The organism is Kitasatospora sp. NPDC093102, assembly GCF_040683915.1.
Classification (GTDB): domain Bacteria; phylum Actinomycetota; class Actinomycetes; order Streptomycetales; family Streptomycetaceae; genus Kitasatospora.
In genome coordinates this window covers 113291-168166 of record NZ_JBFBFA010000012.1, presented here as the reverse complement: position 1 = coordinate 168166, position 54876 = coordinate 113291, and the positions used below count along the sequence as shown (strand labels likewise).

52 protein-coding genes and 4 pseudogenes (1 of these 56 running past the window's edge) are annotated in these 54876 nt (G+C 72.8%); 25 read left to right on the top strand and 31 right to left on the bottom strand.

The features are described from left to right. The 5 genes and pseudogenes from AB0O11_RS19175 to AB0O11_RS19155 all read left to right on the top strand — a co-directional run. A protein-coding gene (locus AB0O11_RS19175; RefSeq protein WP_363388014.1) for a hypothetical protein crosses the window boundary here: on the top strand, positions 1–511 show its 3' portion. It extends 401 nt beyond the left edge of the window; 511 of the gene's 912 nt are visible here — the last part of the coding sequence; its start codon lies beyond the left edge, outside the window; its stop codon occupies positions 509–511. Between the two features lie 148 nt (positions 512–659). Beyond that, positions 660–1277 (top strand): annotated as a pseudogene (locus AB0O11_RS19170) (serine protease); the annotation flags it as partial. 213 nt (positions 1278–1490) lie between these two features. Continuing rightward, positions 1491–2207, top strand: a pseudogene (locus AB0O11_RS19165) (putative Ig domain-containing protein); the annotation flags it as partial. A 118-nt stretch (positions 2208–2325) separates the two neighbouring features. Next, positions 2326–2988, top strand: coding sequence for an HAD family hydrolase (locus AB0O11_RS19160; RefSeq protein WP_363388011.1), 663 nt, complete (start codon positions 2326–2328; stop codon positions 2986–2988). 56 nt (positions 2989–3044) lie between these two features. Beyond that, positions 3045–3965, top strand: a complete 921-nt coding sequence (locus AB0O11_RS19155; RefSeq protein WP_363388008.1) for an aminoglycoside phosphotransferase family protein — start codon at positions 3045–3047, stop codon at positions 3963–3965. A 125-nt stretch (positions 3966–4090) separates the two neighbouring features. Here the strand turns inward: AB0O11_RS19155 and AB0O11_RS19150 are convergent, their stop codons facing one another. Further along, a complete protein-coding gene (locus AB0O11_RS19150) occupies positions 4091–5950 on the bottom strand; it encodes a CocE/NonD family hydrolase (RefSeq protein ID WP_363388005.1) in 1860 nt (619 codons plus the stop codon). Between the two features lie 192 nt (positions 5951–6142). After that, the gene (locus AB0O11_RS19145) at positions 6143–7093 is read right to left on the bottom strand and encodes a hydrolase (protein WP_363388002.1); all 951 of its coding nucleotides are present in this window, start codon (positions 7091–7093) and stop codon (positions 6143–6145) included. A 237-nt stretch (positions 7094–7330) separates the two neighbouring features. On the opposite strand from AB0O11_RS19145, the gene AB0O11_RS19140 reads away from it, so the two are divergent. Further along, a complete protein-coding gene (locus AB0O11_RS19140) occupies positions 7331–8437 on the top strand; it encodes a HoxN/HupN/NixA family nickel/cobalt transporter (RefSeq protein ID WP_363388000.1) in 1107 nt (368 codons plus the stop codon). Between the two features lie 82 nt (positions 8438–8519). Here the strand turns inward: AB0O11_RS19140 and AB0O11_RS19135 are convergent, their stop codons facing one another. Continuing rightward, the gene (locus AB0O11_RS19135) at positions 8520–9458 is read right to left on the bottom strand and encodes an SGNH/GDSL hydrolase family protein (protein WP_363387997.1); all 939 of its coding nucleotides are present in this window, start codon (positions 9456–9458) and stop codon (positions 8520–8522) included. 336 nt (positions 9459–9794) lie between these two features. On the opposite strand from AB0O11_RS19135, the gene AB0O11_RS19130 reads away from it, so the two are divergent. Next, a complete protein-coding gene (locus AB0O11_RS19130; protein ID WP_363387994.1) occupies positions 9795–11450 on the top strand; it encodes an FAD-binding dehydrogenase in 1656 nt (551 codons plus the stop codon). A 16-nt stretch (positions 11451–11466) separates the two neighbouring features. Here AB0O11_RS19130 and lepB read toward each other — a convergent pair whose 3' ends face one another. Next, the gene (gene lepB / locus AB0O11_RS19125; RefSeq protein ID WP_363387991.1) at positions 11467–12120 is read right to left on the bottom strand and encodes a signal peptidase I; all 654 of its coding nucleotides are present in this window, start codon (positions 12118–12120) and stop codon (positions 11467–11469) included. Between the two features lie 197 nt (positions 12121–12317). On the opposite strand from lepB, the gene AB0O11_RS19120 reads away from it, so the two are divergent. The 3 genes from AB0O11_RS19120 (at position 12318) to AB0O11_RS19110 (ending at position 15007) form a co-directional block, all read left to right on the top strand. Then, positions 12318–12734 carry a (2Fe-2S) ferredoxin domain-containing protein gene (locus AB0O11_RS19120; RefSeq protein WP_363387988.1) on the top strand — a complete coding sequence of 139 codons (417 nt, stop codon included), beginning with the start codon at positions 12318–12320 and terminating at the stop codon, positions 12732–12734. A 140-nt stretch (positions 12735–12874) separates the two neighbouring features. Beyond that, positions 12875–13129, top strand: coding sequence for a hypothetical protein (locus tag AB0O11_RS19115; protein WP_224281991.1), 255 nt, complete (start codon positions 12875–12877; stop codon positions 13127–13129). Positions 13130–13339: 210 nt separating this feature from the next. Beyond that, positions 13340–15007 (top strand): metallophosphoesterase family protein, encoded by a 1668-nt coding sequence (locus AB0O11_RS19110; protein WP_363387985.1) that lies wholly within the window; start codon positions 13340–13342, stop codon positions 15005–15007. A 42-nt stretch (positions 15008–15049) separates the two neighbouring features. Here the strand turns inward: AB0O11_RS19110 and AB0O11_RS19105 are convergent, their stop codons facing one another. Next, complete coding sequence (locus tag AB0O11_RS19105; RefSeq protein WP_363387983.1) at positions 15050–15382, bottom strand: YnfA family protein; 333 nt, start codon at positions 15380–15382, stop codon at positions 15050–15052. Positions 15383–15400: 18 nt separating this feature from the next. Then, the gene (locus AB0O11_RS19100) at positions 15401–16615 is read right to left on the bottom strand and encodes a pyridoxal phosphate-dependent aminotransferase (RefSeq protein WP_363387981.1); all 1215 of its coding nucleotides are present in this window, start codon (positions 16613–16615) and stop codon (positions 15401–15403) included. A 97-nt stretch (positions 16616–16712) separates the two neighbouring features. On the opposite strand from AB0O11_RS19100, the pseudogene AB0O11_RS19095 reads away from it, so the two are divergent. Beyond that, a pseudogene (locus tag AB0O11_RS19095) lies at positions 16713–17066 on the top strand (helix-turn-helix domain-containing protein); the annotation flags it as partial. 254 nt (positions 17067–17320) lie between these two features. Then, positions 17321–18097, top strand: coding sequence for an SGNH/GDSL hydrolase family protein (locus tag AB0O11_RS19090; protein WP_363387978.1), 777 nt, complete (start codon positions 17321–17323; stop codon positions 18095–18097). A 6-nt stretch (positions 18098–18103) separates the two neighbouring features. On the opposite strand, the gene AB0O11_RS19085 is transcribed toward AB0O11_RS19090, so the two are convergent. Further along, positions 18104–18766: a GNAT family N-acetyltransferase gene (locus AB0O11_RS19085; RefSeq protein ID WP_363387975.1), complete on the bottom strand. Its 663-nt coding sequence runs from the start codon at positions 18764–18766 to the stop codon at positions 18104–18106. Positions 18767–18895: 129 nt separating this feature from the next. On the opposite strand from AB0O11_RS19085, the gene AB0O11_RS19080 reads away from it, so the two are divergent. Beyond that, entirely contained in the window at positions 18896–19822 is a 927-nt protein-coding gene (locus AB0O11_RS19080; RefSeq protein ID WP_363387972.1) for a pentapeptide repeat-containing protein, read from the top strand. 3 nt (positions 19823–19825) lie between these two features. Here the strand turns inward: AB0O11_RS19080 and AB0O11_RS19075 are convergent, their stop codons facing one another. The 6 genes from AB0O11_RS19075 to AB0O11_RS19050 all read right to left on the bottom strand — a co-directional run bounded on the left by AB0O11_RS19075 (position 19826) and on the right by AB0O11_RS19050 (position 23820). Continuing rightward, complete coding sequence (locus AB0O11_RS19075) at positions 19826–20383, bottom strand: DUF664 domain-containing protein (protein ID WP_363387969.1); 558 nt, start codon at positions 20381–20383, stop codon at positions 19826–19828. A 45-nt stretch (positions 20384–20428) separates the two neighbouring features. Continuing rightward, positions 20429–20851: a VOC family protein gene (locus tag AB0O11_RS19070; protein WP_363387966.1), complete on the bottom strand. Its 423-nt coding sequence runs from the start codon at positions 20849–20851 to the stop codon at positions 20429–20431. A 115-nt stretch (positions 20852–20966) separates the two neighbouring features. Beyond that, entirely contained in the window at positions 20967–21701 is a 735-nt protein-coding gene (locus tag AB0O11_RS19065; RefSeq protein ID WP_363387963.1) for a tyrosine-protein phosphatase, read from the bottom strand. Positions 21702–21710: 9 nt separating this feature from the next. Further along, a complete protein-coding gene (locus tag AB0O11_RS19060) occupies positions 21711–22373 on the bottom strand; it encodes a TetR family transcriptional regulator (RefSeq protein WP_363388086.1) in 663 nt (220 codons plus the stop codon). 44 nt (positions 22374–22417) lie between these two features. After that, complete coding sequence (locus AB0O11_RS19055; RefSeq protein WP_363387960.1) at positions 22418–23317, bottom strand: aminoglycoside phosphotransferase family protein; 900 nt, start codon at positions 23315–23317, stop codon at positions 22418–22420. Between the two features lie 110 nt (positions 23318–23427). After that, positions 23428–23820 carry a PPOX class F420-dependent oxidoreductase gene (locus AB0O11_RS19050; RefSeq protein WP_363387957.1) on the bottom strand — a complete coding sequence of 131 codons (393 nt, stop codon included), beginning with the start codon at positions 23818–23820 and terminating at the stop codon, positions 23428–23430. A gap of 168 nt (positions 23821–23988) precedes the next feature. On the opposite strand from AB0O11_RS19050, the gene AB0O11_RS19045 reads away from it, so the two are divergent. Then, positions 23989–26439 carry a Tex family protein gene (locus tag AB0O11_RS19045; protein WP_363387954.1) on the top strand — a complete coding sequence of 817 codons (2451 nt, stop codon included), beginning with the start codon at positions 23989–23991 and terminating at the stop codon, positions 26437–26439. A gap of 81 nt (positions 26440–26520) precedes the next feature. On the opposite strand, the gene AB0O11_RS19040 is transcribed toward AB0O11_RS19045, so the two are convergent. The 6 genes from AB0O11_RS19040 to AB0O11_RS19015 form a co-directional block, all read right to left on the bottom strand. Then, positions 26521–26943, bottom strand: coding sequence for an SHOCT domain-containing protein (locus tag AB0O11_RS19040; protein WP_363387952.1), 423 nt, complete (start codon positions 26941–26943; stop codon positions 26521–26523). A gap of 99 nt (positions 26944–27042) precedes the next feature. Continuing rightward, positions 27043–27627 carry an NUDIX hydrolase gene (locus AB0O11_RS19035; protein ID WP_363387949.1) on the bottom strand — a complete coding sequence of 195 codons (585 nt, stop codon included), beginning with the start codon at positions 27625–27627 and terminating at the stop codon, positions 27043–27045. Then, a complete protein-coding gene (locus tag AB0O11_RS19030) occupies positions 27624–28784 on the bottom strand; it encodes a type III polyketide synthase (protein WP_363387946.1) in 1161 nt (386 codons plus the stop codon). Before AB0O11_RS19030 ends, AB0O11_RS19035 begins: the two co-directional genes overlap by 4 nt. A gap of 48 nt (positions 28785–28832) precedes the next feature. Beyond that, positions 28833–30038, bottom strand: a complete 1206-nt coding sequence (locus AB0O11_RS19025) for a cytochrome P450 (RefSeq protein ID WP_363387943.1) — start codon at positions 30036–30038, stop codon at positions 28833–28835. Positions 30039–30226: 188 nt separating this feature from the next. Then, positions 30227–30922: a response regulator transcription factor gene (locus tag AB0O11_RS19020; protein ID WP_363387940.1), complete on the bottom strand. Its 696-nt coding sequence runs from the start codon at positions 30920–30922 to the stop codon at positions 30227–30229. An 11-nt stretch (positions 30923–30933) separates the two neighbouring features. Beyond that, on the bottom strand, positions 30934–31767 hold the full coding sequence (locus AB0O11_RS19015) for a histidine kinase (protein WP_363387937.1): 834 nt from the start codon (positions 31765–31767) through the stop codon (positions 30934–30936). A 138-nt stretch (positions 31768–31905) separates the two neighbouring features. On the opposite strand from AB0O11_RS19015, the gene AB0O11_RS19010 reads away from it, so the two are divergent. From AB0O11_RS19010 to hemC, 3 genes are all read left to right on the top strand, one after another. After that, complete coding sequence (locus tag AB0O11_RS19010) at positions 31906–32631, top strand: ABC transporter ATP-binding protein (protein ID WP_363387935.1); 726 nt, start codon at positions 31906–31908, stop codon at positions 32629–32631. Then, positions 32628–34937 carry an FtsX-like permease family protein gene (locus AB0O11_RS19005; protein WP_363387932.1) on the top strand — a complete coding sequence of 770 codons (2310 nt, stop codon included), beginning with the start codon at positions 32628–32630 and terminating at the stop codon, positions 34935–34937. The genes AB0O11_RS19010 and AB0O11_RS19005 overlap by 4 nt, the downstream gene beginning before the upstream one ends. A gap of 139 nt (positions 34938–35076) precedes the next feature. Beyond that, positions 35077–36012, top strand: a complete 936-nt coding sequence (gene hemC / locus AB0O11_RS19000) for a hydroxymethylbilane synthase (protein WP_363387929.1) — start codon at positions 35077–35079, stop codon at positions 36010–36012. A 229-nt stretch (positions 36013–36241) separates the two neighbouring features. On the opposite strand, the gene AB0O11_RS18995 is transcribed toward hemC, so the two are convergent. Next, complete coding sequence (locus AB0O11_RS18995; RefSeq protein ID WP_363387926.1) at positions 36242–36982, bottom strand: alpha/beta hydrolase; 741 nt, start codon at positions 36980–36982, stop codon at positions 36242–36244. 314 nt (positions 36983–37296) lie between these two features. Here AB0O11_RS18995 and AB0O11_RS18990 point away from each other — a divergent pair, with 314 nt between their 5' ends. After that, the gene (locus AB0O11_RS18990) at positions 37297–37824 is read left to right on the top strand and encodes a hypothetical protein (protein WP_363387923.1); all 528 of its coding nucleotides are present in this window, start codon (positions 37297–37299) and stop codon (positions 37822–37824) included. Position 37825: 1 nt separating this feature from the next. On the opposite strand, the gene AB0O11_RS18985 is transcribed toward AB0O11_RS18990, so the two are convergent. Beyond that, complete coding sequence (locus AB0O11_RS18985) at positions 37826–38344, bottom strand: winged helix-turn-helix domain-containing protein (protein WP_363387920.1); 519 nt, start codon at positions 38342–38344, stop codon at positions 37826–37828. Positions 38345–38404: 60 nt separating this feature from the next. Between AB0O11_RS18985 and def the strand changes: the two genes are divergently transcribed. Together def and AB0O11_RS18975 are read left to right on the top strand one after the other, a co-directional pair. Further along, positions 38405–38995 carry a peptide deformylase gene (gene def, locus AB0O11_RS18980; RefSeq protein ID WP_363387918.1) on the top strand — a complete coding sequence of 197 codons (591 nt, stop codon included), beginning with the start codon at positions 38405–38407 and terminating at the stop codon, positions 38993–38995. A 172-nt stretch (positions 38996–39167) separates the two neighbouring features. Continuing rightward, on the top strand, positions 39168–39449 hold the full coding sequence (locus AB0O11_RS18975) for a hypothetical protein (RefSeq protein WP_363387916.1): 282 nt from the start codon (positions 39168–39170) through the stop codon (positions 39447–39449). A 108-nt stretch (positions 39450–39557) separates the two neighbouring features. Here the strand turns inward: AB0O11_RS18975 and AB0O11_RS18970 are convergent, their stop codons facing one another. After that, positions 39558–40754 carry an alpha/beta hydrolase gene (locus AB0O11_RS18970; protein ID WP_363387913.1) on the bottom strand — a complete coding sequence of 399 codons (1197 nt, stop codon included), beginning with the start codon at positions 40752–40754 and terminating at the stop codon, positions 39558–39560. A gap of 282 nt (positions 40755–41036) precedes the next feature. Between AB0O11_RS18970 and AB0O11_RS18965 the strand changes: the two genes are divergently transcribed. After that, entirely contained in the window at positions 41037–41687 is a 651-nt protein-coding gene (locus AB0O11_RS18965; RefSeq protein ID WP_363387911.1) for a class I SAM-dependent methyltransferase, read from the top strand. Between the two features lie 126 nt (positions 41688–41813). On the opposite strand, the gene AB0O11_RS18960 is transcribed toward AB0O11_RS18965, so the two are convergent. Together AB0O11_RS18960 and AB0O11_RS18955 are read right to left on the bottom strand one after the other, a co-directional pair. Next, positions 41814–42002: a DUF397 domain-containing protein gene (locus AB0O11_RS18960; RefSeq protein WP_363387908.1), complete on the bottom strand. Its 189-nt coding sequence runs from the start codon at positions 42000–42002 to the stop codon at positions 41814–41816. Then, positions 41999–42880 (bottom strand): helix-turn-helix transcriptional regulator, encoded by an 882-nt coding sequence (locus tag AB0O11_RS18955; protein ID WP_363388083.1) that lies wholly within the window; start codon positions 42878–42880, stop codon positions 41999–42001. Before AB0O11_RS18955 ends, AB0O11_RS18960 begins: the two co-directional genes overlap by 4 nt. 118 nt (positions 42881–42998) lie before the next feature. On the opposite strand from AB0O11_RS18955, the gene AB0O11_RS18950 reads away from it, so the two are divergent. The 3 genes from AB0O11_RS18950 (at position 42999) to AB0O11_RS18940 (ending at position 45456) form a co-directional block, all read left to right on the top strand. After that, positions 42999–43454 (top strand): ATP-binding protein, encoded by a 456-nt coding sequence (locus tag AB0O11_RS18950; protein ID WP_363387906.1) that lies wholly within the window; start codon positions 42999–43001, stop codon positions 43452–43454. Between the two features lie 150 nt (positions 43455–43604). Next, entirely contained in the window at positions 43605–44822 is a 1218-nt protein-coding gene (locus AB0O11_RS18945; protein ID WP_363387903.1) for a serine hydrolase domain-containing protein, read from the top strand. 106 nt (positions 44823–44928) lie between these two features. After that, positions 44929–45456 carry a hypothetical protein gene (locus tag AB0O11_RS18940; RefSeq protein WP_363387900.1) on the top strand — a complete coding sequence of 176 codons (528 nt, stop codon included), beginning with the start codon at positions 44929–44931 and terminating at the stop codon, positions 45454–45456. 113 nt (positions 45457–45569) lie between these two features. Here AB0O11_RS18940 and AB0O11_RS18935 read toward each other — a convergent pair. The 3 genes and pseudogenes from AB0O11_RS18935 to AB0O11_RS18925 all read right to left on the bottom strand — a co-directional run. Further along, positions 45570–45854: pseudogene (locus AB0O11_RS18935) on the bottom strand (TetR-like C-terminal domain-containing protein); the annotation flags it as partial. A gap of 44 nt (positions 45855–45898) precedes the next feature. Next, complete coding sequence (locus AB0O11_RS18930) at positions 45899–47305, bottom strand: SDR family NAD(P)-dependent oxidoreductase (protein ID WP_363387898.1); 1407 nt, start codon at positions 47303–47305, stop codon at positions 45899–45901. 96 nt (positions 47306–47401) lie between these two features. Continuing rightward, positions 47402–48925 carry a carbohydrate binding domain-containing protein gene (locus AB0O11_RS18925; RefSeq protein WP_363387895.1) on the bottom strand — a complete coding sequence of 508 codons (1524 nt, stop codon included), beginning with the start codon at positions 48923–48925 and terminating at the stop codon, positions 47402–47404. 423 nt (positions 48926–49348) lie between these two features. On the opposite strand from AB0O11_RS18925, the gene AB0O11_RS18920 reads away from it, so the two are divergent. Next, positions 49349–50302: an aldo/keto reductase gene (locus AB0O11_RS18920; protein ID WP_363387892.1), complete on the top strand. Its 954-nt coding sequence runs from the start codon at positions 49349–49351 to the stop codon at positions 50300–50302. A 16-nt stretch (positions 50303–50318) separates the two neighbouring features. Here AB0O11_RS18920 and AB0O11_RS18915 read toward each other — a convergent pair whose 3' ends face one another. From AB0O11_RS18915 to AB0O11_RS18900, 4 genes are all read right to left on the bottom strand, one after another. Continuing rightward, positions 50319–50921 (bottom strand): GNAT family N-acetyltransferase, encoded by a 603-nt coding sequence (locus AB0O11_RS18915; RefSeq protein WP_363387890.1) that lies wholly within the window; start codon positions 50919–50921, stop codon positions 50319–50321. Positions 50922–51004: 83 nt separating this feature from the next. Next, positions 51005–51688 (bottom strand): nitroreductase family protein, encoded by a 684-nt coding sequence (locus tag AB0O11_RS18910; protein ID WP_363387887.1) that lies wholly within the window; start codon positions 51686–51688, stop codon positions 51005–51007. Between the two features lie 68 nt (positions 51689–51756). After that, on the bottom strand, positions 51757–53394 hold the full coding sequence (locus tag AB0O11_RS18905; protein WP_363387884.1) for an ABC-F family ATP-binding cassette domain-containing protein: 1638 nt from the start codon (positions 53392–53394) through the stop codon (positions 51757–51759). A gap of 101 nt (positions 53395–53495) precedes the next feature. Next, entirely contained in the window at positions 53496–54701 is a 1206-nt protein-coding gene (locus AB0O11_RS18900; RefSeq protein ID WP_363387881.1) for a hypothetical protein, read from the bottom strand. Positions 54702–54876 lie beyond the last annotated feature (175 nt).

Genomic DNA, 54876 nt, shown 5'->3' with positions numbered 1-54876 from the left:
GCGGCTGGGCGGCGGCAAGGGCCTGGCGGGCGTCACGGCGGCCCTGGCCAAGCTGAAGGCGGCGGGCTTCCCGGCCGCCTTCACCGTCCCGGAGCTGCCCGAGCTTCCGTCGACGCCGCGCGCGCTGGACAACGGCACCCTGGTCCGAGACGGCGGGAACGACGGCGACGGCACCGTGAAGGTCAAGAACCAGTACGACACGGACGTGGTCTTCATGGTCGTGGTGGGCGACGAGACGCTGTCCTCGGTGTACGTGGCCAAGGGGCAGGAGGCCAGTATCGAGGGGATCAAGGACGGTTCGTACTCCTTCTACTACCTCAGGGGGCAGGACTGGGACTCCAGCGAGAAGATGTTCTCCCAGGGCTGCAAGTCCGTCAGGTTCGAGGGGAAGCACGAGTTCAAGCCGACCGGGACGACCTGGACCATCACCCTCAACCCGAAGGCGGGCGGCCAGGGCGGCGACCCTGCCGCGACCAAGTGGCAGAACGTGTCCACCGCGCCGCAGGCATAGCGCGTACCGGCCGATTCACGCCACAACAGCGCATCCGTAGGAGTTAGTTCGGTCCGAACTGTTGCTTCCTTGTAGTGGGCATGGCACTTTCGTGCGTCGCGGGCCCCGGCAACCAGCCGAGCACCCGCGATCCCCCACAAGGAGAGCCATGTTCAAGAGACTTGTCGCGGTGGCCGGTACGAGTGCCGTCGTCGCGGGTGGCCTGGCCTTCGCCGCCGCCCCCGCGCACGCCGTCCAGGCGGCCGACCTGACCTCCACCATCGCCCTGAGCAACTGCTCGGCCTCGCTGGTCCGTTACCCCGCCTCGGTGGCCGGCGACCGGGCGATGATGCTCACCAACGGGCACTGCCTGCCGACCATGCCCCCCGCAGGCCAGGTCATCCAGAACGTGAGCGCCAGCCGCAGCGGCACCCTGCTCGACGGCGCGGGCAACAGCCTGGGCACCGTCCAGGCCGACAAGGTGCTCTACGCGACCATGACCGGCACCGACGTCGCGCTCTACCAACTCACCGACACCTACGGGTCGATCAGCTCCAAGTACGGCGCCACCGCGCTGACCATCAGCGACTCGCACCCGGCCGACGGTGCGTCGATGTACATACCCTCGTCGTACTGGAAGCAGGTCTGGAACTGCTCCGTCAACGGCTTCGTGCCGACCCTTCGCGAGGACGAGTGGACCTGGCACGACTCGCTGCGCTACAGCTCCGGCTGCAACACCACGCACGGAACCTCCGGCTCGCCGATCGTCGACTCCGCCAGCGGGCGGATCATCGGCATCAACAACACCGGCAACGACGACGGCGCCATGTGCACCCTCAACAACCCGTGCGAGGTGGCCGCCGACGGCACCACCAAGGCCTACAAGGGCCAGAGCTACGGCGAGGAGACGTACTGGTTCACCACCTGCCTGAACTCCAGCCGGGTCATCGACCTCAACGCGTCCGGCTGCCTGCTCACCAAGCCGGCCGGCAGTGGCGCCGTCTCGGTCACCAACCCGGGCAACCAGTCCACCGCCGTCGGCGGCGCGGTGAACCTCCAGATCAACGCCTCCGGCGGCACCGCTCCGCTGTCCTACGCCGCGAGCGGCCTGCCCGCCGGGCTGTCGATCAACTCCTCCACCGGTGTCATCGCCGGCACCGCCTCCACCGCGGGCAGCTCCAACGTGACCGTCACGGTGACGGACGCCGCGGGCAAGTCGGCCTCCACCGCCTTCACCTGGACCGTCTCCGCCGGTGGCGGCAGCTGCACCCCGGCGCAGCTGCTGGGCAACGCGGGCTTCGAGACGGGTACGGCCACCCCGTGGACGGCGTCCAGCGGCGTGGTGGACAGCAGCACCTCGCAGGCGGCCCACAGCGGTTCGTGGAAGGCGTGGCTGAACGGCTACGGCTCCGCGCACTCGGACTCGCTGTCGCAGACGGTGAGCATCCCGGCGGGCTGCAAGGCGACGCTGAGCTTCTGGTTGCACATCGACACCGCCGAGTCGGGCAGCACCGCGTACGACAAGCTGACCGTGTCGGTGAACGGCACCACGCTGAAGACCTACTCCAACGTGGACGCCGCGGCCGGTTACCAGCAGCGCACCTTCGACCTGTCGGCCTACGCGGGCCAGACGGTCACCGTGAAGTTCGCCGGGACCGAGGACTCCTCGCTTCAGACCAGCTTCGTGATCGACGACACCTCGATCCAGACCAGCTGAGCCGGTGACCCCCTGCCGCGCGGCCCGTTCCCTCGGGCCGCGCGGCCTGCTGCTGCCAACGCCTGGACGCTGTAGGGACGTTGACGAGGCGGGCCGGGGCTGGTCGTATGCTGGCCGGATGATCAAGCCGATTGAGCTGGTGATATTCGACTGCGACGGTGTCCTGGTGGACAGCGAGGTGATCGCCGTCCGGGTGCTGGTGCGGCTGGGGGAGGAGTACGGCTGGCCGCTGACCGAGGCGGAGGCGATCGAGCGGTTCGTCGGGCGGTCCGAGGCGGTCAACAATGCGCTGGTCGCCGAGCGGCTCGGGGCGGAGACGGCGGCGGTGTGGGGCAAGCGCTTCCACGAACTGCACGCCGAGGAGGTCGACGCCGGGCTGACCCCGGTGGACGGCCTGCCGGAGGCGCTGGCCGCGATCACCCTGCCCACCTGCGTGGCCTCCAGCGGTACGCACGAGAAGATGCGCCACACCCTGGGCCGGACCGGTCTCCACGACCACTTCGCCGGGCGGATCTTCAGTGCCACCGAGGTCGGGCGCGGCAAGCCCGCGCCCGACCTCTTCCTGCACGCCGCGCGGAGCATGGGCGTCGACCCGGCCGCCTGCGTGGTGGTCGAGGACAGCCTGCCCGGCGTCGAGGCCGCCCGCGCCGCCGGAATGCGCGCGCTCGGCTACGCGGGCGGCGTCACGGCGGCGGAGCGGCTGGCCGGGCCGGGAACGGTCGTCTTCGAGGACATGCGCGAGCTGCCCGCACTGATCGCCGCGGGCGCGGTGCGGGAGTGACCGGGGCAGGGTAATCCGGTTGCCGGGCGGGACGGGCGCTGGCAGGGTCGGGCAGCATGACCTCCTCCGGCAAGCTGCACCCCGACGAACTGGACATCGACGAGGCGCTGGTGCGCCGGATGGTCGCCGAGCGGTTCCCGCAGTGGGCAGGTCTGCCGGTCGAGCCGGTGGTACCGACCGGGACCAGCAACGCGATGTACCGGCTGGGGACGGAGCTGGTGGTGCGCATCCCGCGGATTCCCGGGGTGGTCGAGGAGATCGCCAAGGAGGACGTCTGGCTGCGGCGCCTCGCCCCGCAGCTTCCCGTCCCGGTGCCGGTCCCGCTGGCCGTGGGCGGGCCGGTCGACGGCTGCCCCTGGCCCTGGTCGGTGCTGCGCTGGCTGGACGGCACCACCCCGGACGCCGGGCGGCCCGTCGAACCCGGGCTGCTGGCCCGGGACTTGGCGGACTTCGTGACCGCGATGCGGCGGATCGACCCGACCGGCGCCCCCGCCTCCTACCGCAGCGAGTCGCTGGCGGATCGCGACCCCTCGATCAGGAAAGCGATCGCGGCCGTGCCGGACCTGGTCGACGCCGCCGCCGCGACCGCCGCCTGGGAACACGCGCTCCGGGCCCCCGCGCCCGTCGGCCCGCCGGTCTGGATCCACGGCGACCTCCAGCCCGGCAACCTGCTGGTGTCCCCGGACGGCCGGCTGAGCGCCGTCATCGACTTCGGCTGCGCGGGCCTGGGCGAACCGGCAGTCGACCTGATCCCCGCCTGGTACGTGCTGCCCGCCGCCGCCCGTACCGCCTTCCGTACGGCCGTGGCCGCCGACGACGCGATGTGGGACGGGGCCCGCGGCTGGGCCCTGTCCATCGCCCTGATGGAGGTGGCCTACTACCGGGACAGCGACCCGAGGATGGTCGCGATCGCCCGCCGGGTGGTCGCCGAGGTGCTGGCCGATCACGCCGCCCCGTCCGGCAGCCGCCGCTCGTAGCCGAACAGGTTTCACCGAACGGTCGACCGACCTCCCTCCCCGACGCGTGCTCCTCCGACTCGGGCATTCTCGTACTGCCGACGGCACCGGCACCGGGGCGGGGCGGACGTGCGGAACCGCCCCGCTCAGGTCCCGGCCCGGGTCACCCGGTGCTGCCATTCCCGGGTGAACACCACCGAGCCCGCCTCCAGTGCCCGCAGTTGGACGACGCTGATGAAGTGCTCGGCGTCGCAGCGCAGTTGGGTGCGGGTCTGGACGGTGACGTCCCAGCCGATGTCGGGCCGCTCCAGTCTGACGGTGTGGTCGGTGCGGGCCTGGGCACTGAGCGGGGCGTCGGTGAGCACGCGGTAGGCGGTGACGGTGTGTTCGTCGCGGACCAGGCCGTCGGGGTGGGTGCGGGTGCCGTCGGTGGCGGGGGAGAGCTCGGTGCGCCACTCGCGGCGGCCGATGTCGTGCACGGTGACGTGCTCGGGACGGGCGGTGAGCGGCTCGGTGAGGTGGACGTCGAGCGGGTCGGGCAGCACCGGGTGCTCGAAGGTGACGGGCGGGGCGCCGATGTCGGCGGCCAGGTGGCGCACCGGCAGGCTCAGGGTGGAGCGGGACGGGTCGACGCCGTACCCGGTGTCCTCCGCGGGGGGCCACACCCAGGGCCAGTAGACCGAGGAGAGGGCGAGCCGCAGCCGGTGCCCGGCCGGGACGGTGGCCGCGCAGGCGGCCAGCTCGACCTCGGTCTCCGGCCCTTCGGTGACCAGGACGCCCCGGGTGACCAGCTGCGAGGTGCCGTCCGGGCCGACCGCGCACAGCCGCACCGCCACCTGGACGGCCGCCCCGTCCTCGGGCAGCCGCAGCCGCAGTCGTACGGTCGGGGCGCCGAGCAGCTCGACCGGTTCGGGCAGCGGCTGGGAGTCGAAGCAGACCGAGCGGCCGTCCTCCTCGCGCTGGTCCGGCGGCTGGTCGGCGGGGCGGCCGTGCGGGACGTAGGCGCCCGAGTTGAGGCCGGTGTGCTGCGGGGAGCGGACCCGGACGTACCGGTCGTCGGAGGCGGTGCCGGCGGTGCGCAGCGGCCCGTCCAGGCCGTAGTGGATCTCGCGGACATCGGGGGAGGGCCAGGCCTCGTCGCCGGTCCAGCGGGTGCCGAGCCAACTGCGCAGGGCGGGTTCCTTGAGGACACCGGTGTCGGCGCCGCGCAGCCAGTGGTCCCACCAGCGCAGGGTGTCGGGCAGGGCGGCTTCGGGCAGGCCGTGCGGCCAGGGGCCGATCAGGGCGTGCGCGGTGGGGGACTCGGCGAGCAGCCGCAGCACGAAGGAGCAGGACGGGTCGCCCCAGCCGGCCACCGCGAGGGTGGGCACGGACACCGGGACGGTGCTCTCGCCGGCCGCGAGCCAGTCCTCGACGGGCGGCCGCAGTGACTCCAGCCGGTCCAGCCAGGCGGCCCGCCAGGCGTCGCCGACGTGCCGCGGGTCCGGTGGCAGGGCGGCGTCGGCGATCAGGGTGGTGAGCCGGGTGTGCAGGTCGGCGGCGAGCACGGCCCCGCCGAGCCGGTGGCCGCCTTCGGGGCAGGCGGTGACCACGGCGCCGACGGTGTCGGGGGTCCGGGCGGCGAGCCGCAGTGCGGTGGTGCCGGCCGCGCCGACGCCGAGCAGGCCGAGCCGGCCGTTGCACCAGGTGCGGCGGGCGAGCCAGGCGACCGCGGCGGCGCCGTCGGCCAGCTCCTGTGCGCCGCCGGGCTCGCCGGGGGTGCCCTCGGAGTTGCCGTGCCCGCGGGTGTCGACCCGGACGGCGGTGTAGCCGTGGCCCGCGTACCAGGGGTGGCGGCGGGCGTCCTCGGCGGCGGTCCGGTCGGTGAGGCGGCCGCCGGAGTACTCCAGCAGCGCGGGGCCGGGCTCGCCGCCGACCGGCCGCCAGAGCCGGGCGGCCAGCCGCGTGCCGTCGGGCAGCGGGATCCGCAGGTCCTCGCGGGTGGTGTGGAAGGGGTAGGACGGCATGGCCGCTCCCATCGGTCCCGGGCCGGTGAGCACCGGCGGGCCCGCGGCGCGTACGGACGGGGTGCCGCTCCGTACGAGCGCGCCGCGGGTGCCGGTATTTCCGACAGTAGGGGAGGGAGCGGCCCATTTCCTGGTGAGATGAGAGGGGCCTGATGAGGGGGCCTGAGGGGCCCGGCGAGGGCGCCCCGGCGGTCAGGCCTTGCTCAGCCAGGCGGTGGCGTTGAGGGCGAGGGCGGCGTCGGTGCCCGCCGGGTCGTCCCAGCCGTTGTACAGGGTGTTGCCGGACTGGCCGGTGCCGTCGTCGACCGGGGAGCTGTCGCCCCAGATCGCGACCCGGCCGGAGCCGAAGGTGCTGGTGACGAAGAACGCGCCGGTGTTGCCGCTGTAGCCGGTCCGGTAGACCAGGCCCTTGACGTTCGGGTTGTCGGCGGGCTTGAGGGTGAAGGTGGTGCCGTTGCGCAGGATCGAGCCGGTGACGGTGCCGAAGGGGCCGTGCAGCACCGGGTCGGTCGGGGCGTTGACCGCGCGCGGGTTGTCGGTGGTGATGTTGAGCAGGTCGACCGAGAAGCCGAAGGGGTCGTTGTTGTTCACCCCGTTGCTGGTCAGCAGGTCGTTGATGATCTTCGGGGAGTCCCAGCCGTCGTTGTTGCGGTCGCTGTTGACGTGGTCGGAGATCAGGAAGAGCCCGCCGCCGTTCTGGACGAACTTCATGATCGCGGTCTTCTCGCTCGCGCTGAACCGGATGTTGGGCTCCGGGATCACGAAGGTGTCGAAGTTGGCGAGGTCGAGCGCGGCGCCGGTGCCGTAGCTGATGGTGGAGCCGGCCGGGAGGGTCTTCAGGCTGTACTGGCCGGTCTTCTGGAGGGCGACGCCCCAGGCGGACAGGGCGCCGGTCCAGCTCTTCTCGGTGGTGGGGTTGGCGTTCTGGGCCAGCGGGTCGGGCTGGCTGGTGCTGATGATCCAGTCGGCGTTGCCCGCCGTCTCGGCCTTGCTGTTGTCGAACAGGACCCGGTGCGGGGTGGCGCTGACCGCGGCGGCCTCGGCGGTGGTGGCGGGAGCGGCGGTGGCGGCGGGGGTGGTGAGGCCGCCCGCGAGCAGCGCCGCACCGCCCAGGGCCGCAGCGGTTCGGATACGGATCGTCATGTGCTGGTCCTCCGTGGGGAGTTGAGGCATCAGCGCCCGAGTTTTCGCGCGTAGAGCGAGAGTATCCGCGCGTAGAACGCGCGGTGAAAGCCCTCCGAGGTTACGAAGGCTTGTACGGGTCGTGACGATCTTCGGTAGCGGGGGGAGACGAATCCGTAATTGCGCATGACTTGCAACTGCGCGCGTCAAGGCGGAAAGATGGCCCAGCTTCGACCGCCCGACCGAAAGGACACGACGATGACCGCCCCCCGCTGGCGCGACCGGCTCACCCGTGAGGAGTGGATCCGCCTGGCCGGAATGGGCGGCTTCATCCTCGCGCTGCACGTCATCGGCTGGTTCACCCTGCTCGCGCTGGTCGAGCCCGAGCACTACGACGTCGGCGGCCAGGTGTTCGGTGCGGGCATGGGCCTGACCGCCTACACCCTCGGCATGCGGCACGCCTTCGACGCGGACCACATCGCCGCCATCGACAACACCACCCGCAAGCTGATGGGCCAGGGCAAGCGGCCGCTGTCGGTCGGCTTCTGGTTCTCGCTCGGGCACTCCTCGATCGTCTTCGGCCTCTGCGCGCTGCTGGCCCTCGGCATCCGCTCGCTGGCCGGCCAGGTGGAGTCCGACGACTCGACGCTGCACGAGCTGACCGGCCTGATCGGCGTCACCGTCTCCGGCACCTTCCTGCTGCTGCTCGGCCTGATCAACCTGGGCGCCTTCAACGGCATCCTCAAGGTCTTCCGCCGGATGCGCGAGGGCGAGTACGACGAGGCGGAGCTGGAGCGCCAGCTGGAGCGGCGCGGGCTGATGAACCGCATCCTCGGCAGGGTCACCAGGGCCGTCACCAAGCCCTGGCACATGTACCCGGTGGGCCTGCTGTTCGGGCTGGGCTTCGACACCGCCACCGAGGTGTCCCTGCTGGTGCTGGCGGGCGGCGCGGCGGCCTTCTCGCTGCCCTGGTACGCGCTGCTCACGCTGCCGATCCTGTTCGCGGCCGGGATGAGCCTGCTGGACACCATCGACGGCTCGTTCATGAACTTCGCGTACGAGTGGGCCTTCTCCAAGCCGGTCCGCAAGATCTACTACAACCTGACCGTCACCGGGCTGTCGGTGCTGGTCGCGCTGGTGATCGGCTCGATCGAGCTGATCGGCCTGCTCGGCGAGAAGCTGGACATCACCAGTGGTCCGATCGCCTGGATCGGCGAGCTGGACCTCAACTTCGTCGGCTACGCCATCGTCGGACTGTTCGTGCTCACCTGGGCGGCGGCGATCGCCTACTGGAAGCTCGGCAACGTCGAGGAGAAGTGGTCGGCCGGGCTGGCCTCCGCCTCCGCCTCGGGCGACTCCGAGTAGGACGCGCACGCAGCCGTGGGGCCGGTGACCGGGGTCTGGTCACCGGCCCCACGGGGCCTTCCGGGCGGGCCGCGGTGCCCCGCTACTTCAGCGCGGCGAGCACCGCCTGCGCCATCGCCCGCTCGCCGGTCGCGTTCGGGTGGAACGGCACGGCGGGCGAGCCGGGCAGCGCGCCCTCGATCCAGCGGTCGTCCGAGCAGACGTCGTGACCGACGGTCGGCGTCGCGGTGTCCACGTAGGTCGCGCCGTTCGCGGCCGCGGTGGACTTCAGGGCGGCGTTCAGCTTGTCGAGCACGGAGTGCATGTACTCGACGTCGCCCGGGGTCACCGGCTGGCGCAGGACGCACTTCGAGCCGTCGGCGGGCAGCACGGACGGGTAGCCGACCAGCAGCACCCTGGCCCCGGGCGCCTTGGCGTGGATGCGCTTGAGGGTGTCGGCCAGCTGCGGGGCGATGGTGGTGCGGATCCGCTCGGCCAGGTCGTCGGTGCCGTACTGCCAGGACATGGTGCTCCAGTCCCAGTAGCCGTGGTGGTAGACGTCCTTGCAGGGCGTGCCGAACGGGTTGACGACGGCGCCGGCGATGCAGGTGGCGACCAGTTCGCCGAGGCCGAGGTCGCTGGCCGCGAGGTCGTTGCCGCCGATCCCGAGGGTGACCAGGTCCGTGTCGGCGGTCACCGCGTCCAGCTGCGGGTCGTTGACCCTGATGAAGGCGTCGTACTGGGGCTGCGTCATCGCCTTGATCTTGGCCGCGGAGCAGGTGACGTCGGTGTACGTGCCGGCCTTGAGGGCGGCGGCGACCAGGTGGCCGTAGTTGCGGTCGGAGCGCAGGCACAGGCCGGCCGACTGGCCCGGCACGCCGGCGCCGGCGGCGTAGGAGTCGCCGAGCGCCACGTAGTGCTTCGGCGCCGGGGTGGCGGCCTGGGCGGTGGTGGAGGTGAGCGCGAGCGCGGCGCCGAGGGCGACGGCGGCGAGTGCGGTGGAATTCCGGAGGTGCCGGGATTTCCGGGCAGGGCGGAGCACGGTTCCTCCTGGGGGAGAGAAACGGCGGGTGGGGGGTCGTGCCGAGCCGGGCCACAGCTACTCGCAGGTAAGTTACTGCCAGGTTTCCGGGGCGTCCATGGTTTGCGCAGAAATTGCCGACATTCCGTCAGGTGGCCCCGGATCGCATTTCGCATTTCGCTCCACCCGGTATCGCATGGGTGTCGACGGCATTTCCGAAACGGCCCGGAGCGGAATTCGCGCCGACGGTTGTTACCGGCCGGTTGACCGGACGTCACCGCAGGCCGCAGTATCGGGCGCACAGCAACGGCACGCCTCGGGCGCGCCGCCAACGCGAGCCACGACGGAGGACTGCGCATGGCCCTGGACGCCGACGTCATCGTCATCGGAGCGGGACTCTCGGGTCTGGCCGCCACCGCCGAACTCGCCGACGCCGGGCGGAAGGTGATCCTGCTCGACCAGGAGCCCGCGGCCTCCCTCGGTGGCCAGGCGCACTGGTCCTTCGGCGGCCTCTTCCTGGTCGACTCGCCCGAGCAGCGCCGGATGCGCATCCGCGACTCGCACGCCCTCGCCTGGCAGGACTGGCTCGGCACGGCCGGCTTCGACCGTGCCGAGGACGCCTGGCCGCGCCGCTGGGCCGAGGCGTACGTGGACTTCGCGGCGGGCGAGAAGCGGTCCTGGCTGCACGGGATGGGCGTGCGGTTCTTCCCGGTGGTCGGCTGGGCCGAGCGCGGCGGTTTCCTCGCCGACGGGCCCGGCAACTCGGTGCCGCGCTTCCACATCACCTGGGGCACCGGGCCGGGTCTGCTGGAGCCCTTCGTCCGGAAGGTCCGCGCCGCCGCCGCGCGCGGCCTGGTGGACCTGCGCTTCCGGCACCGCGTCACCGGGCTGTCCGCCACCGCGGGCGCCGTCGACACCGTCACCGGCGAGGTGCTGGTGCCGAGCCCGGCGGGCCGGGGCGAGGCCAGCTCGCGCGAGGTCGCCGGGAGCTTCGAACTGCGGGCCCAGGCCGTGATCGTCACCTCCGGCGGCATCGGCGGCAACCACGACCTGGTCCGCAAGGCCTGGCCGGCCCGGCTCGGCACCCCGCCCGCCAGGCTGCTCTCCGGCGTGCCCGCGCACGTGGACGGACTGATGCTGGAGGTCGCCGGCCGGGCCGGGGCCAGCCTGATCAACGGGGACCGGATGTGGCACTACACCGAGGGCATCGAGAACTGGGACCCGATCTGGGCCCGGCACGGCATCCGCATCCTGCCCGGCCCCTCCTCGCTCTGGCTGGACGCGCGCGGGCGGCGGCTGCCCGTCCCGCTGTTCCCCGGCTTCGACACCCTCGGGACGCTGGAGCACATCATGTCCACCGGGTACGAGTACACCTGGTTCGTGCTCAACCGGCGCATCATCGAGAAGGAGTTCACCCTCTCCGGCTCCGAGCAGAACCCCGACCTGACCGGGAAGTCGGTGCGCGGCGTGCTCGGCCGCGCGCTGCCCGGCGCCCCCGGCCCGATCCAGGGGCACCTGCGGCACGGGCGGGACTTCGTGGTCGCCGGCAACCTCGCCGACCTCGCCCGGGGCATGAACGCCAGGACCGACGAGCCGCTGATCGACCCGGACGAGCTGCGCCGCACCGTCGAGTACCGCGACCGGCAGCTGGCCAACCCCTTCGCCAAGGACCTCCAGGTCGCCGCCATCCACGGTGCCCGCCGCCACCTCGGCGACAAGCTCGTCCGCACCGCGGCCCCGCACGGCATCCTCGACCCGGGCGCCGCCCCGCTGATCGCCGTCCGGCTGAACATCCTGACCCGCAAGTCGCTGGGCGGGCTGGAGACCGACCTGTCCTCCCGGGTGCTGCGGCCGGACGGCGAGGTGCTGGCGGGGGTGTACGCGGCCGGCGAGGCGGCCGGCTTCGGCGGCGGGGGCGTGCACGGCTACCGCTCGCTGGAGGGCACGTTCCTGGGCGGCTGCCTGTTCTCGGGCCGTACGGCGGGCCGGGCGGCGGCGCGGGCGGTCGGGTAGCGGGGCGCGGGCCGGGTCACGACTCCCCTCGGCGGCGGGCCGCACTGCCGGTGACGAGCGCGGCGATCAGCCCGCCGAGGGCGAGCAGCACCCCGAGCGCGCCCAGCACGACGGCGCCGGTGAGCTTCCCCGGTAGCCCGGGTGCGTCGGGCCCGCTGTGCCAGACCACCCGGTGCCCGGTGAGCGTGGCGAGGTCGACGGTGCCCTGCCACTCGTCCCCGCTGTCGATCCGGGAGTCGATGGCGCTCTCCCGCTGGTCGCTCATCAGGAAGGCCCGGCCGGGCGGGACGGTGACGTCGAAGTCCCGGTAGCAGGTGTGGGCCTGGCGGGCGGGCGGTTCGTCCAGTGGCCGCCCGTTCAGCGTGGCCTGTCCGTCGGCGCAGGCGATGCGGTCCCCGCCGAGGGCCGCGACGCGGGAGACGACGAGGTGGTCGAGCATCCAGGGGGAGTCGGCGAGGTAGACCTCGCCGCGCCGGACGTCGGCGGCCGCGACACGGTCGGAGAGGAGCCGGTCGCCCTCCCGCAGCTCCGGGCGCATCGTGCCGCCCGCCATCCGGTGGACCGAGTAGCCGCCGGTCAGGACCACCGAGGCTCCGAGCGCCGCGCACAGGATTCCGGTCACGGCCACGGCCAGTGAGACCCGCAGGCCTCGGGCCCTTCGCTTCGGCATCCGTCCGTCCCTCTCCCCGGTTCCGCTCCTCCCCCGTACCCGAGCGGAGCTGTGCGCAGCTTAATCGGAAGGGTGAGCTCCTGTTGAGGGCACCCTCCTCCGGATCCGACCCGTGGCCGGGGCGGTGACGGGGTGACGGGTACAGTGCGGAGGCCGGTGCGCAGTGCGCCGCCGACCAGGAGGGGTCAGGAGAACCGATGAGCCGCCGAGACCGCGACGGTGCCCGGGAGCGCAAGCGGGGCGCCGACGCCCCCGTGACCGTCACCGTCTGCCGGGGCTGCTGCTGCGGCACCGAGGCGAAGCACCCCGGGGTGGACCACGCGGGCCAGTACGAGCGGCTGCGGACGGCGGTGGGCGCGGCGGGCCGGGTCCGGGCGGTCAAGTGCCTGGACGTGTGCACCCAGTCCAACGTGGTGGTGGTCGGTCCCTCCGCCGAGGGCCGGGCGGCGGGCGGCCGGCCGGTCTGGCTGGGCTTCGTGCTGATGGACGAGATGATCGACGAGATCGCCGCCTGGGTGCGCGCGGGCGGTCCGGGCCTCGCCGACCCGCCCGGGCTGCTCGACCTCCAGCTGATCTCGGTCTCCCGACGGGTCCGCGAGGGCCTGCCCGAGTGAGGCCGCACCCTCGGCTCTACTGACTGATCGTCGGATCGTATGCAGCCGGGGTGGTCCGGGGGCCTTCGCCACTACCATGACCGGTGGCATCGGGCCGTTCCGGACGGTGCCGAGCCGTTTCCGCGCGAGGGAGGAAGCCGATGACGACGGTCTGCCGCATCTGCGCGGGCACCGGCCGGACCGCCGGCCTCAGCTGCCGGACCTGCCAGGGCACCGGCACCACCGAGGTGGGCGGCGGGGGCGGCAACTGCTTCCTCTGTGACGGCACCGGGGTGTACGTGCGCTACCGGGTGGACGCGACCGGCGCCAAGCACGCCTACCGGGACGAGATCTGCCGGACCTGTGACGGCACCGGCAACCGGGCCGCCACCCACTGGGACGAGCCCTCGGGCTGACCGCGCCCGCCCGCCGCACCCGCTCTGACACCAGCTCTGACACCCGCTCAGGCCGAGGTGCGGGTGGGGGCCATGATGCGGCGTCGAGACGGTACGGACACGTTCTTTACCGAACCATGGTCGAACATTGGCGTTCGAATGGGCGGTGCGCTGCGACCCGTTCACCCGGCGTCCGTGCGCGATCAACGCGCCGCTGAAAGAGTCCCGCGCATGGATATCCCCAACATGGGCGTGCCGGCCAAGCTTGCCGACCGCATGAGCATGGCCGAGCAGCACGAGTACCTGCGGGCCCGTTTCTCCCGCCGCCGGATGCTGCGCGCCGGTGCCGTGACCGTGGGCGCCGTCGCCGTCGGTGGCGCGCTGGGCAGCGGGACGGCCTTTGCCGCTCCGGCCGGCCCGCAGCTGCTGACCGGTGGCACGACCGACGGCGTCGACGGCTCGCTGGTCGCGCCGATCGGCCGTCACCTCCAGTTCGGCCCCGAGCCGGACACCCAGTTCCGCATCTCCTGGCAGGTCCCGGCCCCGGTCAAGAAGCCGTTCCTGCGCTTCGGCAGGACCCCGTGGGAGCTGAGCCACAAGGTCCAGGCCGAGGTCCGCGCGCTGCACACCCCGGCGCTGACCCCGAACAGCCAGCCGGTGGACCAGTACTACCTGCACGTGGCGCTGGAGGACCTGCGCCCCGACACGACCTACTACTACGGTGTCGGCCACGAGGGCTTCGACCCGGCCTCGCAGCAGCAGATCTCCACCCTGCACACCTTCCGCACCGCGCCCTCCCGCGACCACCGCTGGGGCAAGGTGTACGAGCCGTTCACCTTCACCGCCTTCGGTGACCAGGGCGTCAGCTCGCACGCGGCCGGCAACGACCACATCATCAAGGCCCAGAACCCGGCCTTCCACCTGCACGCCGGCGACATCTGCTACGCCGACCCGGCCGGTTCCGGCACCGACCCGGACAAGTCCGTCTTCAACGCGAAGACCTGGGACGACTTCCTGGTGCAGACCGAGACGGTCGCCGCCGACATCCCGTGGATGGTCGCGTACGGCAACCACGACGTCGAGGCCTGGTACTCGCCGAACGGCTACGGCGGCGAGAACGCCCGCTTCTTCCTGCCGAACAACGGCCCGGACCCGCGCACCGTCCCCGGCGTCTACACCTTCCGCTACAAGAACGTCGGCGTGATCTCGCTGGACGCCAACGACGTCTCCTACGAGATCCCGGCCAACCTGGGCATCTCGGCGAACAAGCAGACCAAGTGGCTGGAGCGCACCCTCAAGGACCTGCGCAACGACGAGACCATCGACTTCGTCGTGGTCTTCTTCCACCACTGCGCCTTCTCCACCACCGTCGCGCACGCCTCCGAGGGCGGTGTCCGCGAGGCCTGGGTGCCGCTGTTCGAGAAGTACCGGGTGGACCTGGTCATCAACGGCCACAACCACATCTACGAGCGCACCGACGCGATCCTCGGCAACAAGGTCTCGAAGCAGGTGCCGAGCGGCGCCACCATCGAGCCGGCCAAGGACGGCGTGGTCTACGTCACCGCGGGTGCGGCCGGCCGCAGCCTGTACAAGTTCGACGTGCCGGACACCTACGAGGGGCACGAGAACCACCAGGACGAGGTCACGACCTACTACTGGAGCAAGGGCCGGGTGAAGACCCCCGAGACCATCCAGTGGTCGCGGGTGCGCTACACCGGCTACTCCTTCATCAAGGTCGACGTGACCCCGAAGCACCTGGGCCAGAAGTCGGTGATGAAGGTCACCGCGCTGGCCGAGGACGGCACGCAGATCGACAACTACACGATCCTGCGCAAGGTCGGCGAGGGCTGGGACTCGAACCAGGACGACGACGGCCAGGGCGGCGGCTGGGGCTGGTAGTCCCCGGAGGCACCCGGCGGGCCCCGGCGGTGAGGGAGGACCTCAGCGCCGGGGCCCGTACATGATGACGGCGACCCCGGCCAGGCAGATCAGCGCGCCCAGCACGTCGTAGCGGGTCGGCCGGAAGCCGTCGACGGCCATGCCCCACAGCAGGGAGCCGGCCACGAACACCCCGCCGTAGGCGGCCAGCACCCGGCCGAAGTGGCTGTCCGGCTGGAGGGCCGCGACGAAGCCGTACGCGCCGAGCGCCACCACCCCCAACCCGGCCAGCCACCACGGCCGTTGCTCCCGCACGCTCTGCCACACCAGCCAGCAGCCGCCGATCTCGGCGAGCGCGGCGAGCACGAACAGGGCGACGGAGCGCAGGACGGTCATGCGGTCGAGCGTAGGCGCTCAGTTCTGCTTGTACGTCGCCAGGAAGCGCCCGATCCGGTTGACGGCCGTCTCCAGGTCGTCGGCGCGCGGCAGGGTGACGAAGCGGAAGTGGTCCGGGCGGGGCCAGTTGAAGCCGGTGCCCTGGACGACGTGGATCTTCTCGCGCAGCAGCAGGTCCAGCACGAAGCGCTCGTCGTCGACGATCCGGTGCACCGCCGGGTCCAGCCTGGCGAAGGCGTACAGCGCCCCCTTGGGCTTGACGCAGCTGACGCCGGGGATCTCGTTGAGCGCCTTGACCGCGATGTCGCGCTGCTCGGTGAGCCGGCCGCCGGGCAGCACCAGGTCGTTGATGGACTGGTGGCCGCCGAGCGCGGCCTGCACGGCGAACTGGGCGGGCACGTTGGGGCACAGCCGCATGCCGGAGAGCATGGTCAGGCCCTCCAGGTAGTCGGTGGCGTGCTGCCTGGGCCCGGAGACGACCAGCCAGCCGCTGCGGAAGCCGGCCACCCGGTAGGACTTGGAGAGGCCGTTGAAGGTGAGGGTCAGCACGTCGTCGGCCAGGGCGGCCAGGCAGTGGTGCTCGGTGCCGTCGTAGAGGATCTTGTCGTAGATCTCGTCGGCCAGCACCATCAGGTGGTGGCGGCGGGCCAGGTCGAGGATGCCCTCCAGCAGTTCCTTCGGGTAGACCGCGCCGGTGGGGTTGTTGGGGTTGATGACGACGATCGCCTTGGTGCGGGCGGTGATCTTGGCGGCGATGTCGTCCAGGTCCGGGTACCACTCGGCCTCTTCGTCGCACAGGTAGTGCACGGCCTTGCCGCCGGCCAGCCGGACCGCGGCCGTCCAGAGCGGGTAGTCGGGCATCGGCACGAGCACCTCGTCGCCGTCGTCCACCAGCGCGGTGACGGCCATCTGGATCAGCTCGGAGACGCCGTTGCCGAGGTAGACGTCGTTGACGGTGATGCCCTGGACCCCGCGCTGCTGGTAGTACTGCACCACCGCGCGGCGGGCCGGCAGGATGCCGCGCGAGTCGCTGTAGCCGTGCGCCTTGGGCAGGTTGCGGATGATGTCCTGGACGATCTCCTCGGGCGCCTCGAAGCCGAACGGGGCCGGGTTGCCGGTGTTCAGCCGCAGCACGCTGTGCCCGGCCTCCTCCAGGGCGTTGGCCTGGTCGACCACCGGGCCCCGGATCTCGTAGCACACGTCATTCAGCTTGCTGGACTGCCGAAACTCCATCTGCGGCCTCCCGACCGTCACCACCGCTCCGTTGCTTCAGCTTTGTTCTACCAAGTGTGTACTTGGAAAGTCCAACCTCTTGGCTATGCTGATCCACATGTCACGCCGAAGCTACGACCAGTACTGCGCCGTCGCCCGCGCCCTGGACGCGGTGGGGGAGCGCTGGAGCCTCCTGATCGTCCGTGAGCTCCTCGGCGGCCCGCGCCGCTACACCGACCTGCACGCCGACCTGCCCGGCGTCTCCACCGACATCCTGGCCGCCCGGCTCAAGCAGCTGGAGGGCGAGGGGCTGGTCACCCGCCGCCGGCTGGAACGGCCCGCCAACGCGACGGTCTACGAGCTGACCGGGCGCGGCCGCGAACTGCGGCCGGTCGTCGAGGCGCTGGGGGAGTGGGGCCTGGCCGCCCTCGGCGAGCAGCGGCCCACCGACGCCGTGCGGGAGCACTGGTTCACGCCCCGGAAGGCGGCGGAGGAGGCGGTCGCGGCCGGCTGACGGCTGACGGCTGAGGGCGCGTGTCCGGTGGAACGGGCGGGGCGGCGGCAAGGCCCCCGTCGCCGACCGCCGCCCCGTGGCCCCGGGATGGCCCGGGCTGATGAACGGACACTCGACGGGCGATGAGGGCCGGGGGCCCGCGCCGCCCCGAGTGGGCACGCACGTACGATCGTCGGACCGCGGAGCCATCTCAGGAGAGCGGAGGCCAGCCCGTGCCCACCCCCTACCGCAGCTACGTCGCCGTCGGCGACTCCTTCACCGAGGGCATGTGTGACGACCTGCTGCCGGACGGCCACTACCAGGGCTGGGCCGACCGGGTCGCCTCGGCGCTGGCCGCCGAGCATTCCGACGGGGACTTCCGGTACGCCAACCTCGCCGTCCGCGGCAAGCTCATCGGCCAGATCCACGACGAACAGCTCGCCCCCGCCGCCGCGATGGGCGCCGAGCTGGTCACCCTGGCCGGCGGGCTCAACGACGTGCTGCGCCCCGGCTGCGACATCGACGCGGTCGAGCGGCAGCTCGGCCGCTGCGCCGCCGAGCTGCGCGCCACCGGCGCCACCGTCGTGCTGTTCACCAGCACCGACCCCACTCGCCGCCTGGCGGGCAGCGCCCGGCTGCTGCCCGCCATCCTGCGGATGAAGGCCTTCGTCCAGGAGCTGGGCCGGCAGGACGGCTTCGCCGTGGTCGACCTGTTCTCCGCGCCCTGCTTCGACGACCGCCGGCTGTGGGCCGAGGACCGGCTGCACCTGTCGCCCGAAGGGCACCGCCGGGTCGCCGAGGGCGTGCTGGAGGCGCTGGGCCGGCCCGCGGCCTTCGACTGGCGCGCCCCGCTGCCCGCCGCCGCCCCGGCCGGCCGCGCCGAGCGGCTGCGCGAGGACGCCCGCTGGCTGGGCACCCACCTCGGCCCGTGGATCGGCCGCCGCCTCACCGGCCGCTCCTCCGGCGACGGCCGCCCGGCGAAGCGGCCGGAGCTGCTGCCGTACCGCTGAGGTCCGCTACTTCGCGCCGTGGACGCCCGGCGCGTCGAGGACCAGGCTCGCCATCGGGGCGTGGGTGGTCCAGCCGAGCGCGGTGTAGAGCGCCTGTCCCTCCGGGGTGCCGACCAGCACGCCGGTGCGCGCGCCCCGCTCGTACGCGGCGGACTGGAGCGCGCGCATCACCAGGACGCCCAGGCCCCGGCGGCGGTGCTCGGGCACGGTGGTGATCTGGTCCGGTACGGCCACCGGGCCGGCCAGGCCCGCCTGGCCGCGGGCCGCGAGGTGCCCGTCCTCGGTGCGCACCAGCACCCGGAGGACCCCGCCCCGCTCCCAGCCGGTCACGGTGTACCCGGTCGGCGCTTCGGGCCGCTCGGCCGCGAGCGGGACGCTCATCAGGAAGCCCGGCGCGTCCAGGCGCCACCGTTCGTCCAGCCAGGGGCGCACGGTCGCGTCCTCGGCGAACAGCTTCAGCCAGGTGGTCGGCGCGGTGATGGTCTCGGCGAGCTTGCGGACCTCGGCCTCGGTCGGCTCCGGCAGCACGTGCCGGCCCACCTCGCCGGTCGGTGCGCCGACGTCGATGCTCCAGCCCCAGGGCTGGTCCACCGGCTCGGCGGAGCCGCGTGACACGGCCCAGCCCGCGATCCACCTCCGGACCAGCTCCCTGATGTCCGGGTCCTGCATGAGCCCACCCCCGTGCGTAATGGCCTTTATTGACTTTCGTACCTTACCGACGTCGAGGGGCGTCTGCCCAGTAGGATTTCCGGGTTCACCGCGCCGCCCGGCGCCCCGCTGCTGGAAGGACCCCGGAACGTGCGCGAGACCGAGTCGCCGCAGGACCCCACGGCGGCCGCGCCGACCCCGCTCCGGTCCGACTGCGGCAGCTGCTTCGGGCTCTGCTGCGCCGCCCTGCCGTTCGCCGCCGGTACCGACTTCGCCGTGAACAAGGCGGCCGGCAGCCCCTGCCACAACCTCCAGGCCGACTTCAGCTGCGGCATCCACGCGCGGCTGCGCGATCGGGGCTTCCGGGGCTGCACCGTCTACGACTGCTTCGGCGCCGGGCAGCGGGTCTCCCAGGTGACCTTCGGCGGCCGCAGCTGGCGCGAGGAGCCGGACAGCGCCAAGGCGATGTTCGATGTCTTTCCGATCGTGCGGCAGCTGCACGAACTGCTCCGCTACCTCACCGAGGCGCTCACCTTCGCCGCCGCCCGTCCCGTCCACGACGAGCTGCGGCAGGCCCTGGCGGAGACCGACCGGCTGGCCGGCGGCACCCCCGAGGAGATCCTCGCCGTCGACGTCCCGGCCCACCGGCAGCGGGTCAGCGAGCTGCTGCTGCGCGCCGGCGAACTGGTCCGGGCCGGCGTCCCGCGCCGCCGCGAGCTCCGGGGCGCCGACCTCTTCGGCGCCCGCCTGCGCGGCGCCGACCTTCAGGGGGCCAACCTGCGCGGCGCGCTGCTGGTCGCGGCCGACCTCGCCGGCGCGGACCTGCGCCTCGCCGACCTGGTCGGCGCGGACCTGCGGGACGCCGACCTGGCCGGCGCGGACCTCACCACGGCCCTCTTCCTCACCCAGGCCCAGCTCGACGCGGCCCGCGGCGACGCCACCACCCGACTCCCGGACGGCCTCGTCCGGCCCGCCCACTGGCCCGAGGCCGCCCCGGCGCCGACGGCCAGGGCCGGGGCCGGGCCCGGCTCCGGCAAGGGCGGCGGCCGCCCCGCGCGGGGCGGCCGCCGGCGCTAGCCCCTACTGGCCCACCCGGCCGTCGACGCACTCGCGCAGCAGGTCGGCGTGGCCGCAGTGGCGGGCGTACTCCTCGATCCGGTGCACCAGCAGCTCCCGGATCGCGATCCGGTCCTTCCCGACCCGCTCGCCCAGATCCGGGAAGGCGGCCAACTCGGCGTCCAGCGCGGCCTGTTCGCGTTCCAGTTCGCGGAAAGCGGCGTCCGCCACGGCCTGGTCGGCCACGGCGCCCTCGAAGTCCCCGTCCCGCCTGCCGTACAGCTTGGGCAGCGGCTCGCCGTCGGTGATCCAGTTCCGCCAGTCCCGTTCCACCTCGGCCAGGTGCCGGACCAGCCCGAGCAGGGACATCGTCGACGGTGGCACCGAGCGGCGGGCCAGCTGCTCCGGGTCCAGGTCGTCGCACTTCATCCGCAGCGTCAGCCGGTAGTTCGTCAGGCAGTCCTGGAGCGTGCCGAGTTCGCCGTCCTGGCCGGGGCCGTCGTTGTTGCGGGGGTCGTCGTCCGGGTCGGCCCACATGTCGGGGTGGACGGTTGCCCGGGTCCAGCGTTCGGGTTCGGTCATACCCGGCATCGTCGCCCGCAACGGCCGCCGCCCGCCACCGGGTTATCACTCGCCCGGGGTGCGCAGCTGGACGGCGACGAGTTCGTTCCCGTCCAGGTCCGCCAGGTGGAGCGAGCGGCTGTCCCGGTCCTCCCGGTGGTTCCAGGTACGCACCCCGTGGCCTTGCAGGTGGGCGCGGACGGCGTCCAGGTCGGGGGTGGACAGGACGAGCAGCGGCTGGGCGCCGGACTGGCGGCCGACCAGGGTGCGGTCGGGCTCGTCGGCGGCGGGCATCGGCCAGAGGCCGATGCCGTCCTGGCCGGGGAGCCCGATGTGCAGGTACCGGTAGCCGTCGGCGGTGCGGTCGTGGAGGACCTGGAAACCGAGGACGTCGCGGTAGAAGGCCAGGGTCGCGTCCTGGTCGGCCACCAGGACGACCACCCGGCCCAGGCCGGAGAAGAGGTTCGCTGCGTCGGCATGCGCGGTCATGCCGGCACCGTACGCCGGGCGACTGACAACGGGCCGTCGGCAGTGGGCCGTTGCTGCGCGGGACGGCGGGACGGCGGGACCGGGTCCGACGTCCCGCGCGGCGGGGCGCGTTCGCTCAGTCGGTCAGCAGGCGGTCGCGCAGGGCGTCGATCCGGTCGCGGTCGATGCCGAGGGTGCCGGTGAGGTAGGCCTCGACCGAGCCGTAGCGGTCGGCGAGGTCGGCGAGGGTGAGCCGGATGACGGCCTCCGGGGCGCGCCCGTAGCCGGGCCAGCGCAGGGTGAGGCCGGGGTGGGCGGCGTGCCACTCGGCGACGAAGTGCGGGGTGGCGAGTTCGGTGAGGGCGAAGTCGGCGGCGATGTCGTCCTCGCCGGCGCCGAGCAGGGTGAGCAGCAGGGCGGCGATCAGCCCGGTGCGGTCCTTGCCGGAGGCGCAGTGGAAGACCACCGGGGCCTCGGCGGCCGTGATCACGTCCAGGGCCTGGCGGATCTCCTTCACCCCGTCCTCGGCGACCTCGGCGAAGCGGTCGGCGAGGTAGCGCCAGGGGTCGAGCTCCGGGTCGATCTCGGCCTGGTCGTACGGGCGGTGCTCGATCGAGAGGTTGTGGTACTCCAGGCCCTCGAAGTCGGGCACCCGGCCCTTGGCGGCGATCTCCCAGGGGTAGCGCAGGTCGATCACGGTCCGTACGCCGAGGGCCCGGAGCCGGTCGAGGTCCTCGGGGGAGCCGAGCTTGCCGAGCGAGTCGGAGCGGTAGACCAGCCCCCACCGGACGGACCGTCCGCCGGCGGCCGGATAGCCGCCCAGGTCGCGGAAGTTGTGCAGGGCATCGAAGGGGTGGCGACGCGTCGTCATGGGCGCACTCTAGTCACCGGCGGGCCGGTCGCCGGCGGGCGGGCCGTAGCCGTGGGCGAGCAGGTCGAAGGCGCGGGTGGCCTCCCCGACGGCCTCGGCGTGCAGGTCGTCGGCGGTGCGGCCGTCCTGGATGCGGCGCCAGTTGTGCAGGGCGAGGACCCGCTGGGTGGCGGTGACCTGGGCGGCGAGCAGGGCGGCGGCGAGGTCCTGCGACCCGGGGAGGCCGGGGGCCTCGCGCAGCGCCTCGGCCAGCGACTGCTCGGCGCGGGCCACATACTCGCCGACCCGGGCAGCCAGGCTGGGGGTGCCGTGGACCAGGGCGGTGAAGGCGAGCACCGCCGGGTGGTCGTTGAGGCCGGTGACCGGGTCGCGCCGGGCGAGGCCCGCCAGGAAGTCCCGCAGCAGCGCGTCGAGCACCGGCTCGCCGGGCAGCCGGGTGCGGACCACCTCGGCGGCCTGCTCCTGGTGGTCGGCGAAGCGGTGGACGACCAGGTCCTCCTTGGTGGGGAAGTAGGAGAACAGCGTCGGCTTGGAGACCTCGGCGGCCGCCGCGACGTCCGCCACCGACACCCGGTCGAAGCCGTGCTCCAGGAAGAGCGCGATGGCCGCCTCCGAGATGGCCCGCCGGGTCCGCTCCTTCTTCCGCTCCCGCAGTCCGGTCATGCGGTTCAGGCTAGCAGCGGGGATTGACCGGGGCAGGTTTCTGACCGGGTCTGCTAGACGCTGCGGTCGGCGAGCACCTCGCGGACGACGTGGCGGGCGTTGGCGGTCAGCGCCTGGTCGGTATGGCGGTAGTACGGGATCGTCACCAGCGCGATGGAGAAGGCCCAGGCGCGGCCGCGGGCCCACATGGCCTCGTCCGCGTGCAGGGCGGCGCGGAAGGCCGGACGGGCGGTGGCGGGCAGCAGGTTCCAGGCGGCGATCAGGTCGGCGGTCGGGTCGCCGACGCCCATCAGGGCGAAGTCGATGACGGCGGAGAGCCGGCCGGTGCGGGCGAGCAGCAGGTTTCCGGGGGTGAGGTCCCCGTGCATCCAGACCGGCGGGCCGGCGTACTCGGGCAGCCGAAGCGCCTTGTCCCACAGCGCGGTTGCCGCCGCCGCGTCGATCGACCCGGAGAGCTGGGCGATGGCCGCGCGGGTGGCGCCGTCCCGGGAGGCGAGCGGGACGCTGCGCTGGGAGACCGGGGCGCCGGCCGGGTCGACGGTGCGCAGGGCGTTGACGAAGCCGGCCAGGTCGCGGGCCACGGCCTCGGGCGCGGCCAGAGAGCCGACCGTCGGGTTGGCGCCGTCCAGCCAGTGCAGCACCGACCACTCCCACGGGTAGCCGGCAGCAGGCCGGCCGACCGCGAGCGGCGCCGGAACCGGCAGCGGCAGCCGCGGTGCCAGCCTGGACAGCCACTGCTGCTCCCGCCGGAGGCCCCCGGCGGCCCACTCCACCCGGGGCAGCCGGACGGCGAGCTCGGTCCCGAGGCGGAACATCGCGTTGTCCGCCCCGGGGACGGAGACGGGGGTGACCGGGAGGCGCTCCCACTGGGGGAACTGGGCGGAGATCAACCGCCGCACCAGGGCCGCGTCGACCACCGGCCCGTCGGGGTGCATCCGGGTGGCAGCGCACATGCCCGGCAGCGTACAGCGCCGGTCGTTCCGGTTCAGCCGGATTCCCGAACTGCGCAGGTTCCGGAGGCCGGTCGAAGGGGGGCCGATCGAAAACGGTCGCGCGACCACGGTCAGCCGAAGGTGACCCGCACCCCGATGGTGCCGCCCTTGCCGAAGCGCAGCACGTTGGCGGTCAGCGCCACCGCGCACAGCACGCCGTACTTGCGACGCAGCAGCTTCCGGTAGGCGGGTGCCCGGACCGGATCCAGCACCGCGGTGGCCGGCACCTGCGCGCCGAGCAGGTTCCCGCGGATGTCGCTCGGCCCCACCAGTACGTCCGAACGGTTGCGCAGGCGCTTGACCTTGCCCGTCTTCGTCACGGTGGTGAAGACCAGCGCGTCACCGTCGCGCGCGACCCAGACCGGGGTGGCGACCGGAGTGCCGTCCTTCCGGTACGTGGTGAACAGCAGGTACTTGGCGGCAGTGAGCCGCTCCAACTCGGCGGCGGCATCCAGAGTGTCCATGCCCGCCAGCCTAGGAAGCCGCAACTGGGCCCCGCTCAAGCCTCGGTGGAGCCCCCCGAGAGGGCGCGCCACGCCCGGCCGCGCCGGGTGCGGCCGGGCGTCGTCGTCGGCACCTGCCAGAATGCAGGGCGTACGGCGCAAGCACTGATGGAGAAGGTGACCGGCTTCGTGACCACGCCAGTCGAACAGGGGGCCCGACGGGCCCAGCAGGCGATCGAGCGGAAGATCGCCGAGGAACTGGGCGTCCGCGAGGGGCAGGTGAAGGCGGCCGTCGACCTGCTCGACGGCGGCGCGACCGTCCCCTTCGTGGCCCGTTACCGCAAGGAGGTCACCGGCTCCCTCGACGACGCCCAGCTGCGCACCCTGGAGGAACGGCTGCGCTACCTGCGCGAGCTGGAGGAGCGCCGGGCGGCCGTCCTGGAGTCGATCGAGGCCCAGGGCAAGCTGGACGACGCACTGCGCGCCCAGGTGCTCGCCGCCGACTCCAAGGCCCGCCTGGAGGACATCTACCTGCCGTTCAAGCCGAAGCGGCGCACCAAGGCGCAGATCGCCCGCGAGGCCGGCCTGGAGCCGCTGGCCGACTCCCTGCTCGCCGACCCGGGCCAGGATCCGGCCGCGCTGGCCGCACAGTTCCTGAACGAGTCGGTCGCGGACGGCCCCGCCGCGCTGGAGGGCGCCCGGGCGATCCTGGTCGAGCGCTTCGGCGAGGACGCCGATCTGGTCGGCTCGCTGCGCGAGCGGATGTGGACCCGCGGCCGGCTGGTCGCCAGGGTCCGCGACGGCAAGGAGGGCGACGGCGCCAAGTTCGCCGACTACTTCGACTTCGCCGAGCCGTACACCAAGCTCCCCTCGCACCGCATCCTGGCGATGCTGCGCGGCGAGAAGGAGGAGGTGCTCGACCTCGACCTCTCCCCGTACGACGGCGGGTCCGAGGGCGACCTGCCCGGCGAGAACGACTACGAGCAGCGGATCGCCGCCCGCTTCGGCATCGCCGACCACGGCCGCCCGGCCGACAAGTGGCTCGGCGACACCGTCCGCTGGGCCTGGCGCACCCGCATCCTGGTCCGCCTCGGCATCGACCTGCGCGCCCGGCTGCGCGCCGAGGCCGAGGAAGAGGCGGTGCGGGTCTTCGCCGCCAACCTGCGCGACCTGCTGCTCGCCGCCCCGGCCGGCACCCGCGCCACCATGGGCCTGGACCCGGGCTTCCGCACCGGGGTGAAGGTCGCCGTGGTGGACGCCACCGGCAAGGTCGTCGCGTACGACACGATCTACCCGCACCAGCCCGCCAACAAGTGGGACGCGGCCCTGCACACCCTGGCCGCGCTGGCGAAGAAGCACGACGTCGACCTGGTCGCGATCGGCAACGGCACCGCCTCCCGGGAGACCGACAAGCTCGCCGAGGACCTGCTCAAGCGCCACCCCGAGCTGAAGCTCACCAAGGCGATGGTCAGCGAGGCCGGCGCCTCGGTCTACTCGGCCTCCGCGTTCGCCTCGCAGGAGCTGCCGGACCTGGACGTGTCGATCCGCGGCGCGGTCTCGATCGCCCGCCGGCTCCAGGACCCGCTGGCCGAGCTGGTCAAGATCGACCCCAAGTCGATCGGCGTCGGCCAGTACCAGCACGACCTGAGCGAGGTGAAGCTCTCCCGTTCGCTGGACGCCGTGGTCGAGGACTGCGTCAACGCCGTGGGCGTGGACGTCAACACCGCCTCGGCGCCGCTGCTCACCCGGGTCTCCGGGATCACCGGCACGCTGGCCGACAACATCGTGGCGCACCGCGACGCCAACGGCCCGTTCCGCACCCGCAAGCAGCTCAAGGACGTCTCCCGGCTCGGCCCCAAGGCCTTCGAGCAGTGCGCCGGCTTCCTGCGCATCCCCGGCGGCGAGGACCCGCTGGACGCCTCCAGCGTGCACCCCGAGGCCTACCCGGTGGTGCGCCGGATCCTGGCCGCGACCGGCGGGGAGCTGCGCGAGCTGATCGGCAACGGCGAGCGGCTGCGGGCGCTGCGCCCGGCGGAGTTCGCCGACGACACCTTCGGCGTCCCGACCGTCACCGACATCCTCGGCGAGCTGGACAAGCCGGGCCGCGACCCGCGCCCGGCCTTCCGTACCGCGACCTTCAAGGAGGGCGTCGACAAGATCGGTGACCTGGAGGTCGGCATGGTGCTGGAGGGCGTGGTCACCAATGTCGCCGCCTTCGGCGCCTTCGTGGACGTGGGCGTCCACCAGGACGGGCTGGTGCACGTCTCGGCGCTGTCCAGGAACTTCGTCAAGGACCCGCGCGAGGTGGTCAAGCCCGGCGACATCGTCAAGGTCCGGGTGGTCTCGGTGGACGTGCCGCGCAAGCGGATCGGGCTCACCCTGCGGCTGGACGACGAGGTGGGGAGCGAGCGCGGCGACCGCCAGGCCCGCCCGCCACGCCAGGAGCGGCGCGGCGGCGGCCAGGGTGGCCAGGGCGGCCGCGGCGGGCAGGACCGGCGCGGAGGCGGCGACCGGGGCGGCGACCGGGGCGGCTTCGGCGGCGGCGCACCTGCCAACAGCGCCATGGCCGACGCGCTGCGCCGCGCGGGCCTGACCGGCGGCGGGGGCGGCTCGGGCGACCGGCGCTCCGGGCGGCGCTGAGCCGGGACGGACGGACCGCGGCCGGGGCCGGTGGACGCACCCCTGCGTCCACCGGCCCCGGCCGTCGTGCCGTCCGGACGTTCAGGCCAGGATCTTCTCCTTGGCCTTCTGGTACTCCTCGTCGGAGATGTGGCCCTTCTCCTTCAGGTCCGCCAGCTTCGCCAGGTCGTCGACGTGGCTGCGGCCGCCGGCCTCCGGTCCCGACGTCGCCGCGTCCCGGATGTAGGCCTTGAACGCGGCCTGGTTCTCCTGGGCCTGTTGGATGTCGCGCTTGGTCATCGACTGCCCGCGGACGATCAGGTACACGAGGACGCCGATCAGGGGCAGGATGATCACCAGGACCAGCCAGCCGGCCTTCCCCCAGCCGCCGAGGTCGTGGCTGCGGAAGATGTCCGTGATGATCTTGAACAGCAGGAAGAACCAGAGGATCCAGAGGAACAGCTCCAACATCGTCCAGAAGATGTTGAGCAGCGGGTAGTCCGCGGCCAGTGATGTGGTGTCCATGGCCGAGTAATATCACTACAAAACGGACACTCTCACTCGATGTTCCGCCGTTCCGGTGACCCTCCCGCAGCCGCGGGAACGGCTGCCGGGGCCGGGGTCTCAGCCCAGCCCGGCCCGGCGCCGCAGCTCCACCGCCAGTGCCACCAGCTCGCCCCACCAGGCGTCGTGCCCGGCGAGCAGCAGCCGCTGGGCCTCCGCGGGCGGCACCGGACGGACCTCGACCACCTGCTCGCCGTCCGCCGGGTTGGTCGGCGCGGAGTCCAGCGCGACCTCGCCCCAGCCCCACAGCCAGGCCTTCTCCGGGTGCGGCTGCCACGGCCGGTACGGCACCGGGTCCTCGGTGCGGCAGCGGTGCGCGCCCAGCCAGTGGGCTTCGCCGAGCAGCCGGGCGCCCGCCTCCTCCTGCAACTCGCGGGCCAGGCAGGAGGCGATGCTCTCGTCCTGCTCCCGGGTGCCGCCGGGCAGGAACCAGTGGTCCCGGTCGTCCCGGCAGAGCACCACCTGACCGTCCGCGAAGCCGACCAGGTGGATGTTGGTGACCAGCGCGTCCGGCGGCGGCTCGGTGGAGAACTGCGCGTCGAACCGCCCCCAGCTCCAGTACTGCGGTGCGTGCAACGCCGGGAACAGGGCGGCGAGTTCGGCGGATCTGGCAGAGGCGTCGGTGCGGTCCGTGGTATCGGTCATTTGGAGATCGTAGTGGTGGCCGGGAAACGCTGGGAGGCGCTCTGATGGACGAGGGTGATGTCGGAGGTGGAGACGGCGAGCGGCCGGCGCGGACGCGCTCCCTCGGCCGGTGCGCCGACCCAACTGCCCAGTGAGATCTCGGCGGTGATGCCCGGTCCGAAGCCGGCGATCAGCCCGGGGGTGCCCTCGGGCGCGCCGCCGTCGGCGAACAGCCGGGCCAGGGCGTCGAAGACCACGGCGCTGGCGATGTTGCCGCGCTCGGTGAGCGTCGCCCGGCTGTAGCGGAAGGTGGCCGGCTCCAGGTCGAGGAAGCGGCACAGGTCGTCCAGGATGCGCGGGCCGCCCGCGTGCACGATGTAGAAACCGAGCCCGGAGACGTCCCAGCCGTGCTTCCCCGCCAGGCCGCGCAGCGCGGGCGCGAGCATCTCCATCGTGCCGGGCACCCGCTTGTCCAGCTGGAAGTGGAAGCCGGTGTCCTTCACCCCGTACGAGATCCAGTCCTCGGTGTGCGGGACGAGGTGCGAGCCGTTGCGCTCGACCTGCACGCCGTGCCCGCCGCTCCCGCGCATCACCACGGCGGCGACCGCGTCCCCGAACAGGCCGTTGGAGAGCAGCGAGCCGACGTCGAGATCGGCCGGCTGGTAGCAGAGCGAGCAGAACTCGCAGGCGACGATCAGCGCGTTGGCGCCCGGGTAGGCGCGGCAGAAGTCATGCGCCCGGTTGACGGCGGCGCCGCCGGCCGCGCAGCCGAGCTGGGCGATCGGCACCTGGCGGGTGTCGGAGCGGAAGCCCATGGTGTTGATCAGCCAGGCGGTCATCGACGGCATCATGAAGCCGGTGCAGGACACGTAGACGATCAGGTCGATGTCCCGGGCGGTCAGCTCGCCGTGGGCGAGGGCGCGTTCGACCACCTCGGGGACGCGCCGCTTGGCCTCGCGCTCGTACACCTCGTTGCGGACGGTGAAGCCCGGGTGGGTGAGGGTGCGCTCGATCGGCTGGACCAGGTGCCGGGTGCGCACCCCGGTGTTCTCGATCAGCCGTAGCGCCAGGCCGAGTCGGGGGTGGCCGGCGTGCAGGGTACGGGCCAGGTCGAGGGTCTGTTCGAGGGTGATGACGTGCTCGGGCACGGCGATCGCCGGGCGGCAGAGAGTTGCCATGGTGTGGGTCTCCCCGGTGCTGCGGGAACGGTGAGTTGAGGGGAGGTGCTACCAGGCCACCGGCAGGGTGCGCGGGAAGCGCCAGATCGAGCCGGAGTTCCAGTCGAGATCGGACGGGTCGACGGCCAGCCGCAGGCCGGGGAAGCGGCGCAGCAGGGTGCCGATGGCGACCTGGAGCTCCATCCGGGCCAGGTGCGAGCCGAGGCAGTGGTGCTGGCCGTACCCGAAGGCCATGTGGGTGGGCGCGCCGCGGTCGAGGTCCAGCTCGTCGGGGTGCTCGTAGACCGCCGGATCCCGGTTGGCGGTCAGGTAGGAGACGTGCACGGCCTCGCCGGCCCGGATCGGCACGCCGCCCAGTTCGACGTCCTCGGTGGCGACCCGGGCGATGCCGACGCCCTGGCGGAACGGGATGAAGCGCAGCAGCTCCTCCAGGGCGCGCGGCAGCATCTCCGGCTGGGCGCGCAGCTTGGCGAGCTGCTCGGGGTGGGTGAGCAGGGTGTAGGTGAGGTTGCCGAGCTGGTAGGTGCTGGTGTCGTGGCCGGTGACCAGCAGGACCATCGCCATGACGGTCAGCTCGTCCGGGTCGAGCAGCTCGTCGCCGTCGCGGGCGGTGGCCAGGGCGCTGATCAGGTCCTCGCCGGGGTGGGCCCGGCGGGCGGCGGTCAGCTCGGTGAAGTAGCCGCGCAGCGCGGTCTTGGCGGCCTCCTGGCCGTCCCGGCTGCCCGGACCCATCCGCATCATCGCCACGGCGTGGCCGCGCAGTTCGGCGCGGTCGGCCGCGGGGATGTCCAGCAGTTCGCAGATGGTGGTGAGCGGGAGGCGGCCGGCCAGGAAGTGCATCAGGTCGGCGGGGGCGCCGTGCTCGGTCATCTCGTCGAAGTAGCCGTCGACGGTCCGCTGGGTGGTCGGGCGCATCCGCTCGACCTGGCGGTTGGTGAAGCCCTGGGCGACCAGCCGGCGCAGCCGGTTGTGGGCGGGCGGGTCCATCAGGTTGATCGCCTCGGCCTGGGCGATCGGGGCCGGCGTCATCCGGGGCAGGTCGCGGCCGATGCCCGCGGCGCGGCTGAACCGGCGGTCGGTGGTGACCGTCTTGACGTCCTCGTAGCGGGTGGCCAGCCAGGCCTCGCCCTCGCCGTGCGGCAGCCGGATCCTGGCGACCGGGGCCTCGGTGAGCAGTCGCTTCAGGAGGGGGTCGAACTCCAGGCCGTCGGTGTGGTGGAAGGGGCAGTCCCACACGGGGGCGGTGGTGGTCACGGGCCGGTCCAATTGTCCTCGTCATGCCGGGTGGTGGCGCCCGAGGTGTCGGTTCCGTTCGGGCGTAGAGATGCAGATGCTGCCCCATGAACCGGCCAAAAGGGGGATTTGGCGAAGAGTTACCTCTAAGGAGTGAGATTCGGATGATAGTCACGCGAGTTGGCGCATACGGAAGGGCGCGTTGACGTTCAGCCGCCTCCCGGTGCGACCAGCCCGGTCTCGTAGGCGAGGACCACCGCCTGCGCCCGGTCGCGCAGGTGGAGCTTGGCGAAGATCCGGGCCACGTGGGTCTTCACCGTCGACTCGCTGAGCGTCAGTTCGCGCGCCAGCTCGGTGTTGGACAGCCCGCGCCCGAGCAGCGTGAGCACCTCCGCCTCGCGCGGGGTGAGCGGGGCGAGGTCGCGGTGCAGCGGCGGGGCGTCGGCACCCGGGGCCGGCCGTGGGGCGCCGGCCGCGAAGCGCTCGACCAGGCGCCGGGTGATCGAGGGGGCGAGCAGGGCGTCCCCGGTGTCCACCAGCCGGACGGCGGCGGCGAGATGGGCCGAGGTGACGTCCTTGAGCAGGAAGCCGCTGGCCCCGGCGGACAGCGCGGCGTAGACGTAGTGGTCCAGGTCGAAGGTGGTCAGCATGATCACCCGGCAGCCGGGCACCTGGGCCAGGATGCGCCGGGCGGCCTCCAGGCCGTCCGTGCCGGGCATCCGGATGTCCAGCAGCGCGACGTCCGGGCGGTGCAGCACGGCGGCGGCCACCGCCTCGGCGCCGTCGGAGGCCTCGGCGACCACGTCGATGCCGCGGGCGGTGAGGATCATCCGGAAGCCGGTGCGGACCAGCTCCTGGTCGTCGGCGATGACCACGCGCGGACGGCGTTCCCGGTCCTGTTCCACGCTTCCCTCCGTCACGGCCGGTCCAGCGGGATGCGGGCGCGGACCCGGAAGCCGCCGCCGAGCCGGCGCCGGGCGTCCAGGTCCCCGCCGTACACCGCGACGCGCTCGCGCAGGCCGATCAGCCCGCGCCCGGCGCCCTCGGGCCGCGGCCCGGCCGGCGCGGCGGGTGCCCCGGAGAGCGTGCTCGGGCCGCTGTTGAGCACCTCCACCCGCAGGTAGTGGTCCGCGTAGCGCACCGTCACCTCCGCCGTCACCCCGTCCCCGTGCTTGAGCGCATTGGTCAGCGCCTCCTGGATGATCCGGTACGCCGTCACGTCGATGCCGCCGGGCAGCGGCCTCGGCTCGCCGGAGATCCGCACCTCGACCGGCAGCCCGGCGAAGGCGAACCGGTCGATCAGCGGGCTCAGCCGGCTCAGGCTGGGCTGCGGCGCGAAACCGTCCGCGGCCGGCTCCTCGCTGCCGTCCGCCGCGGGGGCGAGCAGGCCGAGCAGGTGCCGCAGTTCGGTCATCGTGTCCCGCCCGGCCGCCTCGACCGCGGCCATCGCGGCCGCCGCCTCCTCGGGCATGGTGGCCAGCACCTCGCGCGCGGCCCCGGCCTGCACCACCATCAGGCTCACGTTGTGGCTCACGATGTCGTGCAACTCGGCGGCGATCCGCGCCCGTTCGGCGTCCACGGCGGTCCGGGCGGCGCTCTCCCGCTCCCGTTCCAGCAGCCAGCCGCGCTCGCCGACGGCCGCGCGGTGCAGCCGCCGCGCCCGGGCGAGCGCCACGGCCAGCCGACCGGCCGCGGCACTCGCCACACCGGCCACCGCGACGGCCCCCCAGTCCCACCCCGTTCCCCACACGACGCCAGTTTCCCAGGTCAGGACATGATCCACATCATCCGGGGGTGCCGCCCCCGTACATCCCGGGTACTACGGCCGCCGCGGTTACACCCGGGGTGGGACGTAGCGGCGGGGCGCCCGCGCCTACCGTCGTCCACCATGAGCAACGACCACGACGGGACCTCCCGGCCGGGCGACGCGCAGGTCGTCGTCGAGCTGTCCGGAGTCCACAAGGAGTTCGGCGACGCCAAGGCGCTCGACGGCGTCGACCTGCGGATCCGCGCCGGCGAGGCGGTCGCCGTGATGGGCCCCTCGGGGTGCGGCAAGTCCACCCTGCTGAACATGGTGGCCGGACTGGACCGGCCCACCGCCGGCACCGTCCGGGTGCAGGGGCAGGACCTCGGGCAGCTGAACGAGAACGGGCTGGCCCTCTTCCGCCGCCGCCACATCGGCATGATCTTCCAGTTCTTCAACCTGATCGACGACCTCCCGGCCCTCGACAACGTCGCCCTGGCCGCCCAGCTGACCGGCACCAGCGCCCGCCAGGCCCGCCGCCGGGCACTGGAGCTGCTGGACGAGCTGGGTGTGTCGCACCGCAAGGACGTCTACCCGGCCTCGCTCAGTGGCGGTGAGCGCCAGCGGGTCGCGGTGGCCCGCGCCCTGATGAACCGCCCGGCGCTGCTGCTCGCGGACGAGCCGACCGGCGCGCTGGACAGCCGCTCGGGCGAGCAGGTGATGGACCTGCTGATCGACCTCAACCAGATCGGGCAGACCCTGCTGATCGTCACCCACGACCCCAACCTGGCCACCCGCTGCGCCAGCCGGCTGGTCGAGGTCGCGGACGGCCGGGTGGCGAACGACCGGATGCTGGAGCCGCAGTCGTGACCGGCGCCGTGTGGCGAGCCTCCCGGGCGGCCGTGAAGCGCCGCCGGGTGCAGACCATCGTGATCGGCCTGGTCGTCTTCTGCTCCACCACGACCGTGCTGCTCGCCCTGGCGGTGATCAGCGCCGCCCGGGCCCCCTTCGACGACGCGTTCTCCCAGCAGCGCGGCGCCCACGTCGTCGCGACCTTCGACCCGGCGGGGGCCCCGGCGGAGCAGCTGGCCGCCACCGCCCACCGGCCCGGCGTCGAGGCCGCCGCCGGGCCGTTCGACCAGGCCGTGGTGGAGATCCCCACCGATTGGATCGGCAGCCCGCCCGGAGCGCTGACCCTGGTCGGCCGGTCCGACCCGGCCGGGCCGGTGGACCGGGTGCAACTGCTGGGCGGCCGCTGGGCCACCAAGCCCGGCGAGGTCGTCATCAACGAGCCGTTCGGTGGCTTCCCGGACAAGTACCTGGACTACCCGCTGACCCTCAGCGGCGGCCAAACGCTCACCATCGTCGGCTACGCCACCAGCATGAGCCAGAGCGCGGGCGGCTGGGTCACCCCCGAACAGGCCGCCGCCCTGCACCCCGTAGCCCGGCAGATGCTCTACCGCTTCTCCGCCGCCTCCGACGAGCAGCGGCTCACCGCCGCCCTGGCAGCCGCCACCGAGGGCCTGCCGAAGGACGCGCTCACCAACGTCCAGTCGTACCTGGTGCTCAAGGACGCCTTCTCCGCGGGCGCCGACGCCTACCTGCCGCTGATGACGGTCTTCGGCGTGCTCGGCCTGGTGGTCGCCGCGCTGATCGTCGGCAACGTGGTCAGCGGCGCGGTCGTCTCCGGCTACCGGCACATCGGCGTGCTGAAGGCGATCGGCTTCACCCCGCGCCAGGTGGTCACCGTCTACCTGACCATGGTCTCGGTGCCCGCCGTCGCCGGCACCGTCCTCGGCACCGCGGCCGGCTGGGTGGCGGCCCACCCGATCCTCCAGTCCGCCTTCTCCGGGATCACCACCGGCACCGCCGTGATCGAACCGGCCGGCTGGCTGCCCGTCGCCACCCTGGTCAGCGTCCCGCTGCTGGTCGTCCTCGCCGCGCTGCTCCCGGCCTCGCGCGCTCACCGGCTCTCCGCCGCCCAGGCCATCTCGGCCGGCAGCGCGCCGCGCACCGGGCGCGGGCTGAAGGTCCAGCGCTGGCTGAGCGGGACCCGCCTGCCGCGCGCCGTCAGCCTCGGCCTCGGCCAGCCCTTCGCCCGACCCGGCCGTACCGCGCTGACCATGTCGGCGATCGTGCTCGGCGTGCTCACCGTCACCGTGACGACCGGCCTGTCCGGCACCCTGACCAGGCTGGTGGACCACAACGACGGCCACACCCATGTCAGGGTGCAGACCGCCCACTTCTCCGGCAAGAAGACCGAGCCCCGGCTCACCCCTGCCCAGACCGAGGCGATGCTGCGGACCACCCCCGGAGCCGAACGGTTCCACGTCCGCGGGCTGGTCAAGGTCGGGCTGATCGGCTACACCCAGCCGGCCTTCGCCGACTTCTACGGCGGCGACGACCTCGCGGAGGAGATGCGGCGCAAGGTGGTCAGGGGCCGCGCGGCGACCGGGCCGAACGAGATCGAGGCAGGGCCGTCCTTCCTCCGGGAGCATGGCCTCAAGCTCGGCGACCGGCTCACCCTGGACCTCGACGGCCGGCGGCTGACCGTCACCGTCGTCGGCGAGGAGATCCAGGGCAACGCCCGGGCCTTCGCGTCCACCGACCTCACCAGGGCCGCGCTCACCGACGACCCGCACGCGGTCGAGTACGACGTGAGGCTCGCCAAGGGCGCCGACGCCGAGACGTACCAGCGGGCGGTGACGGCCGCCGACCCGAGCCTCTCGGCCTCGGTGTTCGCGCCCGACCCGGCCGGTCCGATCGTCGCGGTCATCAGCTTCGCCACGATCTTCACCGTCCTGCTGTCGGTGGTCGCCGCGCTGGGCGTCTTCAACACCCTGCTGCTCACCATCCGCGAGCGCCGCCGTGACCTCGGCATGCTCAAGTCGATCGGGATGACGCCACGTCAGGTGGTGGCGATGACGATCACCTCGGTGGCCTGGCAGGGCGTGGTCAGCGCGGTCATCGGCGTCCCGGCCGGAATCCTGGCGCACCGGCTGCTCATCGAGAACGTCGGGAGCATCCTCTTCCCGGAGTGGGCGATGGACGTCTGGGGCGCCCCGCTGCTCACCGGCCTCGCGCTGGCGGGCGTCGTGATCGCCGTCCTCGGCGCGCTCGTCCCGGCCCGCTCGGCGGCCCGGCTGTCGATCGCCGAGGTGCTGCACAACGAGTGAGCGCGGACCTCGGGGCGGACGGCCGGTCGGAACCCCGACCGGCCGTCCGTGTCGTCCGGGCCTGCCGTATCGGCCGCCGCGTCCGCCGCACGGCTGACGCATGCTCAGGCCGCGCTGTTCGAGCGCCTATCATCGCGCCATGGCCACCGCTGAGCTGATCCGCATCGTCTCCCGCTCCTCGCCCATGGCACTCGCCCAGGTCGACCGGGTCCGCGCCGAACTCGCCTCCCTGCACCCGGAGTTGCGTACCGAGGTGGTGCCGGTCACCACCTCGGGCGACCGCTGGACCGGCGACCTCGCCGCGCTGGGCGGCAAGGGCGCGTTCACCAAGGAGGTCGACGCGGCGCTGCTCGCCGGGGAGGCCGACGTCGCCGTGCACTGCCTCAAGGACATCCCCGCCGACCGCCCGCTGCCCGCCGGCACCGTCTTCGCCGCCTACCTGTGCCGCGACGACATCCGCGACGCGCTCGTCCACCCCGGCGGCCTCGCCCTGGCCGAACTCCCGCCCGGCACCCGGATCGGCACCTCCTCCGTCCGCCGCGTCGCCCAACTCGCCGCCTCCCACCCGCATCTGGAGTGCGTCCCGATCCGCGGCAACGCCAACAGCCGGCTCGCCAAGCTGGAGGCCGGGGACGCCGACGCGCTGCTGCTCGCCGTCTCCGGCCTGGAACGGATCGGCGAGCAGGCGAGGATCACCGAGGTGCTCGGCATCGAGGCGATGTGCCCGCCGATCGGCGCCGGCATCCTCGTCCTGCAGTGCCGCGAGGGCGACACCGCGACCATCGAGGCGGTCACCGCCCTCGGCCACCATGACACCTGGCGCGAGGCGGCCGCCGAGCGGATGTTCCTGCACGCGCTCCAGGGCCACTGCAACAGCCCGATCGCCGGTTACGCCAGGGCGGAGAGGGACGGCCGCCTCTCGCTGCGCGGCCGGGTCTTCACCCCGGACGGCAAGCAGGTGCTGGACGCCCACGAGTGGGCGGGCGCGCTCAGCCCGGAGGACCTCGGGACCTCGGTGGCGCTGGCGCTCAAGCGGCAGGGGGCGCAGGAGCTGATCTCCTCGATCCCGCACTGATCCGGCCGGGCCGAGTGCCTCACGGCACGGGCCCGGCCCAGGGAGGCGCTGGTGGCCGAGCGCCGCCCCGACCGGACGGTACCGCCGATGGCCGGTACCGCCGCGATCGGGGCGGTCGTGCATCCGCCGGTCACCGCCATCGAGGAGGGCCGGGACCTCTCCTCGATGAGTGGCGTGCCGGCCGGCACCGCCTACCGTCTACCGGCCTGGTGGCGGGGCCGACCCGCGGCTAGCGCAAATGCCGAGCGAAGAACCCGGCCGCGTCCTCCCCCGCGAACTGCGGGACGCCCGTGTGCCCGCCCATATTGGCGTGCAGCGTCTTCTCCTTGCTACCGAAGGCGTCGAACAGGTCCAGGGCCGCCTGCCGATCGTTCCCTTCGTCGTCCCACTGCAGCAGGACGTGCAGCGGAATGGTGACCCGGCGGGCCTCCTCGAACATGGCGCGAGGCACGAAACTCCCGGCGAAGAAGCCGGCGGCCACGATGCGGGGCTCGACCACCGCCAACCGGATGCCGACGGAGATCACTCCCCCCGAGTACCCGACCGGGCCGCCGATCTCGGGCAGCGCCAGGAGGGCGTCCAGGGCGGCCTGCCATTCCGGGACCGACTTTTCGACGAGCGGGAGGATGAGGGCGTCGATGATCTCGTCGCCGACCGGCTCGCCGGCCTCCATGGCCCGGCGCAGGTCGGCGCGGGCCTGCTCGGCGGCGGCCCAACGAGGCCGGTCACCGCTCCCGGGGAGCTCGATGGTGGCCGCGGCGAAGCCATCCGCCGCGGCGCGCCGGGCCCGCCCCACCAGCCGGGGGTGCATCTTGCGCAGTCCGAGTGGGGGGTGGCCGAGCAGGATCAGCGGCACCGGTGCGGACGTGGACGCGGATTCAGGCGTCCACAGGATGCCGGGGATCTCGCCGAGGGTGAACTCGCGTTCGAGGACGCCGTCGTCGTGGCGCCGCTCAGAAGTGAAGTGCATGGTCGTGCCTTTCGGGAGTGCTCAGAGATGGCGCTCCCGGACGACGACCTATCGCCCGACCGTGACCCCGGAGGGGAGCACCCATGTCGATACTGCGTTCACGGGTACCACCTCCTCGTTCTCTCGCACGGCCTCCGGAAAAGTAGCAGTGGTCGCACTGGTCCGCAAACGGGTTTCTGTGGAGGCGTCGTGGCCGGATGCCACGGCGCCACTCGGGCCCGGGCCTGGTGCCCGGTGACCGTCCGGTGACCGTCCGGTGGTTTTCCCCGCCTCCGGTGAGAACCGGGCGAGTGTTCGGGGCGTCCGTTTGAGGCGTGATCAGTGCGGTGCTCGGCGGGATGCCGATGTTCTGGCCCGGGCTGCTGCTCTCGCTGGTGCCCGCGGCCCTGCTGAACCGTCCGGTGGGGCGGTTGCTGCGGGCCCACTGGGTGGTGGGCTTCGTGCTGCTGCTCGGACTCGGCGGGGTGGTCACGGCGACGCTGCTGCCGGAGGCGTTCGAGCTCTCGGAGGATGCCGTACGGCAGTGCGCCCTGGAGGGCGGCCGGCCGCGATCGCCGTACGAGCTGCTGCACGTCCGGCACATCGAGCTCAAGCTGGCGACCTACGCCCCGGTCGGGTTCGCGGCCGCGCTGGCGGGCACCCGGCGGCGGGCGGCGGTGGCGCTGCTGGGTGCGGCGGCGCTGCCGTTCGCGGTGTCGGCGGTGCAGTACGCGCTGCCGGCGATCGGCCGGAACTGCGACGTGCAGGACGTGTGGGACGGGGTGCAGGGGGTCGCCCTGGGCGCGGCGGTGGGGCTGGCGGCCGGGCCGCTGGTGCGGGCGGTGCGGGCGCGGACGGTCTGAACTACTCGTCGAGCAGCGGGAACAGGCGCGTGACGGCCGCGACCGGGCGGGCCCCGGCCGGGCGGGTGGCCGGGTCGGCCTCGCGGCCCCGGTAGCGGGCGAGGACCTGGCGGACGGCCTCGCCGACGGCGGTCAGTTCCTCGGGCGTCAGGTAGACGACGGCGCTGAAGGCCTCGTCCCGCTGCCACTCCGCCGGGGCCTCGGGGCGCCGGGCGAGCCAGCGCTGGTGGCTCTCGTCCTCCAGGCCGCGCGCCAGCTCGCCGAACTCGCCCTCTGCCGCGGGCTGTCGGACCGTCGGAAGCCGCCACGGCCGGGCCCGTCCGTCGGTGGCCGGGGCCTCTTCGATCAGCCCGTACCGGGCCAGCTGCCGCAGGTGGAACGAGCAGAGGCCCGAGCTGAGGCCGAGCCGGGCGGCGGCTTCGGTGGAGGTGACGGTGCCGTGCTCGGCGAGCAGCTCCAGCAGTGCGGTGCGGACGGCGTGTTCGGGGAGGGGGCCGGTTCTGACGAGGTCTTCGGTCACTTTGCAAAGTCTGCTACTTTGCAAAGCCGACAGCAAGCCCAGCCTCTCGAAGGAGCACTCGTGTCCGAGCCGCGCGAACGCCCGACCGTCCTGCGGATCACCGAGGTGGGGGAGGAGATCCTCCGCCGCACCTGCCGCACGGCGACGGAATCGGACTTCGGCAGCGAGCGCCTGGCGCGGCTCATCGACGACATGTTCGCCACCATGCACGTCGCCGACGGCTGCGGTCTCGCCGCCAACCAGGTGGACGTGGACCTGCGCCTGTTCGTCTACGACTGCCCCGACGACGACGGCGTGCGGCACACCGGCCACGTGCTCAACCCGGTGGTCGAGGAGCAGGATCCCGGGCGTGCGCTGATCGAGGAGACCGAAGGCTGCCTCTCCGTTCCCGGCGCCAACACCAGGCTCGCCCGCCCGGCCCGGACCGTGGTGCGCGGCGTCAACCAGCACGGCGAGCCCATCGTGATCGACGGCACCGGCTACTTCGCCCGTTGCCTCCAGCACGAGACCGACCACCTGAACGGCGGGCTCTACATCGACCGCCTCTCCGCCCGGGACCGCAAGCGGATGATGAAGCAGACCGCGGACCGGCGGGAGAAGGTGTTCGCCGAGCGCGCCGCCAGGGCCGCGAAGCTGGTCGGGGCCGAATAGTGCCGTGACCGGTGACCGCAGAGGTGTCCGGCCCTGGTGTCCGATGCCGCTGTGCGCTCGCCGATTCGGGGGATCGGCAGCGGTTGTCCCGAGGCGGACGGGAAGCGGGGGGAATCCCTGGTCCGCAGAGGCGCCCGCTCCCAGTCGTGCGCCCTCGGAAAGGAGAACAGTCATGCGTCGTCGTATCGCGGGGGTCGGCATGCTGGCCGTCGCCGGTGTGCTCGCACTCGCCGTTCCCGCCCAGGCCGCGACGGGCGTCCTGGTGGTGAACGGTGTGCCCCGGGAGAATCCGCAGCGGGGCTGCTACGCGACCTCGTCTCCGGTGTCGATCCGGAACTTCACGGACTCGACGGTTCTGGTACACGCCGCGGCGAACTGCCAGGGGCCGGTGACGGCGGAGGTGGCTCCCGGGTCGTCCGCGCGGGCCATGGGGACGAGCTACTTCGTCCTCTGAGCCGGGCCGCACCGCGCTGGAATGGGAAGTCGGCCTCGTCGACTTCCCACTCCTGCACGGTGTCGGAACGGCCGCGAGGCCGAGACTGGCACCTTGTCGGGCGAACAACTAGGGCTGGAAGAGTACTTCCGGATTGTTCGGCGAGGGGCCGTCCAGCAGCGGACGGTGGATCCCCTTCAGCGTCTGGTCGAAGAACGCTGTCACGTACTCGCGGGTGATCTCCACCCCGCGTTCCGGGGAGAGGGGCGGCGTCGGGAACCCGGCCTGCTCGTGAAGCAGGTCCAGGTCGCTGAAGCTGAAGTGGTCGGCGCCGGCGACCGTCAGCCACTTCTTGTAGCCGCCGAGGGCGGCCCAGGCCTGCCCCCAGTTGTCGCCACCGACCGGGTGGTTGTCGGCCGTACCCAGCATGAGGAACGGCCGGTTGATCTGGCCGGGCATCGGGGCCGGGTGGAAGGTGCCGTCCATGTTCACTCCGGCCCGTACTCGCGGGTCGGCGATCATCGTGGCGGCGGCCGCCGCTCCGCCGATGGAGTGTCCGGCCATGCCGATCTCGTGCTTGTCGATGAGGTGTGCCAGGCGCCACGCGGTATTGCCATGCGTCAACTGGTCGATCACGAAGGACACGTCCAGCGCGCGGCTGGCGGGGATGGAGTCGATCCGCGCCGGGTCACCGCAGATCGCGCACGGCGGCGTCTGGCCGTTCGCCAGCGTCTCGCCGCTGTCCCCGTAGGTGTCGCCGACGAGCGCGACGACGTAGCCGTGACTGGCCAGGTCGGTCGCGAGCGAGGTGAGCGTGATGCGCGGGTCCTCGTACGCGGGTGAGAGGACCACCAGCGGATACTTGCCGCGCTGCGGCCGCGCGCCGTCGAAGGCGTGAGTGGTGACGCTGGAAAGGGTCTGTGGGGTGACGCCGGAGCTCGCCGGCAAATTCTGCCGCTGGACGATTCCGGCTGCCTCGGCGAGGGTCATGTAAGGGGCCGGAGTCCCGGTCCCGGGGACGGCCGGGTAGACCATCGTGACGGCCAGTTGGCGGGGGCCGGATGACGGCACCCACGGGTCAAGACGGCTCGCGTCGGTGAGGTGGATGACGTCCTCGCCGGCGGCGTAGGGGCCGGTCGGCGCGGGGAGCGCGCCTTGGAAGGACCGCGTGGGCGCGGTGGCCGTGGCCGGTGCGGCGTCGAACGCGTGCGTGGCCACCGGTGTGGCCGACGGTGTGGTCGTGGCGGCGAACCCGGCGCCGGTTCCGGTGACGAGGGCGGCGAGCGCCAGCACCGCGACGGCGCCGATACGGTGATTGCGTTTCATGGGATCGACGCTAGGTTCCGCAGCTCCGTATCGAATCAACCCATGGAGGCAAACACTCTGGTGTCGTTCGTAGCCCCCGCGAGGTACGCGAGGTACCGGAGTCATACGCCGGTACTATGTCGTGCGGCGCGGGGCTCCCTTCGCCGACATCGTCGAGCGCCACCTTCGTCTTGGCCTACGACGAACACGACGCCAAGCCCTACCGCTGGACCTACGACGGCAGCCCACTCAAAGCCGCATGAACCCCGAAGGATCAACGCGGCGCTGCACTAGGGTGGCGCGGTGACCGAACCCGCCCACCTCGCCGCCGTCCGGGAGGCGTACGACACCGTCGCCGCCGACTACCTCCGCCTCGTCGTCCCGCCGGAGGGCATGGACCCGGTGTCCCGGGCGATGCTCGCCGCCTTCGCCGAGCTGGTACGGGAGTCGGGCGGCGGTGAGGTCGCGGACCTCGGCTGCGGGCCCGGGCGGGTGACGGCCTACCTGGACGGGTTGGGGCTGTCGGCCTTCGGCGTCGACGTGTCCGGCGAGATGGTCGCCCTGGCGCGCCGGGCCTACCCCGAACTGCGCTTCCTGCACGGCTCGATGGGCGCCCTCGACCTGCCCGACGGCGCCCTCGGCGGCATCCTCGCCTGGTACTCCGTCCATCACACCCCGGTGGAGCAACTTCCCCTTCTTTTCGCCGAGTTCGCTCGTGTCCTCGCGTCCGGTGGACACCTGCTGCTCGGCGGGCATGCGGGCGATGCCCGGTTGAACCACGCGAAGGCGTACGGCCACCCGGTGTCGTACGCCTCGTACCTGATCCCCGTGGGGCGCCTCGTCGGGCTACTGGAGGGGGCCGGCTTCACCGTCACGGCGCGGGTCGAGCAGCCGCATCCGAAGGACAGGGGCCGCTCCTACGTCTGCCTGCTGGCCGAGACCCGTACAGACTGAATCTGTCGGGTGGTGCGGACGTTTGCCGGGTGCGGGCAGGTGGCCTCGGTGGCGGTGACGAAGGCGACGAACGCCAACGGCCCGCCGCCGGGAGGGCGGTGGGCCGTTGAGGGGAGGTCCGGCCGGTCAGACCTCGGTGGTGGCGGCGAACTTCACGAACGCCTCCCATGAGGCCGGCTCGAAGGCCAGCTGGGGGCCGCTCTTGTCCTTGGAGTCACGTACGTGGACGACACCGGGGGTCTCGGCGACCTCGACGCAGGCGCCGCCCTCGTTGCCGCTGTAGCTGCTCTTGAACCATGCCAGCTCGGTGTTCATCGTTCTCCCAGGATCTTCTCGATCAAGGTCAGGGACTCCTCGGGGCTGTAAGCCTGCGCCCTGAGGATGTTGTAGCGCGCGTTCATGACCTGGACCTCGTCCGGATCGGTGATCAGCCTACTGCTCGTCTGCACTTCGATGTAGCCGTGCTGGGCCCGGCCTTTGGGGGTGATCAGGATGAATGGCCCACCCATCCCGGCGTGCTCGGCTCTGTCCAGCGGCAGCACCTGGATGACCATTCCACGGGTCCGACCGATCTCCAGGAGGTGGCGGAGCTGTGCCGCATGCACGTCCCAGCCGCCGAGCGGCCTACGCAATACGCTCTCGTCGATCACCCAGCTGAACATCCCGCGCGGCCAGCGGGTCAGCACTTCTTGGCGTGCCATTCGCGCCGCCACCCGCATGTCGATCACCTCCTCGGACAAAGCCGGTTGCCTCATCGCGTAAACCGCTCGCGCGTGCGCTTCGGTCTGAAGCAGCCCAGGGATGTCGAGAGTGGCGAAGTCGTGAGTTTCGACCGACACGTCCTCCAGGCTCACGTAGCCCCGGAACCAGGCCGGGTGCCGCAATCGGGTCTTGGCCCGAGCCTTCATCACGTCATCCGCGGCGATGGCCAGCAGGCCACCGGCGTTGAGGGCTTTGTCCACCGCGACGAGAAACTCGGGCTGCGGGGTTCGTAGTCCGCGCTCCACCGCGCTGACCAGCTGCTCGCCGTAGCCGATCCGCTCGCCAAGCTGCTTTTGTGTCAGTCCGGCTTGTTCCCTTAGGAGTTTGATCTGCTTCCCGATCGCGCGGAAGAAGTCCGAGACTTCCGTCAGGTCCTCCGGCAGCTCCGTCCGCACCACGTCACCCGACTCGCTGTTGCGCGCCGCACCCATCGTGGTCACCCTCCTGTGATTGAGCCACGACCAATTGGCTGTCCGCACCCGTACAGGCACTCTCCGTGCTTGCTGGATGCATGGTCAGCGTACGTCCGCCCCGCCACGCTTAACTCCCATGACGACCGAAATCCCCCTCGACAACCCCCGGTCCCGCACCGCCACCCTCACCGCCTCCCCCAAGGGCGCAGCCATCTGCCGTCGCCTGGCGCGGCGTCAACTCACCGACTGGGGACTGAATTCCACGCACACCGAACCGTTCCACTGCGCGCTGCTGATCGTCGCGGAGCTGGCCGCGAACGCGATCACACACGGACGCGTTCCGGGGCGCGGGTTCGAGCTTCACCTCTCGCTCACCACCACCGTGCGCCGGGGCACCACCCTCCGCATCGAGATCAGCGACCCCCGGGGTGACAGGCTCCCCGTCCTCCCCACCGTCCACACCCCCAACGCCCAGACCGGGCGCGGCCTCACCCTCATCGACGCCCTCTGTGACCGCTGGGGCACCATCCCCCGCCACCCCAACGCCAAGACCGTCTGGGCCGAACTCGACCTCGCCCCCGATGCCCCCTGAACCCCGCCATGCCTCCGGGCGAACCCTGACGTGAAATCAGGGAGCGATGGCCGCCCGCCCCTGATGCCCCGGGCGGGCGGCGCCGGAAGACTCGTTGCCTGGGCCGGGAACCTCCGGCCCGGACGACGATCAGTCTGGAGCCGACCGCACGTGAACGCGCACACGAACCGCACCCGTTGGGCCGTCCTGGCCACCGCCGGCGCCCTGGCGGCCGCGCTGACGGTCGGGGTGGGCGCGCCCGCCCTCGCCGCGGCGCCCGCCGCCACCCCCGCGGCCGCAGCGTCGGCGAGCCCGTCCGCACTGCCGCCGCTGGACCCGGCGGCGATCCGTTCCGCCCTCGCCCGGCGGCCCGCCGCCGACGTCTCCGCCGCGTTCGTGCGGGTCACCGGCTCCGCCGGGAGGTTCGAGGGCAGCTCGGCGGAGGGCGGGACGGCGGTGGACCCGCACGGCAGGTTCCGGATCGGGTCGATCTCGAAGGTCTTCACCGCCACCGTCGTCCTCCAACTCGCCGCCGAGGGGCGGATCGACCTCGACGGCAGCGTCCGGCAGTACCTCCCGGACTTCCCCTTCCCGTCGGTCACGGTGGGGCAGCTGCTCAACCACACCAGCGGGCTGCCCGGCGGCTCCAACACGTTCTGGGGCGACGGCACCACCGGCTGGTTCGCCGAGCACCGGCTCGACGCGCCCACCCCCGAGGAGATCACCGCCACGATGGCCGGCCAGTCGTTGGCCTTCGACCCCGGCACCGCCCAGCAGTACAACGGCATGAACACCTTCGTCGCCGGACTGGTCGTCGAGAAGGTCACCGGCCACCGCTACGCCGACGAGCTGCGCGACCGGATCATCCGCCCGCTCGGCCTGCACGACACCTCCCTCCCGGACGCCGGCGATCCCGAACTGCGGCACCCCGCGACCCGCCCGTACCTGACCGTCCCGGACGCCGGCGGCGGCTCGCACCGGGCGGACGTGACCGAGCAGAGCCCGTGGCCCTGGGCCGAGGGCGGCATGATCTCCAGCGCGCCCGATCTGGACCGCTTCATGACCGCGCTGTTCCGGGGCCGCCTCCTCCCGCCGGCCCAGCAGGAGAAGCTCTTCACCGTCCCGGACGTGCCCGTCGACGAACACAGCAGCCACTGCCCGGACGGCACGGCGTGCATGAGCATGGGGCTCGAACGCCTCGCGGCCGGCGGCATCGTGGCCTGGGGCAAGACCGGTTCCCGGCCCGGCTCCACCAGCGGCGTCTTCGCCACCCGCGACCTCGCCCGCACGGTCGTGTACTCGGTCGATCCGACCGCGCTGGACGGCGCCGAGAGCTCGTACACCCTCGGGCTGCTGACGTCCTCCTTCGGCCTGGGCGCCAAGGGCTGACGGTCCGTCTCGGCCGCGGGGATGACGGGCGGTTGGCTCGTGCGGGGGAGGCGATGGGGCCGAGCGGTGGACGTGGGGCGGGGCCGGTGTCCGGGACGGTGGACACATGCTGAAGAACATCCCGGTGGGCGACACCGAGCGCCCCGTTCCCCGGTGGGCCCTGCGGCTCGCCAAGGCCCTCCCGTTCATCGTGCTGCCGCACTGCCTGTGGCGGCTGCCGTTCGCGTTCGACTTCCGGATGGGCACCGTCGACCCGAACGCCGGGGCCTACGTCTGGTGGGCTGCCCCGTACGTGATCGGCCTGAGCGTGGTCACCGAGGCGCTGACGATCCTGACCCTGGGGCTGGTCAGCGGCTGGGGCGAGGTGTTCCCGCGCTGGGTGCCCGTTCTGCGCGGGCGCCGGGTGCCGCCGCTCGCGGCGGTCGTCCCGGCCGCGCTCGGGGGCCTGGTCCTGGCGGTCCTCTTCGACGGCATGCCCCTCGGCTGGCTGGGGGTGTTCAAGGAAGTCGGCTACAGCAACGGCTGGTGGATGGTCCTGGGGCGGGTCTGCACCTCGACGGCGATGTTCTGGGGCCCGGCCACCCTCGCGCTCGCCTGGGCCTACTACCGCCGTCGGCGCCCGGGCGCTGCGTGAGTCCGTCCCCTGCGTTGCGTGGGAAGTCGGCCGGTCCGACTTCCCACGCAACGCAGGGGTGTGCTCAGTGGCCGCCGTCGTACTCCGCGAGGGTGGAGACGGTGCTCGCAGGGCTAGCGGGCGCCGTTGCCCGTGGTCAGCGAGTCGGCGAGCCGCTCCGCGGTGTCCGTGTCGAGCGGGCCGTGCCCGAGCAGGAAGCGGTACCAGAAGACCCCGTAGACCTGGTCCGCGATGAGGTCCAGGTCGGCGTCCCCGGCCAGCTCGCCGCGCTCGCGCCCCTTGGCGAGGAGTTCGCGCAGCGCGGTGCGGCGGGCGGCGGTGAAGCTCCGCATCAGCTCGGCGAGGTGCGGGTCGCGGGCGGCCTCGCGGGCGACGGTGCGCAGCGCGGAGGCGGTGGTGTCGCGTTGGGCAGCCTCGTGCGGCTGCTACGACACGTGAGCCGTCACCACTCCGCCACCCGGTAGTCCTTGAGGAACACCCCCGACACCGGGTCCCCGGCCTCGCCGCGGACGATCGGGTCGTAGACCCGGGCCGCGCCGTCCACGATGTCGAGCGGGGTGCGGAACCCCTGGGCGGCGAGTCGGGCCTTCTTCGGGGCCGGGTTCTCGTCGGTGATCCAGCCGGTGTCGACGGCGCACATGTGCACGCCCCGGCTGGCGAGTTCGGCCGCGCTGGTGCGGGTGAGCATGTTGATCGCGGCCTTCGCCATGTTGGTGTGCGGATGCCGGGCGGTCTTGTTGCGGACGGCGAACCGGCCCTCCACTGCGGTGACGTTGACGATGTAACGGGCGGGGTGCGGCGAGGCCAGCAGCAGGGGCAGCAGCCGGTCGCAGAGCAGGGCGGGGGCCAGCGCGTTGACCAGCTGGGTCTCCAGCACCTCCGCCGGGTCGAGCGAACCCAGCGTGGCGGACCAGGAGTTGGCGGGTGCGAGGTCGGGCAGCAGCCCGGCCTCGTCCGTGAAGTCCAGCAACGACCCGGCACCCGAAGGAAGTCGGGTGAGGCCGGTGGCCGGGCGGAACCCGGGGGCGTGGCTGATCGCCCGGCGGTCGGCGGCGGGCAGGGCGTCCTGCTCGCCCGCGGCCAGCAGCGCGTACGACCCGGGCGGGCGGCGCAGGGTCTGCGCGGCGTTGTTGACCAGGATGTCGAGCGGGCGCCCCTCGGCGCACAACCGCTCGGTCAGGCCGAGCACCTGGCGCGGGTCGCGGAGGTCGATGCCGACCACCGTCAGCCGGTCCCACCACTGCGCGCTGCCCTCGGCTGTGCGGAAGCGGCGGACGGTGTCCTGCGGGAAGCGGCTGGTGACGGTCAGCTCGGCCCCGTCGCGCAGCATCATCAGGGCCAGCTGGAAGCCGATCTTCACCCGCCCGCCGGTGAGCAGCGCCCGGCGCCCGCGCAGGTCGGTCCGGAGAACGCGGCGGGCGGTGCTGTCGGCCGCGCAGTCCGCGCAGAGCATGTGGTAGAAGCCGTCGACCCGACGGTAGGCCTGCTTGCAGACGTAGCACTTGCGCGGTATCCGCAGCTCACCGACCGGCCCGTCCGCCGCGGTCAGGGGCGCGTCCTCGCGGCGGGTCCGGCTGCCGGTCGCGGTGGTGGCGAGCAGCTCGGCGTCGGCCTGCCGGAGGGCCTGCCGGGCCTCCTGGCGGCGGCGCTTGCGGCTCTCCATGACGAAGGAGCTGAGCTGCCGCTCGGCGTGCAGCCGGGTGCGGTCGTGGGCGGGCAGAGCCCGAAGCCGGCCGAGGGTGCGGCTGAACGCGGCCAGTTCCTCGGCGCTGACGTTCGACGTGCAGGCCGCGTCCTCGCAGGCCGGAGTGGTCGTGCTCAACTGGATGTGGTCGTCCCGGACCGTCATGTCCGCCCCCTCGTGCCGTACAGGTGGGAGGGACTGTAACGGACGGTCCGGGACGATGAGATGCCAATTTCCGCCGGTGGGCGGTAGACGATGGGCTCAGCCCGCGTACTGGCCGAGGATCTTCGCGAACTCGTACGGCTGCTGAGGGATGTTGGTGCACTTGGACAGCGAGCCGCCGGTGCAGGCGTTGGCGTCCCGGGTGGCGTCCCAGAAGGAGAGCATCCCGAGGTGGTTCTGCCGGGCGAAGGCCACCAGCTGCTGGGCGTCGGCCTGGTTGTAGACCTGGTGGTCGTCGTTCTCGCCGATCATCGGGGTGACGCCGACCATGGCCCACAGCTGGGCGTCGGTCTTCGCCGGGTAGAGCGCCTTGAGCTGGCCGAACAGCGACTGCGCGGCCTGCACGGCGGCGTCGCCGTAGTCGGCCCCACTCCGGTAGTAGTCCATCGCCATGACGTTGACCAGGTCGACGGTCACCCCGGCGTCCCGGGCGGACTTGACGATGGCGACGCCCTCGGCGGTCAGGCCCTCGGGCAGGACGGGCAGGGTGAAGGAGACCCTGAGGCCCGGGTGGGCCTGCTGGAGCTTGGCGAGCGCGGCGGAGCGGCGGGAGTTGGCGGCGGTGTCGGCGATGGCCGCGCCCTCGATGTCGAAGTCGACGTAGCGCAGGCCGTAGGCCTTCACCACGGCGTCGTACTCGGCGAACAGCGAGTCCACCGTGGTGCAGGCGGCCGCGAGTTCGGTGCCCGCGGCGCCGCCGAAGGAGACCTTGACGTCGCCACCGGCCGCGCGCAGCGCGTCCACCTGGTCCTTGGCCCAGGCGGTGCGCGGGTCGTAGGCGTTGAACCAGCTGGCCTTGCAGCCGACGCCGGTGACGAAGCCCATCGTGTAGCCCCTGAGGCCGCCGGCCTTGGCCAGGCCGGGCATCGACGGGGTGGGCCAGGCGCCCATGTCGATGTACGGGGCGACCGGGAGTGCGACGTTCGGCGCCGGGGTGCCCGGGCCGCCGGTGGGCGTGCCGGTCGGGGTGCCGGTCGGGCTCGGCGGGGTCGAACTCGGCGACGGGGTGGTCGGGTTGCCGCCGCCGGGGCCGGTCAGGGTGACGTCGTCGGCGAGGTAGCCGCCCTGCCCGTACCAGCCGTGCAGGTACACGGTGACGCTGGTGGTGGCCGGCCCGGTGGTGAAACTGGTGGACAGCTGCTGCCAGTCGGCGCCGCCGGCGGTCCAGGTGGCCGGGTCGGTGAGGCCGCTGCCGGTGGCGCCGAGGTAGACGTACTGGCCCTGCACCCAGGCGCCCAGGGTGTACGTGGTGTTGGGCTGGACGCTGACGGTCTGGCCGCACTGCGCGGTGTCGCTCGCGCTCACCGCCCCCTTGAGTGCGTACATCCCGCTGTGCGCACCGGAGTTGACCACGCTGCCGGTGCCGGCGGAACAGCTCCAGGGGCTGATCGCGCCGCTCTCCAGGCCGCCGTTGACGAGCAGGTTGCCGTCGGCGGCACCCGCGTTCCCGGCGAGGGCGGCCAGGCCGCCGGCGGCGAGCGCGGTGGCGGCGGCGAGGCTCAGCAGGGTGGTCCGGCGGGCGGGGCGGCGGTGGGTGGGGGCGTGCTGGAGCGCGCTGGGCATGGGGGTGCCTCTCGGGACGTGGTGGCCGCCCGCGCCGCGAGGGGGGAGACACGGGGCGGGCGGCGGCCTGGGGTGGTCCGGTGCGGGGGAGCGCGGTGCTGAGCATCAAACTGGACTAGACCAGCTGTGCACGTCAAGCACTTCCCGGGCCCGGACGCCTCACCGAGGGCAGGTTTTAGGAACGGTTAAGGCGGCGGCGGGCGGCTGTCGGTCGGTCAGCCGCAGCGGCCTTGCGCTCCTTGACCTGCACGTCGTCGATCACCGGCCCGTGCGCCCCGGCCACGGGCTTCCGGGAGTGGATCCGACGGGACTTGACCTTGAGTGCACTCCAAGGTGAAAGCTGAAGGCGTTGACCACGCACCACCACACGAACCACCGCGGCAACCACCACGGAAGCCGCGGAACCCAGATGGGAGCACTGTCATGCGCAACGCCTCGTTCGGTACCAGCGGCCCCGAGATCGGCGTCATCGGTCTCGGCTGCATGGGCATGACCTGGGCCTACGACGTGCAGAGCCGGGACGACGAGAACTCGGTCCGGGTGATCCGGCAGGCCCTGGACCTCGGCGTCGGCCTGATCGACACCGCCGACATGTACGGCCCGTACACCAACGAGGAGGTGGTCGGCGCCGCGCTGGCCGGCCCGTACCGGGAGCGCGCCTTCCTGGCCACCAAGGTGGGCATCGTGCCGGGCGGCGGGGGCCAGCAGGAGCGCAACGGCCGGCCCGAGCACGTACGCCGCTCGATCGACGAGAGCCTGCGCCGGCTGGGCACCGACCACGTCGACCTCTACCAGCTGCACCGGGTCGACCCGGACGTCCCGATCGAGGAGACCTGGGGCGCGTTCGCCGAGGTCGTCGCGGCGGGCAAGGCCCGGAGCATCGGGCTCTCCGAGGCGACGCTGGAGGAGATCAAGCGGGCGCAGGCCGTGCACCCGGTGGCCTCGGTGCAGTCCGAGCTCTCGCTGTGGACCCGGGACGTGCTGGCCGAGGTGCTGCCGTACACCGAGGAGCAGGGCATCGCCTTCCTGCCGTTCTCGCCGCTCGGCCGCGGCTTCCTGACCGGCGGCATCACGTCCTTCGACGAGCTGCCCGCCGACGACTTCCGCCGCCGGCTGCCGCGCTTCCAGCAGGACGCGCTGAAGGCCAACCTGGAGCTGGTCGGGGCGGTCAGGGCGGTCGCCGAGCGGATCGGCGCCAGCCCCGCGCAGGTCGCGCTGGCCTGGGTGCTGGCGCAGGGCCGGTACGTCTTCCCGATCCCGGGCACCAGGACGCCGCGCTACCTCGTGGACAACGTGGGCGCGGCCGGGATCGAGCTCTCGGCGGCGGACCTGGCCGAGCTGGACGCACTGCCGGCCGCGACCGGCGAGCGCTACTGACGGTGCGGTGGCGGAGTCAGCGCTCCATCACCCACACCAGCTGCCGTCCGGTCTCGGCCGGGGCCCGGACGGCGGTCTCGGCGATCCGGTCCAGCCGGTAGCCGAGCTTGCGCGGGACGGCCGCGCTGGCGCCGTTCGCCTGGTCGCAGCGGATCTCCACCCGGGTGATCCCGGGCAGTGCCAGCGCGGCCTCGGTCAGCGCTCCGGCCGCGGTGGTGGCGATGCCGCGGCCGACGTGCCGGGCGGCGACCCAGTAGCCGATCTCCAGCGTGCCCGGGCCGATCCGTCCGTGCAGGCCGAAGGCACCGATCACGCCGCCGGGTTCGGTGTCCAGGCCGGCCAGGTACATGAAGTCGGTGCCGGCCTCCCAGGCGGCGGCGCCGGCCCGGGTCAGCCCGGCGGTCTGCGCCCGGGAGGGGGCCTCGGCCGCCCACTCCATCCAGGGCCGCAGGTGGTCCAGGTCGGCGCGGACGGCCCGGTTCAGTGCCGCCGTGTGGGTGCTGCGGCGGCGTCGCAGCCAGAGGCCGCCGGGCAGCCGCAGCCGTTCCGGCGGCCGCCCGGCGGTCACCTCCACCACAGGCGGAGCGAGACCACAGGACCGTGGCTGTGCTTGGCTCATGACGGCGATTATGTCCTTGGCCGGGACCTGTCACCATCAGGCATCCCTCCGGCGGCGGGCGCGCCCGGCCGTGCCCCGGCGCGTCAGAGCCGGACCATCACCTCGTCGAGCTCCTTGCGCCGCAGGTCCGGCACGCGCGCCCCCTCGGCCGGGTAGCCGACCGGGATCACGTACGCGGCGCGCTCCTCCGCCGGGCGGTCGCACACCTCGTTGAGGAACTTCATCGGGCTCGGGGTGTGGGTGAGCGTGGCCAGCCCGGCCTGGTGCAGCGTGGCCAGCAGCAGCCCGACCGCGATCCCCACCGACTCCTTGGTGTAGTACGGGCGCGGCGAGTCGGGGCCCTTGTGCACCTCGAACACCACGATCACGGCCGGCGCGTCCTCCAGGAACGGCTTGCGCCAGTCGGTGCCGATCGGGGCGAGCGCGGCCAGCCACTCCGCCGAGGCCCGGTGGCCGTAGAACTCGCGCTCCTCGGCCTCGGCCGCCTCGCGCAGCCGCCGCTTGCGCTCCGGGTCGGTGATCACCACGAACCGCCAGGGCTGGACGTGCGCGCCGCTGGGCGCGGTGCTCGCCGTCCGGACCGCCCACTCGACGACCCCGTCGGGGATCGGGCGGGTGGAGTAGTCGCGGACGGTCCGGCGCCGCGCCATCACGTCGTGGAAGGACCTGCTGCGGGCCTCGGCCTCGTGGGCGGGCACCGTCATGGGGGCGAGCGGGACGGTCGGGTGGGACGTCCCCGCCACGGCGCTGTCTGTGCTGTCAACCATGGCGGACAGCACAGCACATGACGGGCCCTCCGGGAAGAGGTAGAGACCAATCGCCGGTCGGTGGAGGGCTACAGCTCGTGCGCCCGCCCGTCCCGGACCTCGATCCGCCGGTTCACCGCCACCGTGTCCAGCATCCGCCGGTCGTGGGTGACCAGCAGCAGGGTGCCGGTGTACGAGCCGAGCGCGGACTCCAGCTGCTCGATCGCGGGCAGGTCCAGGTGGTTGGTGGGCTCGTCCAGCACCAGCAGGTTGACCCCGCGGGCCTGCAACAGCGCCAGCGCGGCCCGGGTGCGCTCGCCGGGGGAGAGGGTGCCGGCCGGGCGCAGCACGTGCACCGCCTTGAGGCCGAACTTGGCCAGCAGGGTGCGTACGTCCTCCGGCGAGAGCTCCGGAACGGCGGCGGCGAAGGCCTCCACCAGCGGCTCCCCGCCGAGGAACAGTCCGCGCGCCTGGTCCACCTCGCCGACCACCACGCCCGAGCCCAGCGAGGCGCTGCCGCCGTCGAGTTCGAGCCGGCCGAGCAGGGCCGCCAGCAGCGTGGACTTGCCCGCGCCGTTGGCGCCGGTGATGGCGACCCGGTCGGCCCAGTCGATCTGGAGGTCCACCGGGCCGAAGGCGAAGTCGCCGCGTCGGGCGCTCGCCCCGCGCAGGGTGGCGACCACCGAGCCGGAGCGCGGCGCGGTGGCGATCTCCATTCGCAGCTCCCACTCCTTGCGCGGCTCGTCGACCACCTCCAGCCGCTCGATCATCCGCTGGGTCTGCCGGGCCTTGGAGGCCTGCTTCTCGGTGGACTCGGCACGCATCGCGCGCCCGATCTTGTCGTTGTCGGAGGACTTGCGGCGGGCGTTGCGCACGCCGTGCTCCATCCAGCCGCGCTGCATCCGCGCCCGGGCCTCCAGCGAGGCCTTGGTGTCGGCGTACTCCTCGTACTCCTCGCGGGCGTGCCGACGGGACACCGCCCGCTCCTCCAGGTACGCCTCGTAGCCGCCGCCGTACAGGTTGACCTGCTGCTGGTGCAGGTCCAGCTCCAGCACCTTGGTCACGGTGCGGGCCAGGAACTCGCGGTCGTGGCTGATCAGCACGGTGCCCGCGCGCAGGCCCTTGACGAAGGACTCCAGCCGCTCCAGGCCGTCCAGGTCGAGGTCGTTGGTGGGCTCGTCGAGCAGGAAGACGTCGAAGCGGGAGAGCAGCAGCGAGGCGAGGCCGGCCCGGGCGGCCTGGCCGCCGGACAGGGCGGTCATCGGCAGGTCCAGCGAGACCTTCAGCCCGAGCGAGTCGGCGACCTCCTCGGCGCGTTCCTCCAGGTCGGCGCCGCCGAGGTCCAGCCAGCGCTCCAGGCCGGCGGCGTACGCGTCGTCGGCGCCCGCCCGGCCCTCGACCAGGCCCTCGGTGGCCTCGTCCAGCGCGGCCTGCGCGGCCGCCACACCGGTGCGGCGGGCCAGGAAGTCGCGCACCGACTCGCCCTCGCGCCGCTCCGGCTCCTGCGGCAGGTGGCCGACGTTGGCGCTCGCCGGGCTGAGCCGCAGCGAGCCGCCCTCGGGGGCGTCCAGGCCGGCCAGCAGCCGCAGCAGGGTCGACTTGCCGGCGCCGTTCACGCCGACCAGGCCGATCACGTTGCCGGGGGCGACCACCAGGTCCAGGCCGGAGAAGAGGGTGCGTTCGCCGTGGCCGGCGCTGAGGTCCTTGACTACGAGTGTCGCGCTCATGATGGGGCCGATTGTAGGAGGAGCGGCCCGGTCGGCGGAAAAAGCGGGGGCCGCGGCTGTCGCAGCCGCGGCCCCGGGACTACCTGTGGATCACCCGTGGATCACTTGGCCTTCTTCGAGAAGTACTCGAACATGTGCTGGGCCACGTCCTCCAGGTACGGACCGGCCTCGTAGGTGTTCGCGCCGTTGCCGATGGAGGTGTCGCTGACCAGGGCCGGCTTGCCGTCCTTGGTCGCGTACCAGCCGCCGCCGCTGCTGCCGCCGGTCATGTTGCAGCCGATCAGCAGCATCGCCGGGCGGCTCGGGTCGCCGGTCTTCTGGGACGGCTTGCCGCCGTCGCAGTGCTCCAGCTCCACGCCGTCGAAGGGCTTGCCCTCCGGGAAGCCGTAGTTGCTGACGGCGCCGACCTGGTCACGCGGGGCGTTGAACCAGAGCGGGACGGAGCCGCCGACGGTCTCCTCCAGCGACTTGCCGCCCGGGTTGGGGTTGGCGACCTTGATGATGCCGAAGTCGTACTGGCTCCACGGACCGCCCTTCTCCGGGTCGGCCTCGGCGGCCCACTGCGGCGAGACCATGCCGGAGGTGGCGGTCCACTCGCCGTACGGCTCGGCGTCCTCCAGCTTGGCCTGCTTGTTGCCGTTGCTCAGCACGCCGTTGCTGTTGAAGGCCGGGGCGAAGGTGATGTCGGTGTAGTACTTGTTGCCCTTGCCGCCGTGCAGGCAGTGGCTGGCGGTCCACACCAGGTTGCTCTTGCCCGGGTTGGCCGGGTCGGAGACGACGGTGCCGGAGCACACGTAGTCCTCGTTGCCGTCCTTGAAGAAGATCTTGCCGTTGACGTGCATGTTCTTCGGGAACGGGTGCGCCACGGGCTTGGCCGGGACCATGGCGGGCAGCTGGTCCGTGCCGGCGCCCGGCTGGGCGGCGGTGGGCTTTGCGGTGGGCGCGCCGGTGGTCGGCGCGGCGCCGGTGGGCTGCGCGGGCGGCTGGGTCGCGTCCGGGGTGGGCAGCGGCTTCGGCTTGGCCTCCAGCAGCTTCTGCAGGGTCCAGTACCCCTTGACGGCCGGGGTGATGACGTTCGCCTGGGCCCACTTGTCCCAGTCCTCCAGCTTCCAGGTCTTCAGCTCTTCGAGCGTCGGAAGCTTGATCGGAGCCGCGCCCGGCTTGCCGGAGGCGTCGGCCGTGACGCCGGGAGCCGCGGTCACGGCCGGGTCGGCGTTGTCGGGGCCGCACGCGGTGGCGACCACCATGGTCAGCGCGGCGACGGAGGCGCCCAGGACGGCACGGCCGGGCCGGGATATCGGTGACATGAGTTCAAATCCCCCTGTTGACTACCGCCATGCGGCCCGTTCCCCGGGTGCGGCCCCACTCGGCCGCAGGCATGGCAGGTGAGGAGTCTGCCATGCAGCCGGGGAACTCCTGACATCCGCCCCGGACCGGGACGGGGCTGTCACCGGACCGGGACGAGGCCGTCACCGGACCGGC

What these genes read in the sequence shown, in the direction of transcription:
- AB0O11_RS19160 (WP_363388011.1), top strand. Translation starts at nt 2,326, where the DNA reads ATGATCAAGCCGATTGAGCTGGTGATATTCGACTGCGACGGTGTCCTG.
- AB0O11_RS19155 (WP_363388008.1), top strand. Translation starts at nt 3,045, where the DNA reads ATGACCTCCTCCGGCAAGCTGCACCCCGACGAACTGGACATCGACGAG.
- AB0O11_RS19150 (WP_363388005.1), bottom strand. Translation starts at nt 5,950, where the DNA reads ATGCCGTCCTACCCCTTCCACACCACCCGCGAGGACCTGCGGATCCCG.
- AB0O11_RS19145 (WP_363388002.1), bottom strand. Translation starts at nt 7,093, where the DNA reads ATGACGATCCGTATCCGAACCGCTGCGGCCCTGGGCGGTGCGGCGCTG.
- AB0O11_RS19140 (WP_363388000.1), top strand. Translation starts at nt 7,331, where the DNA reads ATGACCGCCCCCCGCTGGCGCGACCGGCTCACCCGTGAGGAGTGGATC.
- AB0O11_RS19130 (WP_363387994.1), top strand. Translation starts at nt 9,795, where the DNA reads ATGGCCCTGGACGCCGACGTCATCGTCATCGGAGCGGGACTCTCGGGT.
- lepB (WP_363387991.1), bottom strand. Translation starts at nt 12,120, where the DNA reads ATGCCGAAGCGAAGGGCCCGAGGCCTGCGGGTCTCACTGGCCGTGGCC.
- AB0O11_RS19120 (WP_363387988.1), top strand. Translation starts at nt 12,318, where the DNA reads ATGAGCCGCCGAGACCGCGACGGTGCCCGGGAGCGCAAGCGGGGCGCC.
- AB0O11_RS19115 (WP_224281991.1), top strand. Translation starts at nt 12,875, where the DNA reads ATGACGACGGTCTGCCGCATCTGCGCGGGCACCGGCCGGACCGCCGGC.
- AB0O11_RS19110 (WP_363387985.1), top strand. Translation starts at nt 13,340, where the DNA reads ATGGATATCCCCAACATGGGCGTGCCGGCCAAGCTTGCCGACCGCATG.
- AB0O11_RS19105 (WP_363387983.1), bottom strand. Translation starts at nt 15,382, where the DNA reads ATGACCGTCCTGCGCTCCGTCGCCCTGTTCGTGCTCGCCGCGCTCGCC.
- AB0O11_RS19100 (WP_363387981.1), bottom strand. Translation starts at nt 16,615, where the DNA reads ATGGAGTTTCGGCAGTCCAGCAAGCTGAATGACGTGTGCTACGAGATC.
- AB0O11_RS19085 (WP_363387975.1), bottom strand. Translation starts at nt 18,766, where the DNA reads ATGCAGGACCCGGACATCAGGGAGCTGGTCCGGAGGTGGATCGCGGGC.
- AB0O11_RS19075 (WP_363387969.1), bottom strand. Translation starts at nt 20,383, where the DNA reads ATGACCGAACCCGAACGCTGGACCCGGGCAACCGTCCACCCCGACATG.
- AB0O11_RS19070 (WP_363387966.1), bottom strand. Translation starts at nt 20,851, where the DNA reads ATGACCGCGCATGCCGACGCAGCGAACCTCTTCTCCGGCCTGGGCCGG.
- AB0O11_RS19065 (WP_363387963.1), bottom strand. Translation starts at nt 21,701, where the DNA reads ATGACGACGCGTCGCCACCCCTTCGATGCCCTGCACAACTTCCGCGAC.
- AB0O11_RS19055 (WP_363387960.1), bottom strand. Translation starts at nt 23,317, where the DNA reads ATGTGCGCTGCCACCCGGATGCACCCCGACGGGCCGGTGGTCGACGCG.
- AB0O11_RS19050 (WP_363387957.1), bottom strand. Translation starts at nt 23,820, where the DNA reads ATGGACACTCTGGATGCCGCCGCCGAGTTGGAGCGGCTCACTGCCGCC.
- AB0O11_RS19040 (WP_363387952.1), bottom strand. Translation starts at nt 26,943, where the DNA reads ATGGACACCACATCACTGGCCGCGGACTACCCGCTGCTCAACATCTTC.
- AB0O11_RS19035 (WP_363387949.1), bottom strand. Translation starts at nt 27,627, where the DNA reads ATGACCGATACCACGGACCGCACCGACGCCTCTGCCAGATCCGCCGAA.
- AB0O11_RS19030 (WP_363387946.1), bottom strand. Translation starts at nt 28,784, where the DNA reads ATGGCAACTCTCTGCCGCCCGGCGATCGCCGTGCCCGAGCACGTCATC.
- AB0O11_RS19010 (WP_363387935.1), top strand. Translation starts at nt 31,906, where the DNA reads ATGAGCAACGACCACGACGGGACCTCCCGGCCGGGCGACGCGCAGGTC.
- hemC (WP_363387929.1), top strand. Translation starts at nt 35,077, where the DNA reads ATGGCCACCGCTGAGCTGATCCGCATCGTCTCCCGCTCCTCGCCCATG.
- AB0O11_RS18995 (WP_363387926.1), bottom strand. Translation starts at nt 36,982, where the DNA reads ATGCACTTCACTTCTGAGCGGCGCCACGACGACGGCGTCCTCGAACGC.
- AB0O11_RS18975 (WP_363387916.1), top strand. Translation starts at nt 39,168, where the DNA reads ATGCGTCGTCGTATCGCGGGGGTCGGCATGCTGGCCGTCGCCGGTGTG.
- AB0O11_RS18970 (WP_363387913.1), bottom strand. Translation starts at nt 40,754, where the DNA reads ATGAAACGCAATCACCGTATCGGCGCCGTCGCGGTGCTGGCGCTCGCC.
- AB0O11_RS18960 (WP_363387908.1), bottom strand. Translation starts at nt 42,002, where the DNA reads ATGAACACCGAGCTGGCATGGTTCAAGAGCAGCTACAGCGGCAACGAG.
- AB0O11_RS18955 (WP_363388083.1), bottom strand. Translation starts at nt 42,880, where the DNA reads ATGGGTGCGGCGCGCAACAGCGAGTCGGGTGACGTGGTGCGGACGGAG.
- AB0O11_RS18950 (WP_363387906.1), top strand. Translation starts at nt 42,999, where the DNA reads ATGACGACCGAAATCCCCCTCGACAACCCCCGGTCCCGCACCGCCACC.
- AB0O11_RS18940 (WP_363387900.1), top strand. Translation starts at nt 44,929, where the DNA reads ATGCTGAAGAACATCCCGGTGGGCGACACCGAGCGCCCCGTTCCCCGG.
- AB0O11_RS18930 (WP_363387898.1), bottom strand. Translation starts at nt 47,305, where the DNA reads ATGACGGTCCGGGACGACCACATCCAGTTGAGCACGACCACTCCGGCC.
- AB0O11_RS18925 (WP_363387895.1), bottom strand. Translation starts at nt 48,925, where the DNA reads ATGCCCAGCGCGCTCCAGCACGCCCCCACCCACCGCCGCCCCGCCCGC.
- AB0O11_RS18920 (WP_363387892.1), top strand. Translation starts at nt 49,349, where the DNA reads ATGCGCAACGCCTCGTTCGGTACCAGCGGCCCCGAGATCGGCGTCATC.
- AB0O11_RS18915 (WP_363387890.1), bottom strand. Translation starts at nt 50,921, where the DNA reads ATGAGCCAAGCACAGCCACGGTCCTGTGGTCTCGCTCCGCCTGTGGTG.
- AB0O11_RS18910 (WP_363387887.1), bottom strand. Translation starts at nt 51,688, where the DNA reads ATGGTTGACAGCACAGACAGCGCCGTGGCGGGGACGTCCCACCCGACC.
- AB0O11_RS18905 (WP_363387884.1), bottom strand. Translation starts at nt 53,394, where the DNA reads ATGAGCGCGACACTCGTAGTCAAGGACCTCAGCGCCGGCCACGGCGAA.
- AB0O11_RS18900 (WP_363387881.1), bottom strand. Translation starts at nt 54,701, where the DNA reads ATGTCACCGATATCCCGGCCCGGCCGTGCCGTCCTGGGCGCCTCCGTC.